This is a genomic window from Bacillus sp. TCT6 (assembly GCF_056033845.1).
Genome location: NZ_JBVYHX010000001.1, coordinates 1,573,259 through 1,630,929, shown reverse-complemented (window position 1 = coordinate 1,630,929; position 57,671 = coordinate 1,573,259). Strand labels below are relative to the sequence as shown.

Sequence of the window (57,671 nt, the reverse complement as noted above, 5' to 3'; positions counted from 1 at the left end):
ATTGATTGCGGTGCAAGGTGTCTCCCTTGTACTCCTTACTTTTTCTTGGCTAACTAACTCGTTATATATAATTGGATTTTTCTTTCTCCTATATATGGGCTTTGTTATTTGGAGAAGTAACCCTTCCAACGATGTAAAACAAGAAAAAAGTATGCCCTTAAAAAAGCAAATCCTTTTCGCAGCATCAGTCTCATTATTAAATCCACATGCAATTTTAGACACAATCGGTGTAATTGGAACAAATTCTATTCAATACATAGGAAGTGAAAAATGGGCTTTCACACTTGCAACTATTATCGTTTCTTGGATTTGGTTTATAAGCTTAGCTTTAGCGGGGAAATTTCTAAAAAGACTAGACTCAACCGGAAAGGCAATCTTATTATTAAATAAATTTTCTGGTCTCATCATATGGGGTGTCGCGCTTTATATGTTAAAACAAGTTATTTATTCTTAATGAACGTAAGAGAATTGCATGTTACTGAAAACATCATGCAATTCTCTTATAAATTATGAAGTAGGTTCCGGTTTCTGTTTTACCGTCTTTTCATCTTTTGCTGGTTTAATCCAAATGATTGCTATAACAGCACCAATGGCAGCAAAAATACTTGTCAAATAAAACACTTCATGGTCCGCCCCTTTCATAAAAAAAGAATATAAAGGTGGTCCAGCTGCTACACCGATAAATCGCATTGAACTATAAAATGACGTAACCGTTCCCCTTTGCTCCTTTTCAATTCCTTGTGTAATGAGGGCATCTAAACATGGGAGTGCCATACCAATTCCTATCCCCATAATAACAAGACAAAGAAGTAGTAAATAAATCCCTTTTATAAATAAAGGAATGATGACTGATGCAGCTGCCATTAAAAAACCAATATAAATACACTTCTTCATAACATTTTGATTATCTCCAATTTTTTTACCGGCCATATATGAACTAAGTGACAGTACAAGTAACGGGATAGCAAGCACACACCCTTTCCATATACCATGAATGTCATACTTTGATTCCAGTATAGTCGACAAATAAAAGAGAATTCCGAATAAAATAAGCATAATAATTGCACCTAATGCAAAAATGGCAATTAACCATCTTCCCTTTTCTCGAAACGTAGAGATAATAGATTGAATAAACTCTTTTAGTGGTGGTACTTCCCCTTCTTGTTTTTTTGCCTTTACTAATACCAGCAATAAAACAATTGATACGACACATAAAACTGGAATCGCCCAAAATGGTAAGAACCATACAATGGCAGCAAGAGCAGATCCTAAAATAGGGCTCAGCACTTTTCCAAATGTATTGGATGTCTCAATGATTCCCAAACCTGTACTAACTTGTTTTTCATCTTTGTATAAATCACCAACACACGGTATAACAACCGGCATTGCACCAGCAGCACCAATACCTTGAATCGCTCTACCCATTAGTATCCAAATGTAGGGATTATCAACTTTCCAAGATACCCAACCAGTTATCGCTCCTCCTATAGCCGCAATCAGCAAACTCGGAACCATTACCATCTTTCGTCCCCATCTATCTGATAAATAACCAGCAATCGGTATAAGTAAAATGGCTACGATAGAGTAAATTGTAATAATCATGGATACTTGAAACGATGAAATATGTAATTTCTTTTCAATTGTCGGCAAGATTGGAATAAGCATTGAATTCCCTAATGTCATGACAAGTGGAACTGATGCAAGCGCAATTAAACAACAGTTTTCTTTTTTTAACATGTTGATTTCGGAACCTTTCATCATATATTTCTTACCATATAATAGCCCTGCTGGAACATAATTTTCATTCCACCAGGGCTATTACATCTTTAATACTTCCCATTCACAACAAAAGAAATTGGGTAAAATATAGTATTACTTCTATTCTTTGAATTCTGTTCGCTATATATCCATACCAATTAATTGAAAAAAAAAGAAAGGAAGAATCCTTCCTTTCTCCTATAACCTTCTACATTTAGCGAGTATATCCGCCACCAAGCTGTTGTTCTGCCATCGCTACTAGGCGTTTTGTGATTTCACCGCCTACAGAACCGTTTGCACGTGAAGAAGTATCAGCTCCCAGTTGTACACCGAACTCTTGTGCAATTTCATACTTCATTTGATCTAAAGCCGCTTGTGCTCCATGTGATGCTAATTGATTAGAATTACGATTTCTAGCCATTACCAATCACCTCCTTATTTATATATAAATTGTGTAAAATTCAAATTAAAATACATGGAAATTTTTGGTTATTATTTCACGATAAAAAAAGAGCCTCTAAACGAGACTCTCACATCATTTCACATTATGAAGTTACTACTTCTAAATTTCTATTTATTAATACTTTCATTTCTTCTTTTAATATCTCCTTTGAGTTATGTCCAAACCATTCTAAAGAAGCAAAAAGATTCGTATCCCTCACTTCCTGAATAATCTCATCATAATTTACAATACCTTCAAATAACGGAACCATACCAATACGACTTCCTGCTGCAGCATATACATTATTAGGTTCAAACACATGCAAATAATTCGCTGAAGATATATTCTTAAAATGGTAATGTAATGTCCACGGCTTTAATTGATGGAAACTGTCTATTGGATCTGCGCCAGACTCCCATATATGAAGAAAATCAAGATTTATTTTTAAATTCGGATGATTTACTTCTTCTAATAGTTCTATAGTAGCAGGCAATGTGTCCGTTAGTGTATTGGGATGTGTTTCTAACAGCACATACATATTGTGCTGAGCAAACACATCACAAATCTTATGTATTCGCTTCACATACTCTTTTCTCTCTTGTTCCGAGAAGTCCTCGCTCCCTTTTTGCCCAGCAAACGTGCGAATTTTATTCGTATTAAACCAATTAGCTAGTACTACAAGTTGTTCACTTTTCTCTATCGTTTTTTCAAAATCTGCTGATAATGATATATCTAAGTAATCACTTATCATCGTAATTTCTAAGTTTTTATCCTTTAGAAAATTCAATTCTCGTTCTGTCGTTTCACGTTCTTGCATGTACAAATTTTGTGCATGCGTCCCCCATAATTCAATTCCTTCAAAACCGTTTTCATATGCAAATTGAACAATATCAGTAAATGAAATTAATTGATGACGAAATGAAATGGTACATAGCGAATATTTCATAGCATTAAACTCCCCTATCTTAAATTCAGTTAGCTTATTAAAGAGTTACGACAGACTGATTTGTTTTCATACCTTTCCATGATAGAAACTGTCTCTCTAATTCCTTCTTAATTTGCAGTTCAATTGCATTCATTTCATCCAGTTTTTCAATAATCGATACTAGCATACCTTTATTATTCGTCATTGCCATTTTAATTGCACGATACTGTACATTTGTAAATCCTTGTACAATATCCTCTACCCGATCACACCAATAATCAAATTCTTGCTCCGAATATTGCAACGTTTCACGGAAGTATGCAAAGGCATGCTCATAACTATATTTACGAATTGCAAGTACTGGTATTTGTTTTACTGCTGCTACAAGTCCAGAAAGCGTATACCCTTCTTCCTCATTTGCCATTTTTACAATTACATTTTTTAGTTCCATAGTCAGTTCATTGTCGTTCTTTTTGAATGTTTCTGTGAAATAACTAGCTACTGTTTCTTGCGTTGGCTCCCCAATTCTTTCTATATCAATGAAATACCCTCCACCAAATGGGTTATCTTGAACAGAGTGAAGTACTTTTTCTCTTTCCATACTCCCTTCCCAACGAAAATCAGGATCTAGCATGAACCACTCTTCTTCTTTCTCTGTTTTTGATATCATTAAATAATGCGGAAACGGTTTTTGATGAAATTTATTTTCCCTCTCTGGCAATAAAGACATATCAACCATTACAATGATATAACGATTTTCCGGCTTGTTTTCTACTAATTCTAAAAACATTTCTACATTGCTATCTTTATCTTTTGCATGATCATACCATTCGTTTACTTTAATACCGTACAATTTTTCAAACCAAAGTAAATAATGATCATGGTTAATGTTTTCAGAGTGATATGAAATAATTCCGCCTTCTGTTATATCAAAATCTCCATCCCATAGTCCAAAATAAAATGGACGAAAATCAATGTCGCTACGCCTTTTTATAATTTCACAAAAACAACTCACTAAACAGTGCACTTTAATTGAAGTCATACTCTCATCCACTTTCCTAAAGGTTAGTTATTCACATTTACTTCCTGTAACGGCTGTAACTCCTCCATAAAATCAAGCAAAGATCCTACAGTAAGAAATGCTTTTGAATCTACCTCATCCTCTGGAACGCATAGCTTTAAATCCATTTCTATGTATACAATAAGCTGTAACATCATTACCGAATCTATATATAAATCTTGATTTAAGCGCATCGTTTCTTCTAAATGCGTTACATTTTTCAGTTCCATTTTTTCTATCATAATTTTTAACACGGCATTCTTTAACGCTTCCCGTCTCATGTTGTAACCTCTCCCATCTCTAGTAACTTTCTACTTACTTTTCCCGTTTTATTTTTAGGAATTTCATTTACACTTTCAATTTCATGCGGAACTTTATAAGAAGGTAAGTGCTGAATACACCATCCTCTTATTTGCACTGGATCAACATGAGATATCACTTTCGCTTTAACTATTTCGCCCATCACAGGATGTTTCCCTCGATATACAATTGCCTCTTGAACACCTTCCAATCGAAGCATTGTTTCTTCTATCTCTATAGGAAAGACTTTTAATCCTGAAACGTTAATTACATCATCCATACGCCCCATAAAATGAATGCCACGCTCAGATTTATACCCTAAATCTTTCGTGAAAATTTCCTTATCGTTCATTTTCACGACGATTTCTTCCGGTGCATTTTCATCTGAACCTATGCTTATACTCGCATGAGGTAGAGGGTTCCCTAAATCTAAATGGCTTGTCATATCATGACATATACTAATACAACCTGCTTCAGAACAACCATATTGCTGCATCATAAATGTTGTCATTTTTTTTAGTTTATAAAATAGTGCTTCTGGCAAAGGCGATCCGGATGTCATAATTTTATGAAACCGAAACGTTCCTAATGGAAAACTCCCCATAATGTGTAACATAAGTGGCACTGCATATATGATATGTTTTTCTGTATTACGAACTATATTTAATGCGAATTTAGGATTTTTGTTCGTAATGATTACAGGCTTGCTCCCCCTCTTAATTGCTGATAACGTACCACATATTAGTCCGTATGAATGTGAAACAGGAGCCATAACGATTGGCACTTCATCTACTCCACAGTTTAAAGCTTCATTATAAGCGGTAATTTCCGTATCAACTTCTGTCCATGCTCTACGAATCAATTTCGGTTCCCCTGTAGTTCCAGAACTATATTGCAATAAAGAAGGCTCTTCTAGTAAAAAGTTCCCTACTTCTAATTTTGTAAAATCCCCATATTCTCCATATAAAATTCCTACACAATTTGCACGCTTTGCCATTTCAATAGCTGTTTCTTTTGGCGTATCTTCATGTATAAGTAATACTGATGATTTCTTTTCTTTTAAGAAAAACACAAGCGTAATAATATCGAATGGATCTTTCAGACAAAGTGCAAATCTATTTCCTTCTGCTTTTTGAAATTGTTCCATTTCTGCATAAACTTGTAATCTCAATTCAAAATCACTTTTGCTATACTCTTGTTTATTAACGATTAGCATAATTTCCCCCTGTAACAACTGATTTTTGTTTCATAAGTTGTCTTACTCTATACAATGGATTTGGAACTTCATGAACAAGCGATTCCACATCCATATATAATCGACGTTTCGTTAATTGTTCAGCATAGAATGTAGGTGCATATAATTGAATATTTTCAAATCTACCTTTCAAATGTGGATATATTCTTAAATGATTTTCAATTTCTTCAACAACCATTATCCAAAAACGTTCTTCTTTCAATCCATATTCATCCGCAAGTACGAACGCTAATTCTCCTAAATTAAACAGGAAAAGTGCATCTAATACCATCTCTTGCAAACATTCGATGCGATCCATTTCAAAGAAATCATTCATTTTTCCATTCGCATATGTTCTATGCATTTTAGTAAAGTCGGGACATTTATCAACTTCTTTCAAATATGGACGATAAAACTCAAGCCCTTCATGAAAATCCTTTAACGCAATACGAACAGGCACCCCTTCTTTATGGACTAGAATCATATTTTGTCCATGTGATTCCAGTGCGATGCCATGCTCTACAACAAGATGTATAACTGGTATTATCGCTTTTTGAATAAGTAATTGTAGCCAATCCTTCATTCCATATTTGTTCAACCATGCATCAATAATTGGTGTACCATCTTTCTCTTTAGCGTATAAACCATTAAAAGGAATTGCGTCCTCTTGTGCATCTAAATACTTGTGAACGCTTTCGCGCCAAATACATCCTAATGAACCATATATAGCTTTCTTATTTGTGTCATACGTTACACTGGAAAACTCCTTTAACAAGATTAAACGTGCTTCATCGCTTAAATAGGCGTCATTACTTACAACATCACTTAACCAATTTGATATTGCTGGTGCACTCACAACAGAATACGGTTTCAACGTACGGAGTGTTGAAGTGTTGAGTAAATTCATCGATAATTTAACGTACGGTTTCTTTGGATTCGTAATATTTCTTACCGTTCTCATTGACTGTTGTGCGCAATACTCATCCTCTGATGTTCCTAAATAAATAATAAATTTACCCTGTATATGATCCGCATAATTTGAAATGATGAAATTCTCCCACTGCCAAGGATGAACAGGTATAAACACGTACTGTTTTGGATTACATCCCCGATTACAAATTCGCTCCATAAACTCTTCTAATTTACGCTCACCAATCTCCTCTATTAAAATTTCGTCATAAATTACTTCATTCTCATACCCTACACTGGAGTATTTTTTATGCGCTGCAATCCATATGAGTTTTATTGGCTGCATAAATTCATATCCATATTGAAAATTGTCACGATATTGAAATCCAATACGAGCTTTATAACTAGGGTGATATGGATGGCCGTCTATTAAATGGCTTTCAAACTCATCGTAAGATTTTTGATTGTATTCTTTCTTATTATTTCTTTCATATTGTGCAATCGTGTCTTTAAATATTGTTTGTTCTAATTCGTGCATAAAAGAATCTAATTTGGCTTGTTCTACACTAGCAACTCGAAAAACTTCTTCTAGAAATTGCGAGACAGATTGTATTTCTTGCTGTTCATCTTGGACTCTTACTACTAATGAGTCTAAAGAAATACGTCCAAATGTCATCCGTTCCCTGCCATAGCATTTGTACGTGACACTTTTGTCTTCTTCATCAAGTCCTTGTATTATAAAAAGAATTTGTTCTTCTTTTTCTATGCGAACCGGTGTAATAATCCCCTCATAAATTAACGATTCTACTAATTGACGTAGCACTCTTCTTCGTACTGAAATGTAATCTTCTGATTCGAGCGCCTTCAATACTTTCGTATGATACATGTCCACTCTCATAAAACCCTCCACCTTATGACAAAATACCATTATTTGTATTACGTGAAATTTTAACGCTATTTATGAACGAACAGCCACTTCTCTAACGAGCGGATTATGTACTTGCACATAAATTGCTTGCTCTAATGGATTACTTAACTCATCGACATCGAAAAATCTCGTTAGTAAATTTGCTTTACACGCTAACTTATCTTCGTCCAATAATTCTCTTAAAAATGTTGAAGGTTCCCGGTTATACGGAAGGAATGATTCAAGTACAGACCTTAATTCCGAGAGAAGAATTTCCTCCTTAATTAATCCTGCTGTGCCAAAACCATTAATGAGGCCAAACATATGATTGAAAATTAAGTAGTAACGAAATCTCTCATCCACAATATAGTCGTCATATAAATTTCCAGTACGTTCTCCAATACCAGCTAATTCATTATTAAGCATCTCTTTCATTGAATTACAGAAATAAAATCCTTGATTATCACGGAAATAATATTTGACCGGATAACCATCTTTTAGCTGAACAACGCTATTTTGCTGATGAGCTTCTAATGCAACACCATACTGTAAATACATCCATACCATTGGCTTTAAAGAAATATTCATATATCTTCTAAACCACTCTAAGCTTACTTCTTCACAGCTTTTACTTTCTAAATCTGCTAGGCGATGAATAATATTCGATAACCGCGTACGCTCCCCAGGTATAGCATCTTGAACTAGCCCAGCAATTAATGTTGCGTCGTTTGCATGTTCACTATAAAAAGGGTTCTCGCGAATAATCACTTCAAATCCAGATTCTTGTGTTCCATAATTTAATGTAATATAGGCTGGATCACAAATAAAATCAAAGCCTGGAAATCTTTCTCGTACTTCACCAATAGCCGTATTTAACATTTCCTTCCCTTCAAGACCACTCTCAAGTTCTTTCAGTTTATTAATACGCATTGAATTCGTTACTTTCACCGGAAATGAAAACTTAAGCATATACTTCGAATCGGGATGATACAGCGTCCTTAGTGATGATGTTGCCATAAAATACTTACCTACAGGTCCAATATACTCAAGCAATTCTTGAACTATCCAATCCTGTACGTAAGCTTGATGCAAGAGCCATTCTGCCTGAAGCGGATGAATTGGAATTAATGCATATTGATCTTCCTTACAGTACTTCGCTATAAATTCCTTACTAACCATCTCATCATTACTTAATTCTTCTTTTATAATCGTTGTTGTAGAAGCTGATAATAATGATTTTTCATTTACTATACTTTTATGTGCCCGAAAATAATGAAGCTGACATTCTCCTTTTAATTCTGGAGAATACATTTCACTTTTCCAATCCAATATCCCCTGTCTACTCTTTGGTGTAGGATGAGTTAAATGCCCAAATAATAAAGACTGCTCCGCTTCTATAAAAGTTGTATGGAAACCGTATAATGCGGATGTATCTTCTATTCTCTCTTTTATAAATTCCTCAATATTTTGACAACTACGAATGACTCGAAGCATAAGTTCCGCAGGATTCGTTCCTTCTCCGTAGTTGATAGACATCTCTTTTATTAAAAATGTAATAACTGTAACGTAATCTGCTTTAATAACAGAATTACTATCTCCAATTTGATAATAAAATTTTTCTCCAAACAAATGGCGATCTGTTGATGATTTATATATAACTTCTCCATACAAAGTAACGTTCTGTGCCGATAGCCGACAACATAAATATGTGGGGACTGTATCTCTATTCAACGTATTACTGAAGATACTCTTCATTCTTTCATCCTCTGTAATCCATTCTCCACTCCCTGTTTCTCTTAAATAACAGTTTAAAAAGCTTTGTAATGTTGCATGTTCTGCGATTTGTTTCGCATGCTGCATGTTGGTCCTCCTCTTTATATTAAAGCTATCGAAATTTTATATAATAAACGATAATTGAATGTCGTTATCAATTATGATTCTAATTGATAATGATATTCAATTCAAGAGTATATTTCAGAATTTTTTTATCAAATAAAATTTTTCTTTTTTTCTTTCTTTTCTTTAATCTAGTTAAAAGTACACTAGAAAAATTCTTGTTTTCAAACTAATTACCTACTTTTATTAATCCATTTTTTGATGGATTAATAAAAAGGTACACCAAATGAGGTATACCTTTCCCTATGATATGTTTACATAATACTATTATATGCATCAATCTATATAGCTGTTTGTTTTTGTAACAAATTCAAATCTCTCCAACAATACGCTGTTTCTTCTACCTTTACTCTCTCTAAAAATTTCGTATCAATTTTTTCAGGGTTGAATTTTTCATAAAACTTTTTAGAAGGATTATTCGTAACGACCCAAACTAAAAGAGATTGCATATCATTCTTTACACATTCTGATAGTAACGCTTGAAATAACTTTTGGCCTATTTTCAATCCTTGATACTGTTGTAAAAGATAGATTGCATATAATTCCCCATCACAATTATATGCACCGCTTCTTTCAACTCCCCCATCAATAAATCCGACTATCGTTCCATTTAACGTCTCTGCTACAAATCTATATTGGCATGTATCTTCTTGTTGAAAAATGTTTTCCCATTGTTTTTCTCGTTGCTCATATGTTATATTTTCTAAAAATTCGTCAGCAAATATACCTTTATACGTTGTTTTCCAGCTATCAACATGCACCTTTGCTATACCTCGTATATCATCTTTTATAGCTCTTCTAATATGTATTTCCATCATTTCTCCCCCTTGTTATTCATCATTATATCAATTTATTTCCTTAAAAATCCAAATAAAAAAAGAGCGAATGCACTTGAACTGCACCCCAATTGTTAGACACAGTCTAACAATTGGAGGTGCGGTTTTTCTATGGCTAAATTTACAGCTGATGAAAAAATACAAATCGTTCTACGTTATTTGAACGGAAATGAAAGTTATCGAGAAATGGGTAGATCGCTCGGTATAAGTGACACAATCATTTTGAATTGGGTAAACCAATATAAACAGAATGGTCTGGAAGCTTTTCTAAAACGATGTACAAATTACACACAACAATTTAAACTAGACGTACTAAACTTTATGATTGAAAACGGTATGTCCTTATTTGAGACGGCAGCTATCTTTAATATTCCTGCCCCTTCAACGATTTCTGTTTGGAAAAAACAGCTCGAAACACAAGGAATTGATGCCCTTCAATCTAAGAAAAAGGGGCGTCCATCCATGAAAAAAGATTCAAATAAACAATTAAAACAACATTTAGCTGAAGGGTCAGTCGAAGCACTTGAAGCACGCATTAAACAGCTTGAGATGGAAAATGAGTACTTAAAAAAGTTAAATGCCTTAGTTCAAAACAAGGAAAAATCACAAAACAAGACAAAGCGCAAGTAGTCTATGAATTAAGGCATAAATATTCGGTGAAGGCACTCGTGGAGCTAGCTACTATTCCTCGAAGCACGTATTATGATTTAGTAAAGAAAATGAATCGTCCAGATGTAGATGCCGATTTGAAAGCTGAGATTAAAGCGATTTATGAGGAAAATGAAGGTCGTTATGGTTACCGTCGCATTCGTGATGAATTAACGAATCGTGGCCAGAAAGTGAACCACAAGAAGGTTCAGCGCATTATGAAAGAGCTTGGGTTAAAGTGTGTTGTGCGTATGAAGAAATATAAATCCTATAAAGGAAAAGTCGGTAGAATTGCACCTAATATTTTAGAGCGTAATTTTCATACAGATGCACCGAATCAAAAGTGGGTAACAGACATCACAGAGTTTAAATTGTTTGGAGAAAAACTGTATGTATCACCTGTATTAGATTTGTATAATGGTGAAATTATTACCTATACAATTGGTTCTAGACCGACGTATTCGCTTGTTTCAGACATGTTAGAGAAAGCATTGGAACGTTTACCTGAAACGCACCAGCTACTGATGCATTCGGATCAAGGATGGCATTATCAAATGAGACAATACGTCCGTACTCTTGAATCAAGAGCTATCGTCCAGAGTATGTCTCGAAAAGGCAACTGTTACGACAACGCAGTAATAGAAAATTTCTTTGGGATTATGAAGTCGGAGTTCCTCTACATAAAAGAATTTGAAAATGTAGAGCACTTTAAAATAGAATTAGAAAAATATATAGATTATTATAATACGAAACGGATTAAGGCAAAATTAAAAATGAGCCCGGTACAATACCGGACTCACTTTTATCAAGCTGCCTAATCAAATAACCGTGTCTAACTTTTAGGGGTCACTTCAACTTCACTCTTTTTTATCATAATTATCTACTTTCCACTTCCACTGAAACAACACGATCAATCTCTTTCAGGGAGCTATATAACTCTGTTGTATATAAATCTTCTGGAGCTAAAATAACCATTTCCAATTGCTGAAATGCTCCACTATCTATATCTTTAATTTTCACTCGTTTCACATGCATACCTAAATTTTTAATTTGCTTAAATATACCATCTAACTCATGATGCTCTTTTACAGTAATTTTTATAGATAAATCCTTTTGTCGTAATGAATACGGACCTGCAATTTTCACAAGTTGTGGAAGTACGTTAATTGCTAAAATAATTAAAATCATAGCAACCGTCGCTTGTAAATAAAAGCCTGCCCCAATTGCTATACCTAAAGCTGAAGCAGCCCACACCATAGAAGCTGTCGTTAATCCAGAAATAACATCATTACTTCTTCGTAAAATAACACCTGCCCCAAGAAAACCAATCCCACTCACAATTTGAGCAGCTAGACGCATTGGATCCATATTTGTATGCCCTGGAACAGAATATACATGTACGGCTTCAATTGAAACCATCGTAATTAAACAACTTGCTACAGAAATAACCATACTTGTTTTCACACCAAGCGGTTTATTCTTTAGCTGCCTATCTATCCCGATGAATAATCCTAAAAAGAGTGCTAAACCTAATTTGAGTAAAAATTCATATGACATATTTCCATTCTCCTTACTTTACAATATTTCCCTTGGAATAATTCACTATAACTCTTTTATGATATCAATTCCAGTCTTTTCTATTCATTCAACATAAAAAACCGAAAAAACATTTGTAACGATGTTTCTCCGGCTTTTTATTATGCTTAAGATTCTTCTTTATTTCTGATCTTTAATCTTAATCTCTGCATCTTTGTAGAATGCTAATTTACTGTCATTATACTCTTTTGTAAATTTGTTAAACTGCTCTTTCGATTTTTGTGCTTCCACATTTAATTCATTAACAGTTTTAACTTTTTCACCGATTTCTTTTAATTTCGTTTCTTTTACTTTTAATTTTTCATACAGTTCTTTTTCAGTCGCTAATACTTTCGTGTAATTTTCATTCATCTTTTTGAATGCATCATAACGATTTTTATACGACTCTTCTACTGCTTTTGCTTGTTTTTGTAACTTCTTATCTTCAATTTTCTCTATATTACTTTGAACAGATTTCGTTTCCTTCTGTGCTTTTTCTAGCATTTCTTTTTCACTTTTCAATACTTTTTCACGGTCATCTACATTTGCAGTAGCTTGCTCTATTTTCTTCACAACTGCTTCATTATGATCTTTACCTTCTTGCAAAATTTGAGCATATAATTCTTGCCCTTGTTTCTCTAACTGCTCTAATTTTTTTGCTTCATCCACTAAAGATTTTTCTTGTGTTGCTGCTGTTTCAAAAGCTGTATATAGATTTTCTTCTGGCTTTTCACCGAAACAACCTGTTAAAAGCCCTACTGATAATGCTCCAACTACTGCTACTTTTCCATACTTCAACGTTCATTCCTCCATTACATACGGTTATCATGCCAGAAGTTCACTGGAAAGTGACTCTCTTCATGATAAGCTTCAAACTCATAACCCTTTTCTTTTAGCCCCTTTAAAATTGCTGGCACAGCAGCAACTGATTGCGGGTGAATATCATGCATTAAAATTACTTCTTGTGGTTTTGTTGCGTTTGTTAAGACATTTTGAGCAATTTGTGCTGCAGCTGCATCAACTGGCATTTTATTGTATTTCCAATCTAATGAATCAATTGTCCAATCCCATACTTTAAATCCGCCTTCTACCACTTTATTTCGAAGACCTTCATTCAATCCAGGCATCGAACCATATGGAGGACGTGTTAATTTAGGTGATTTCCCAATAATATTAGCGATTAAACCTTGATCTTCTTTCATTTCATTTACATACTCGCCATTTTTATATAACTTTGCGAAATTATGTGTCATACTATGCATGCCTACATAATGACCCTCAGCATTTTCACGTTTCACTAAATCAGGAAATTCTTTTACATTCGCTCCAATTAAAAAGAACGTCGCCTTCGCATCATGTTGTTTTAGCGTATTTAATAATTCAGCCGTATATTTCCCTGGCCCATCGTCAAATGTAAGATAAGCAACTTTTCTTTCTTTTCCATTAAAACGACTTGGTGCCGTTTTATTCATTTCAACTTTCGGCTGTTCACTTGCAAGCTGCACTACATTTTCTTGTTTTGCAACAGCTTTTGCTGGTGAAGTAATTGATTGGAACATGTAATACCCAATAGCTACTGCGGCAATCGCTATTAAAACGACTACTATTTGTTTAATTTTTAAAGCTTTTTCCATTCTATCGAATTCCTCTCCCTATTAATCTTATATATAAATCGCCCAATATAATTATACATCTATTTATTTTTATTTCACCATGTAAACAGATTTTTTTGTATTATACTGGGAGTTTTATCAAAAGTATTGTTCCATGTGCTTATAAGACTCAACGTATCTCCATGAAGATCCACCATTTTTTGACGATAGCTAAACCATATTTTCACCTATTACATAATTATTAATCTGGCAAAATAGCTGGTCAATATATGATAAATGATCTTTCGCAATTACTATCTCTTCATCTTTCACCTTAATCGCTTCAATGTGTATGAATATGTAATTGCATTTTGAACAGTCTTTCTTTAACCTGTTTCAATTTCCACCAATTCAATTGTTCTATAAATAGTGATAAATTGAATTTCCTTTCCTTCAACTTTAGGAGCTAATTTCCAAATAGTCCCCTCTAGTATATCGTATAATTACACCTTTTGTTTATATAAATTAAAATGATTTTAGTATAATTTTTCTAGAACAAAAAAACGTTATTAAAAAGTTGCTAATCCACTTCAAAAAAAAGATTGGCAAAAGCCAATCTTTTTTTATTATTCGTTTCGAACTGATTTTGGCGTTACACCTAAATGATCATTTAATTTTTTTGAAATATCTTTTATATTTTTTTCATTTGGAATGTAATAATAAATACCACCGATACGTTTATCTGTACCTTCTATTTGCATTTTTTCCATTTCCAAATTAGTTCCTGCCATATTTTTTGTAATGGCAAGCATATCGTCAAATGTTAAGTTCGTTTTCATGTTTTTATCAACCGCATCTAGTAAAGAGCCCATTTTGCTAATTGATTGAACAGACATCGCTTTTTTGGCAATTGCTTCTATTACAAGTTGCTGTCTCTGTCCACGCATTGCGTCACTATCAATTTTACGCGTTCTTGCAAGTGCAAGTGCTTGTTCTCCATTTAAATGTTGGTAACCTTTTTCTAAATGGATCATACCAGCTTGGTCTTTACTATCTTGTTCAGTGAAAGTAACTGGTACATCAATATCAATACCACCAATTGAATCGACAATTTGTACGAATGATTCAAAGTTAAACTTCACATAATAATCAACAGGGACATTTAAAAATCTTTCCACTGTATCGCGTGTGCTTTCTACGCCACCAAATACGTGAGCATGAGTAATTTTATCTAATTTTTTTCTAGTTGGAATATAAACACGTGAATCACGTGGAATACTTACTAGCTTAACAGACTTATCATCTTTATTAATTGTTGCTAATAAAAGTGCATCTGTTCGAACTGCTTCGCCATATTGGCTTTTTCTCATTTCACTTCCATCTACACCCATGATTAATATTGAAATATTATCCTTTAAAGGTTCAACTTCTTTATCACGCTTTGATGACTTTTCAATTTTTGCATATGCATCATTTACAACTGCTTTTGCTTTATTATATATAAACGAACCATATCCTACTCCTCCAAAAATAAGTAGGAAAAATGGAATTAATATGAACCATTTTATTGACTTTCTTTTAGAACGCTTTTTATTACTTCTCGTATTTTGTTCTAATTCAGAGCTCATACCCATTCGCCTCTCTTTCTCTTTACCAAGTATAATGTAAGTCTATTTATCTTCATATTGAATTTCCTTTCACTAACCTTACAATTTTGTAAGGTTACTACTTAAACCCAATACGTATTCCATTTCACATTATACTCTCGTACTTATTTTTGGCAAGTCACTATTTACCAATTTCAAAAATTTAGCACTTCGCAACATGTGAATTTACAAATTCATTAACTCTTTCATTTTAAATCAGGATATCTTTTTCCAGATAAATGATATGAATAAAGAGTCCAGCTAATTATAAAATCTCTATGAATACAGTATATTTCACGTTATTATTTCTCAAACGGCGTATACATGCTTTTCTTCCCCTGATTATCAATGTAAGCCGACTTTGCTTTTATTTTCGTTTTTTCTACTTCCATGTCTTCATTTGAGAAGTTCACAATGATTTTAATATCTTTTCCATAAGAAACAGATTGTACTAGCTTATCTTCTGACAAATATGCAAAATTCGTCATCTCTTCTTTTACTGCTTTTTCATGAACTTCATTCCAAACTTTTAGATGCTCTGTAATTTCTTTTTTATGCTTATTCCACTCTACTTCATCTAAATGGTACAACGGAGGAACATTATACAATAATTCAGACAGCATTCGATTTCCAACTTCATCTTTTACCTTTAAACTTCCCCATTCCCAATGATGCGTTGTAATAACGGAATCATTGTATACTAATTTATATAATGGTACCGAATATACTGGGTTTAAATATACTTGTTTATATTCTTCTTTCAATGGTACTTGTTTTGCATATTTTTCGGGAACGTTTTGATTTGGTGACCAATATCCACCGACATAATACGGACTTGTTTTATTTTTCCGCATATCTTCATCGTCCCATTTAATAACAGGTGTTTCAATTCCGTGTGCAAATGCAATCGTACTACTAGCAAAATCATTTCCACCTTCAGAACCAACGACCATACCCTTTTCTTGTGCAATGTAGTCCATTCGTTTTAAACGTGCTTTTAAATCTTGCTCTTGTGTCGTTATATGTTTCGCTGAATAGTCATCGTAAATTTCACCTGTCGCATCACAATCAATAAACCATGAATTATATTTAGGACCATTTTGTAATATATCATTCATGCGTTCCTTTACACTAGGCAGCGATAAAGTCGGGTTTAACTTGCGACCTCTGCCTAAAAAGCCTTGCACCTTTTCTCCGTTTTTCTTCGTTACAGTAGCCTCTTCGTATAATGATGGGTCATTAAAGGATGCTGTGTTCCAATTTTTATCACTTTTTTCGTGAATGGAATGATATGAATCATACGGACCAACTAAATACCCCATTTCCTTAGCTTTTGTCACGAAATTAGGTTGCATAAATCCTTGTTCCCAGTTCGGCAGACCAATCCACGCTTTTTCTATTCCTGCCTCTTTCATTTCCTTTAGTATGTCCGTTCCATCTGCATTACCCCATTTACTTACCTCTTCAACCGCATCACCAAGTAGCGACTTTAATGAATGCTTATTTAAGCTATACAATTCTGTATTCGTTAAGTGACCTACACCTTTCTTTAATAGCACACTAGCTTCCTGATCAACGTTTTGAAAAATATCCTCTTTATAAAATTCCTTCATAGATAATACTTCGTTTATATAACGTAAAATAACATTTTTTTGATACTTATCAATGAAATCTTGTTTACTTACTTGATCTAATACATTCAGTTCCCCAGGCTCTGAACTATTCTTTTGAATAAGTTCTTTTATATGGCTAAACAGCGGGCTATTTATTTGCTCTCTTAGTTTTGGCCAATTTATATTACTTTCTGATAAACCATTTTGATTCCAAAAATAAAAATGCGCCGCTCCATATAACTTTTCGATTTCTTTATTTTTTCTAGCCTTTTCTTGTAATGTTTTTAATTCACCTTTTCGAACAATATCATCCTTATACAGTTTAGCAATGCTTACCGCATCATTATTTGTCACATATAATTGAAATCCATATGTTTTATTTTTATTTATGCTCGGAAATTCATGTGTAAAATCAAATCCTATTTTCGGATCCGAATGAAATTTCAATTCATTATTAAACATATTGTTTGCAATATATACAATTGAATATTTCGAACCATTTAATGCGAAAAACTTCATAGAAAATGATTCAGCAAATGAATATGCATCATCCTTTAAAAACTTCTTCCAATTCTCATCATTGCTCGGAATTTGCTTACCCTCCCATAACGGAAGTGTATAATTTTCAGCTTCTACTTTCGGCCATGTAAAGCTTTCTGCACCAGTCGATTCCACTTCAATGTTTAAGTGGTCTTTTTTCTTTTCTAATTTTATTTTTACTTTTTGATCTGGATATTCCCACGATGTACGATCCTTTTCTTTTTTTACATTCGATACCTTCATTTTCGGTAGGGGTTGTGATGCCTGTTCCTTTACCCCCTCATGTTCTACAGTTAATGTGAATGTTTCTGGATTTACATCATAAGTAAAATCTTTATACGTCGCTTTCTTTATTTTAGACTCTTGTACAGCATTACTACCTTTTACGTCACAACCGACTAAAGTCGAAAACGACATAGTTGTAAGAAGACATATCGCTATCATTTTTTTCATCCTCTGCACCTCCACCAATGAATATACAGATGCTTTGTTACAGGAATGTGGCAAAAAATAATAGAGCTAGCATTTTGCTAGCTCTATTTGGAGTATTAAAAGTTGATATGAACAACTATAATTCGCTTAGAAGATATGTAATACAGTAACTGCATTTTTTCTCAACAATTATGAAACTAAACAAATCAAAATTTTAACAAGCATTCTTTAACTGAAAAAATAAGTGTATACAATGTATCCTAAAAGTAGTACTAAAATGATTATCCCTGTACCTTTCCAATTCATACCGCCGGCTATATCAACTAGACTACCTGCTTCCGCTCTATTGAGTCCGTCACGTAAAGAACCCGTAGGATTACTTTTTAATTCACTTTGTCTCATACGCTCTCTTTTTTCTTCTGGTGACTCTTTATTCATTTAATCACCTCCAAAATGAATGCACTCTTTACTTACATTATTCAAAATCAACATTTGTTTTATATTTTTTTCCGAAAAAACCCAATTTAAAATAGGTTTGCAACGTAAAGAAAGCTAGCCATGCCAGCTTTCTTTATAATCCAATATGCTCTTCCTTATTTACAATAATACCTTTATGGTCGATTTCAAGCTCACATACTTTCATATCTGTAAATACTCTCGCTAATTGCTCAGCGATTTCTTGACGTTTCTCATATGGCGTTAATATAAAAATAGATGGTCCCGCACCGCTAAGTGCTGTGCCGTACGCACCAAATTCTTTTGCGCATTTACGAATAGATGGTAATAACGGTACGAGTTCTAAACGATATGGCTCGTGAAAATGGTCTCTCTCCATCATTTCACCTACAACTTCCCACCGCTTTTGACATAATGCAGCTACTAATACGTTACTTATCGCACTAGCTTTAACTGCCTCATGAAACGGAAACATCTTTGGTAATACAGATCGACTTTCATCTGTATTTAATTCTTCATTCGGAATAAGAGAAATTACCCCTAATTCCTTGCTCTCAATTCTTACGACGGAAATATCCTTTCCATCAAGTGCTCCGATTACAGTTCCACCTAATATAGAAGCAGCAACATTATCAGGATGTCCTTCAAAATTTGTAGCAATTTGAACTTTTTGATCAGCAGTTAAGTTCAAATCACCTAGTTGATTCGCAAGCTCTATCCCAGCTACAATCGCTGATGCACTACTTCCTAGCCCTCTCGTTAATGGGATATTGCTAGTAACTTCTATTATATGGGGTGATATAGAAGGACATACTTTACATGCCGTGCTAACGATTAAATTTTTATCGTCTGTCGGAATTGATTCTTCAAAGGAATGGATTACTTGCCATTTATCAGCTTTTTCTTTAACCACCACATCTAAATACAATGACAAAGCTATTCCAACTGAATCAAATCCAGGACCAACATTCGCCGTACTAGCAGGGACACGAACGCTAAATGGTATCACGACATAATCACCCCTTTAATATGATCTTTAATTTGTTCTATATCATTTGACACACTTGCGATGTCTAGTTGATTTGAAGAAATAGCGATATCAGGATCCTTCAAACCATTTCCAGTTAATACTGCAACAACTGTTTCTCCCTTTTTGATTTTTCCAGATTCAACATGTTTAATTACGCCGGCTAATGAAGCATTTGATCCCGGTTCAGCGAAAACTCCTTCAGTTTTTGCCAATAACCTATACGCATGTAAAATTTCTTCATCTGATACCATATCTATTTCACCGTGAGACTGCTCAGCAGCCTCTACTGCGTATGACCAACTTGCCGGGTTACCGATTCGAATCGCTGTTGCAATTGTTTCAGGCTCTTCAATTACATGCCCTTTTACAATTGCAGCTGCTCCTTCCGCTTCAAAGCCATGAATTCTTGGCTTCTTATAACCTTTTTCTTTCTCATATTCACAGAAACCTTTCCAATATGCTGTAATATTTCCTGCGTTCCCAACAGGGATAGCTAGAACATCTGGTGCATTTTGCAATTGGTCACAAATTTCAAATGCTGCCGTTTTTTGCCCCTCAATTCGATAAGGATTTACTGAGTTTACTAACGTAATCGGCTCTTCTGCAGCAATATTTCTTACAGCCTTAAGTGCATCATCGAAATTCCCTTCTATTGAAATAATTTCAGCTCCATAAGCGACCGCTTGCGCTAATTTCCCATGTGCAATCTTTCCTTCAGGTATGACGATTATACATTTCATCCCAAGACGTGCCGCATATGCTGCAGCTGATGCTGATGTATTACCTGTTGATGCACAAATGATTGCTTCTGAACCTTCTTCTTTCGCCTTAGCAACTGCCATCACCATACCACGATCTTTAAAAGAACCTGTCGGATTCGCTCCTTCGTACTTACCATATAGCTGAACCCCTAATTGCTTTGATATATTTAATAACGGAATAAGAGGTGTGTTTCCTTCCATTAAGCTCACATCAGGTGTTTTTTCATTCACCGGTAAATAAGAAGCATACTGTTTTAATAGTCCTTTATACATATTGTTTTTCCTCCTCAATAATGTAGTAACTGTTTATTTCACTTGCGACAGCTTCTATCGCTCCTAAAACTCGTTCGAATTGATACTTGGAAGTTCGATGTGTCACAACAACAACTTCTGCCAGTTCACGGTTTAAAGGTAATTGAATAACTTCTTTTAAACTTACAGAGTAATTAACGAAACATTCTGTTATTTTTTGCAACATCCCAGGCTCATCTCGTAATGAAATACGCAAGAAATATTTCGAAACTACTTCTTCATCACCTTGTAATTCATAAGGAACTGGTTCTTTTAATGCACTTTTATTTTTCGGAACTTGATTCATATTTTTAACGATGGAAATAATATCACTTACTACGGCAGAACCAGTTGGCAACTTTCCAGCTCCAGGTCCGTAAAACATTACTTCTCCTACCGCTTGACCATGAACATATACTGCATTAAATTCATTATTTACATTCGATAATGGATGCCGTCTCGGTAAAAGCGTCGGTTCTACACTTAAATGAATGGCTGGTCCTTGTTTTTCTGCCTTACCAATTAACTTCATAGTAAATCCTAACTTTTCAGCTATTTGTAAATCTTCTTTTTCGACCTTTCGAATCCCTCTTACTTGCACATCATCTAATGAAACATTCATCGAAAAACCTAAGTTTGCAAGAATTGCTACCTTTCTCGCCGCATCTAGTCCATCTACATCTGCTGTCGGATCCGATTCTGCAAAACCTAATTTTTGCGCTTCCTGTAAAGCCTCTTCATAAGACCACCCATTTTGACTCATTTTTGTTAACATATAATTTGTTGTACCATTTACAATTCCCATTATTTTTTCAATTTGATCTGATGCTAGCCCGTCAGTTAATCCTCTTAACACTGGAATACCACCCGCTACACTTGCTTCATAACATAGATCACAATCATTTTCGTTCGCTAATTTGAGAAGCTCTGCACCGTATACAGCCATTAAATCTTTATTTGCTGTTACGACATGTTTCTTATTTCGTAAAGCCTTAACAATATGCTGTTTTGCTTCTTCAATTCCACCCATTACCTCTACTACAATATCAATATTCGAATCATTTAGAACTTCATCTACATGGCTTGTTACTGCAATTCCATCAATACAAACATCGCGTTCTTTTTCTAAATCACGTACAACGACTGTTTTCGCTTTCACTTCGTATCCTGTATCAAGAGCGATTTTTTTATAATGTTCTTTCAAAATATGAACAACACCACTTCCGACCGTACCTAAACCTAATACCCCAACATTTATAACGTTATTCATCTTCTAATCTCCTCCTAAAAGTTTAATTGTTACACCTATAAATCACCTTATTCTGCTCTTTGGCCATGCAGGTGGTGGTTATTTCCGTACGTACAAATTGTTTCATGTTACAAGCACCTCCTTTCAAAGTAATAAAAAAACACACTCATCCCTAGGAAAGGGACGAATGTGTTTTCGTGGTTCCACCCTTGTTCCAATCTAGACGTATCTCCTTCTAGATTGCTCAAGTTCAGATAACGGCTGATTCCGTCAATAATTACTAGATTACTCGTTCACTATTGAAGTTCAAAGGTGGTAAAATCATTTCTCGTGTTAGGAAGCTCACACCCTTGGCTTCCCTCTCTGTAAACCGTAAAAATGATTCCATGTCCTTATCGTTACTTTTTCGTTCATGTCTATTTGTTAACTTATTATAGTTATCAACTTTTTAAAAAGCAAGCCTATTTTTACTAACTATTTTCAAAAACTTTTTTTATTATATTTTACAATAGCATTATGCAACCGCCACTCAATTTACCTATTTTGTTATTTCTCCAGTTTATAAATCAACGGTTCATATATAAAGTGAAACTTTAATCAGTGGGGATTTTGTTCATCCCCACTGATTATTAGTTGAACCAATCGGGCTTTTACGGGCAGTTGATACCCACCTAACTTCTTTACTTACGCTGAATTTTAAGGTAGGGGTCTTACTGCCCGTTAATGCGGGATAAATTCCCCATTCTAAAACCCGTACATATCCGCTCCACAAAACTATATCAATAAAATTTTTAATACAATCTTTTTGTATAACTTTCTTCTAAAGAACGTGCAACATCTTCTTCTGAAGTATTCACTTTCGCATGCTCCAGTAACATTTTTGCTGCTGAAGGTAACTCTTTTTTATTTAACCAAGATTCTGGATCCCACATCTTAGAACGAATAAAAGCTTTTGCACAATGAATATAACACTCTTCTATTTCAACAACAATTCCAAGCAATGGATTACGTCCATTCGCCTGCATTTCTTTCAAAACTTCTTCGTCGTTTGTAATATACGCTCGGCCATTTATTCTGAGTGTCTCCCCAAGACCTGGAATAAAAAAGATTAATCCTACACTTGGATTGGAAATAATATTCAAAATGGAGTCTATACGGCGGTTTCCTGGTCTTTCCGGAATAATAATTTTACTATTATTTAATATGTAAACAAATCCAGGTGCGTCTCCTCTCGGCGAGGCGTCACACTCCCCCAACTTATTTGCAGTAGATAATACTAGAAAAGGAGATTTAGAAAGAAAATCTATGCAATGGTGGTCTAATGATGAAATAACTTTTTTCAATGCTCGCTCACTTGGTTGCCCCAATATTTTCCGTAACTCTTCCTCTGTTGAAATAATCGATTTTATTTCCATACGCTCTATCTCCACTTATAACCACTCCTTTTTCTTTATTTTCCCAAAATTCAATACAAATATTGTATAATAAAATTTGCAGAAAGGGGAATTAAAATGACAGAGTGGTTAACAATATTTGATCCTGAAAGAAATACACTTGGGAAGAAATTACGTGACGAAGTGCATCGTGACGGTGATTGGCACGAAACATTTCATTGTTGGTTTGTAGAAAAAGATAATGAAGATATGTTCTTATATTTCCAATTACGCTCTAAAAATAAAAAAGAAGCTCCATGTATATGGGATATTACTTCAGCTGGACATATTATGCATGATGAAGATGTACAAATTGGTGGCCTTCGTGAAATCGAAGAAGAATTGGGGCTTTCCTTTCAAACTACTGATTTAATATACAAAGGCATCTTTAAAATAGATTATGAAATTTCAAATCTTACTGATCGTGAATTTTGTCATATGTATTTTCACAATGTCAACAATCCACTTCCATTCGCACCAGGTGAAGAAGTAGACGATGTGATGAAAGTACATACAACTCCTTTTCTACAACTATTAAAAGGAGAGATTTCATCTTTAACGACGATTTCAGTCCTAAACAATAAACCGATTACGATAACATTTGAAGATATTTATCCGTATGATCTTGCATACTATGAATTTGTTGTTGAACAAGGAAAAGAACTACTAAAAAATAATAGTTTGTAAATATAATAGGACTCCTATCTATCGTTGACTGAGAGTCCTATTTTCCTTATCATCATTGTTCAATTGTCTTTAATCTCTTCTCTACTCGCCTAAATAAGTGAATGATTAACAATACCATGACCGCCATAATCACTGCTGTTGTATGTGGATATCTAAACAGTATACTAATAATACTTCCAATTAACATCATGATGAATCCGTTTTGCTTCATCACTTCTGCACTATACCTATTACCCGCATCCCATAATTCCTTATTTTTCATGGATCGTTTCGTACGATAACCATATGCTGCGTTAATATCCGTTGGTGGATTTTTTTGAAGGATAATTGCAGCAAGTATAAATATAACACCGATCAATATGCTTATTCCTACGTTTACTAATGCATAGATCAATTATACCCCCCCTAACTTACACCCTCATTATACGACACGACCCCTTTTTTTCCAATTTATAACACATTCAATTTCTTTCTTTTGATGTCTGGAACATACTCGGAAGTGTTACAAAACGTGCCCCTTTCGTTTTTAACTGCGGAATGATTTTGTCTAGTGCATCTACAGATCCTTGTAGATGCACACCTGGTGTTGAATGTTGAAGGATGACACTTCCTGGAAATGAATTCCCTAATACATTATTTGTAATCGTATCAGCGCTTACACCTTTCCAATCAACTGTATCAACACTCCACTGTACAATCATAAAATTTTGCTCTGTCGCCCACTTCAATTGATTTTCAAGTATTTCACCGTATGGCGGACGTATAAACTTTGGTGCATAACCAGCTAAACGATTTAATATTTCTTCTGTTTTTATAATTTGATTACGGTACTCATCCTCATTTACTTTCGCTAAATTTGGATGACTATACGTATGATTACCAATTACATGCCCTTCATTTGCAATACGCTTTACTACGTTCGGAAATTTTTCTGCGTTTTCACCAAGTAAGAAAAAAGTAGCTTTTACATTATGTTGTTTTAACTTATCTAATATTTTTGGCGTGAATTCTGAATCTGGTCCATCATCAAATGTAAGAGCTACTTCCGCTTTATTATACGGTCCTGAAAATGCGTACGCATATTTTTCAACCCATGAAAATGGTGTCCACGATCCACGATCATCTACTTTCATTTGTACTTCATAGCTTTGAGGGATATATGCGTATGGCAATGCGCTTATATATTCTCCATAATAAAGTGAGTTATATGGCATATAAGCATACGAAACATCTCGTTCTAGTCCCCATTGATATGGAGCAAACATTTCTGGCGAATAAAAATAATACATGATAAAAAACCTCCCTAAATTTTCATATGTGATTCATCTGCACTTTGTTAGAGAAATTGTTATTCATAAACAAAAATAAGACTGTCCTTAATTAGGACAGTCTTACTGCTTTATATTATTAATAAATTGATGTACTATCTTTTGGCAAAGCTTTCACATGTTTTAAATAGTTCGTCACTTTATCATCATCTTGCGGATATTGATATTCATATGTGTTAGCAATTTCGTTCGCCACTTCTCTAAATAAATCACCCATAACAAAGAATGACTCCCATATATTTTCATATTCTGCATTAGAAAATGTCCTTTTAAATTGCTCCCACATATCTTCTTCAATATATTGCTCGAAATGCTTTCCAAACTTCCCTGTATTAACTGTAAAGTCTGTTTTCATACCAATATACCATTCTAGCATTACGATGAACATATCTCGCACTGGTCCTTCAAGCATTCCTTTTGCATAAGAAAGTTCCTCTCGCCATAACCCTTTTGCGATATTCGTACTACACCACCAAAATTCATTACAACAATCTAAAAACTCTTTTTCTGTAGGCTTTTTTACTAAGTAATCTTTATCACTTGCTGGTGGGAATTCTTCCAGACAATTATCTTTATCAAGAAGCAGTTTACTTAAACTATCTTGTCCAACGAACTTTTTTATTAACTCAACTGGAACTAGCGTTAAATCAATCCGATTCCCATCCATGAACTGCATTAAATACGGAAACTTTCCATCTTCATCTGGTTGAACTAACGACATTTCTTCTGGCATTTGTACTATCATTATTTCTCCAAATCTATGAACCCAATTATGATTAGACGTAAAAGATTGTATATCATTTACAACATACATAATATCATAGTCTTGAAAACAATCTCTTTTCACATTTGGATTTACACGCGATCCATTCATGATAACTGCTCGAATTCTTTCATCCTCTATTGCTGTATTTATAATTACGTCTAACATTTCTTTTTCAGTTCTCATCTACTCACAACCTCCAATTTTTTAATATATAATATAGTGCTATACTGGAGGGCCACGAGCTAATCTCGTTATACACGATACATGTTATAATTTTTCAAACATCTTTTTCATTCCACCTGTCTCCTTACATCATTCTTTTACGATTGCCATTACAAATCCATCGTATCCCTTACTTCCGACAGTTTGAAGCGCTGTAGCACTAACACGTGGCTCTGCAGCTATTAATTCATAGAAACGACGTATCCCTTGTACACGAGGATCGTTACTAGTATCATTAATAACTTCTCCTTCACGTACTACATTATCTCCAATAATTACGGTACCAGGGCGTGATAGTTTCAGTGCCCATTCAAAAATAAGTCGGATTATTTTGTTTATCAGCATCTATGAAAATAAAGTGAAACTTTAATCAGTGGGGGGACATCCCCACTGATTATTAGTTGAACCAATCGGGCGTTTACGGGCAGTTGATCTCCCACCTAACTTCTTTGCTCCAGCCGACCTTTGAGGTGGGAGTCTTACTGCCCGTTAATGCGGGATAAAATCAAACGGTTCATACTTCTCGTTTTCTATTTGTTGTAAAGAATCTAACGCTAATCCTGTTCGTATTTCAATTTTATCATTCAAATTAGCACGTTCAATATTGCTACGTGCAATTTCTGCATGTTTTTCATTTGCTTCCAATGTAACAACTTGGCCTCCAGATGGTAAGCCCCTTGCAATCCATATCGTGCTATATCCGCCTGGAGTACCAATTTCCAAAATGTTTCGGGCTCCTTGAATTTGTACTAATAGTTGTAAAAACTTCCCTTGCGTTGGCGATACATCATGTGCCGGTAAATTAGCTGCAGCATTCGCTTGAAGGACCCTTTCTAATGTAGAATCTTTCGGTATTAATACATCACTCATATATTGATCAACAGCCGTCCATTTCTCAATTGTACTCATGTAAATACCATCCCTTTCAATTTCCCAACGCTTTCTACCATTCACTTTTAATTATACCGAAAATTCTGTCTCAAATACAAAAAATAAAGAAGGGACATCTCCCCCTTACAGAATAGATATCCCTTCTTTTAAAGTTAAATTTAATTCCTATGGATTAGTAGACCAAAGCCCAGCAGATTTAATAAATGTACGTTTATTTAATTTTAGCTGCGCTACGATAAATTCTGCAATATCTTCTGCTTGCATTACTTTATCAGGGTTTCCATCAGTTAATCCTAAATCTACAGCCATATCAGTTGCTACTGTACTTGGTGTTAAAGCTGTTACACGAATGTTATGCTTACGAACTTCCATCGCTAACGATTCAGTTAAACCAAGAACACCAAATTTAGAAGCACTATATGCACTTGTTACAGGTGCACCTTTTTGTCCTGCTGTAGATGAAATGTTAATGATATCACCAGATTGTTGTTCAATCATGCTCGGTAAAGCAGCACGAGTTGCATAGTATACACCCATTAAGTTTACTTGAATGATTTTTTCCCAATCAGCAACGTCTAGTTCTAAAAACTTACCAAACTTAGAAATACCAGCGTTATTAATTAAAATATCGATAGATCCTAAACCATTTTTTAACGTTTCAATCGCAGTAGTCACTTCTTCGTATGAAGAAACATCAGCAGTTGCAATAACAGCTTTTACGCCTTCTGCTTCTACTTCTTTCGCTACAGCTTTTAAGTTTTCTTCTGAACGAGCTAATAGGCCTACATTTACGCCTTCTTTCGCTAATGCAATTGCGACAGCGCGACCAATCCCTCTACCTGCTCCTGTAATTAAAGCATTTTTGCCTTGTAATAATTCTGCCAAGTATAACACTCCTTAATCATCTCAGTTATGTATTATATTAAAATTGTATCTATGTTTATGTAAAAAGGCAATGATGCACTTTCATGTGCGTAGGTTACTTGTAGGTAACTATAGAAAATTACTATGCATTCATTGCACGTATTTATCATTATTCATGCAAAATAAAGACACCCTCCTCATAAAAGAGTGTCTGCGTATGAAATAAAAAATGGTTCTTTATCACTACACTATTTTTCTTCATAATTAGGAATACGCACAATAAATTCAGTACCTTTTCCTTCCTCACTCTCCACTTTTATCTCTCCTTGATGAAGGTCGAGTACTTTCTTTACAATAGCTAAACCTAAGCCACTTCCTCCATAGGCACGATTTCGTGAAGAATCCGCTTTATAAAAACGCTCAAAAATATGTTGTTTCTGTTCTTCTGATATACCAATTCCTGAATCACAGATACGCACTTCCACTACTGTCTCATGTTCCTTTAACTGAATAGTAATTGTACCACCGCTTGGAGTAAATTTAATGCTATTATGAATTAAATTAATCCACACTTGACTCATACTTTCTTGGTCTGCAGTTACATGGACTTTCTCTAAATCAAGATCTAATTCAATTTCTTTTTCAGCCCAGAGTGGTTCACTATTTAACACAATTTGCTTTAACTGTTGATCTAATCTATAGCTCACTCTTTCTGGTGTATACTCTTCGGATTCTAAAAGAGTTAGCTTTAGTAAATTTTGACTTAGTTTAGATAATCTCGTTGTTTCAGTTTCAATAATGGTAAGATAATGCTTTCTTTTTTCCTCAGAAAGATTATCGTCTTGTAGTGCTCTAGCAAATCCTTTTATAGAAGTTAATGGTGACTGTATTTCATGAGAAACATTTGATACAAATTCTTGTCTCATTTTCTCCATCGTATTCAGTTCATCTGTCATATCATTTATACTTTTTACGAGCACGCCAATTTCTCCATCATACTTTTCTTCATTTCGTATTTTTACGGAGAAGTCTCCTTTTGCAATTTTTTGTATCGGTTCAATAATAGTCCAAATCATTGCCTCTCGTTTTGGCCTCATTAATATTCCAATTAATGTCCAAATAAGAATAATAAATACAAAACCGACCATATCACTAATTAGAAAGGCAACAAACGGCGATACGTTTACGTCAAAAGCATTCAATAAACTAGTTGCTACATAAAATGCGATAGACCAAATGATAGTAAGAAAAGAAAAGAGCGCTAATACCGCTCCAAATACTTTCAACATCTTCAACTTACTCATTCGTTTTCTTTTTCTCATTTACTTACCTCTAAGCGATACCCTAATCCTCTTATCGTTTTAATACTAAATTTCGACTGCTCTTCTTGAAACTTCTCACGTAACCGATTAATATGAACGTCTAGTGTACGTTCATTCCCTTCAAAATCATATCCCCATATTTCTTCAATTAATTGCTCTCTCGAACAAGTTCTTCCCGATTTAGACCCTAAAGTAAAGAGCAGCTCAAATTCTTTTAACGGTAACGTAACCGTTTGTTCTCCAGATGTAACTTCGAATGTTTTACGATTTAATAATACATTTCCAACTTGAATCGATTGTGAAACTGTAATTTGGTAACGTTTCAATAATGCCTTTACTCTCACTACTAGTTCTATAGGGTCAAATGGCTTTACAAGATAATCATCTGTCCCAAGGTGAAATCCTTTTACTTTTTGTGATGTTTCCCCTTTGGCAGTTAGCATCAGAACCGGGATATCATAGTATTTTCTTAATTCAAAACATACATCAAATCCATCCATATTTGGCATCATGATATCAAGAATAACCATATCGACTTTTACGTCATCCATTTTCCGAAGTGCATCTACTCCATCAATTGCCTCATATGTTTGAAAACCTTCTCGTTCTAAAAATACAGAAACGAGTTCCCTAATGTGTGGATCGTCGTCTACTATTAAAATTTTAGGTATCAAAGGAACCATTTCCTTTCTACTTAGCATCTAATATATTTTTTTAAAATGCACCCTCTTTAATTTTCAATTGTTGCGTTGCAAACTCACGATACATATCATGCGTCTGTAATAATTCATCATGCGTACCACTACCTGTAAGATTCCCTTTCTCAATAAAGATAATTTTATCTGCATCTACAACAGTAGAAAGTCTATGCGCAATCACTAACGTTGTTCTGCCTTTCATTAAGTTATTTAACGCTTTTTGAACGACAGACTCAGATTTACTATCTAAGCTTGAAGTTGCCTCATCTAGCATAAGAATTTGCGGATTTCGAAGTAACGCTCGGGCAATGGCAATTCGCTGTCTTTGTCCACCAGAAAGCTTCACACCGCGTTCTCCAACTTCTGTTGCATAACCGTTTGGTAAGTCATGAATAAATGCATCAACATATGCCATTGCTGCTACTTTTTCAATTTCTTCATCCGTTACTTCGCCTTCAACACCGTAACAAATATTATCACGAATCGTTCCATCGATTAACGGACTATCTTGTGATACGTAACCGATTTGACGTCGCCATGACTGTAATGAATAACTCGTAATTGATTCTTTTCCTAATTTAATGGCACCACTAGTTGGCTCATAAAAACGTTCCAGTAATGAGAATAACGTTGTTTTCCCACTACCACTTGGTCCTACAATCGCTGTCACTTTTCCAGATTCAATTATGAAATCAATATTTTTCAAAACTTGCTCTTCTTCGTTATACTCAAAATGTACATTTTCAAGAACGATCGGCTGCTTAGCATTTGCCACTTTCACACCAGTTTCATGATCTTCTACTTCATATTCTAAAATCGTACTAATTCTTTCCGTTGCACCGATTGCCTTTTGAAATTGTGTAAAGAACATAGATAATTGACTCATCGGCATTATAATTTGAACTAAATACAAAATAAACGCTACAAGTTCACCAGTTGTTAATGCACCGCTAGAAACTCGCATCCCGCCATATCCTACGATAATAACAAGTAGTGCCATTAAAACAAACGACATAACTGGCGAAATTAATGCTTGCACTTTTCCTTCTTTCAAACCAAATTGTAATAACTTTTGTATACCTGTATTACCCGTTTCATATTCTCTTTTTTCTGTATTTGAAGATTTCACTAAACGAATTTCCGATAACACTTGCGTTAACACACTTGTAAAAGATGCCGTTTCATCTTGAAGCGCTTTTGAAATCTTATACATTTTTCGTCCAAGTGGAACTAAAATTAATACAGACAACGGAATAACCGTTAAAAGTAACGCAGTCATTTTCCAATCTAAAACAAATAATACAATTAACGATCCAACAATTGAAATACCACCTGTTAATAAGTTTGACAAATGCTCAGAAATTAACGTTTTCACAACACCTGTATCATTCGTCATACGGCTAATCGTATCACCTGTTCTATTTTGATCGTAATAAGATACCGGCAAGATAAGTACCTTTTTCCACAAACGTTCTCTTAGTCCCGCTACAATCTTCTGCCCAATATAATTTAGTAAATATATAGATAACCCTGCCGCAATAGTTTGCATTACAAAGAAAGCAACTAACCCAACAATTTGTCCTGCACTAATTGAAGAAAGCGAAAAATTATCTACTAATCCTTTTGTTAGCATGGGAATAAATAAACTCGCTCCCGTAGAAAGCAAACTCATTAATAATGCAAAAACTAAAATTCCTTTCGGAGGATTTGTATCTTGAATAAGGCGTAAAAACTGCCTCCAACTCCCTTTTTTCTTCATTTCATTTCTAACTTCCATTCCTGTTCATCTCCTCGTGTTAAACAAATCTGTTCTTTCTAAAATTAGAATACGATACAAATGTAAACTGAATGTAAACACACTTTTTCTATTTTTACAAAATATACATAAAAACTCATCTTTACAACAGATATAAACATCTGATATTATTACCTGGTACTTAATATTATTCTATGTAAATTATAAATAATTTACAACACGATATAAATCTCCAGTTAGTGAAAGGAGTATCCTTTTTGCAAACAAATATACATTCTGAAAAGGAAACAATTATTTTTATTCATGGGTTAGTTGGTAATCGTCGCGCCTTCAAAAAGGAGCAAAAACGATTTTCTGCCTCCTACAACATTATAACTTATGACTTATTAGGTCACGGTGATGATAAAGGAGAAGCAATCGACTTTTCATTACAGCGCCTCGTAGATCAATTATTAAACTTATATGAACAAGAAAATATTAAAAAAGCTCATATTTGTGCACTAAGTTACGGCTGTTACATCTCTACAATTTTTGCACAAATGCATCCAGAAAAAGTATTAAGTATTTGTCATATTGGAGGACATTACAATAACCCTTCTCGTTTATATAATGTATTTCAAAATTTTTGGGAGAAGCGAGGAGATGAATACTCTAAATGGCTCTCTCAATACGCAAATACTATTTTTCCAAGTGGTATACTAAAAGCAAATCCATTCGCAGTCATTTCAAGAAATATTTACTACCGTTTCGGATTACAATTACATTCATCCATAATTGCCCAGTCATTACGACATCGGTTAGAATTCGATTTAAAATCTAAATTAAAATCACTCCCTCACCCTATACTATGGGTAATGGGAGAGCATGATCATCTCTATAAATCTTGTCTATTTGATTTGAAATCTATTTTACCTAACGTTCTATACAAGGAAATACCTTTAGCAGGACATGCAGCGAACTTATTTCGTCCTAACTATTTCCACGACTTATATGATCGATTTTTAAATGGAAAGTTAAAATAAAAACTATTAAACTTCCAATTTATTCAACTATAAAAAGGCTTCCCAAGTTTCCTTGGAAAGCCTTTTCTCTATACGAAAAGTATATAAAACTACTTTTTCTTAGTATGCTTTTGTGTAACCTAAAATGTGCTTGCTCCAGTAAGAGTTACTTACAGAACTAATACGTACACCAGTTGCATCTGTTTCTGCACTAATGAACTGACCGTTTCCTAAGTAAACACCCATGTGAGAAGGACCTGATTTATAAGTATTTTGGAAGTATACTAAATCACCTGGTTGTGGATTGCTAGTTTTTGTTTTAGAGCTCCAGTATCCAGCAACTGTTTGACGAGCGCCTTTATGACCAGTTTGATTTAATACGTAGTGAATGAATCCACTGCAGTCAAAACCAGCAGGTGTTGTACCAGCAGTTCTGTATGGTGAACCATTTAAAGATCTAGCGAATCCAGCGATTGAAGATGTATCTCCACCTGTTGTTGGTTTTTGTACGTCTTTACCTGGTTGTTGAACGTTATTTGTAACGTTATTGTTATTGTTATTTGTAACGTTATTTACTCCGCCTTTTACAAACTTAACGAAGTCTGCACTTACGTAACCTGTGCGGCCGTTATGGTTAATTTTGTACCAACCATTTTCAGCGCCAGTAACGTTTAATACTTTACCATTTGTTACTCCACCGATTACAGCGTTGTATGTAGCTGGGCCTGTACGTACTTTTAAAGCACCAGTGTTAACAACATAAGAACCACCAGTTTGAACTGTTGTAGTATTGTTGTTTGTAGTTGGTTGTTGTGTTTCGTTAGATACAGCAGAACCACCTTTTGTTACGAAGTCTTTGCTTACGTATCCAGTTCCACCATTGAAGTTGATTTTAAACCAATCTTGTACTTCACCTACAACTTGTACTGTTTTACCTTTGTTTACAGAACCTAATACTGTATGAGATGTACTTGGGCCTGTACGTACGTTAAGTGAAGAAACGTTTACTGTGTAAGTACCTGTTCCTTGTTGAACAGTCGTTCCTGTTTTGCCACCAGTCGTTACGAAGTCACCACTTACATAACCTGTTTGACCATTTACGTTTACTTTGAACCAACCATTTTCTTGTCCAACTACTTGTAGCACTTGGCCTGATTTTACTTTAGAAATAACGTTATGTCCTGTACCAGCACCTGAACGAACATTTAATACATCAGCAGTTACTGTGTATTTTAATTCAGAAGTTGTTTCTACAGTTTTTGTTTCAGTTACAGTCGTTTGAGTTTGAGTTTGTCCATTAATTTCTTTTAGCGCTTCATTTGAAACTTGTGCATGAGCAGAATCCATTCCTGGAACTGCAACGCCAGCTACAGAAGCTGCTGCTAAACCTGCAATTACTTTTTTCATAAGTTGTCTTTACTTCCTTTCCCTACTATCCTCTTAAAAAAAACTTAAAACTTTAATACTTTACAATATTATCAAAGTAAAATATTCATCCAGTTCCATTTTTTAGCAAGAGTTTTATTTTTCACACAGAGTTCATTTTAAATGAACAAAGTGAAATCCGTGTGAACTTCATGTGAACTTTATCATTAAACATAGTGTTTTTGCAATGATTTTTTCAAATTTCTTGTATATCGCATAAAAATTCGACATTTCATTTAATATCTCAATATAAAATATCCCTTTTCTATCTTCTATGAAAAATTCTATTAACCTAATACAAACTACATTATGTATTTCCTTATAAAGCTCCTTACATAAAGTATACTTTCATCATGACAAAAATCACTCTATTAATCAATAGTATAATATTTTTAGAAAACTAATTTTCTATACTATCTACAATTTTGAAATAATTTGACGAATTGTAAGATTTATTTTATAAAAACCATTTCTCCTTTAAAGAAAGCACACACTATACCAATTGTTCTCTTTTTCTGATTATAGAATTTATAGGATAACCATAGTATTATATACATATCCTAATAAAAAGAGGAGGCATATTTGTGAGACATATAATAGATGATCCTATACAAAAAAATATAGAGCTGTACTATGCTTTTATTCAATTCGTTTCAATGATAACATTACAAAAAATATCAGTTGTTGAAACACGTAAAGATGAATTGAAAAATCAGATAAAAAATGAAGGACAAAAAAAACCTTATTACTTATAAAAAAAGGCGAACAGGTTATATTCCTGTTCACCTTTTATCAAATTATTTATAAATTTTTACACGGTTTTCTAACGATTGGAATTCTTTTTCACCAGCCTGTACTACCGGTTTACCAAATGGCATTTGCGCAGTGAGTTTCCAATTTCCTGGAACATCCCACTCTTTTCTCACTTCTTCATCAATTAGCGGATTGTAATGCTGTAACGTAGCACCAAACCCTTCAATTTCTAAAGCTGTCCAAATTGCAAATTGTAACATTCCTGATGATTGCTGAGACCAAGTTGGGAAATTATCTTTATATAATGCAAAGTTTGCTTGAAGGCCTTCCACTACTTCACTGTCTTCAAAATATAAAACCGTCCCATAACCACTTTTAAATGCATTCATTTTTTCTTCAGTAGGTGCAAAGTTATTTTCAGGTACAATTTTTCTTAACGTTTCTTTCGTAATATCCCATAATTTATCATGTTGTTCTCCTAATAAAACAACAACACGAGCACTTTGAGAATTAAAAGCTGAAGGTGTATGTTTTACAGCATGATAAATCACTTCTTGAATTTTCTCATCAGAAACTACTTGCTCTTTACTAATTGCATAAATAGATCTTCTATCTTCAATTGCTGAGTAAAAATCTTTTGCCATCATAATTCCCTCCAATTTTCAATTGAGGCTATTTCATATGTATACATCATATTACGCCCCTCAAACTTATTATTAATAAGCTTATAACTTTATAATATCACAGCAACAAATAAACTCAAATGATAACACTTGTATTTAGAATCTTTTGCCTTTTTAAAGTTAAAATAAAAAGACTGTTTATTGTTATCTAAAATTAGTAACAACAAACAGCCTTACTTATGTAGCGATCTAGATTGGTATTTTACTTACTTAATTAACTAATCCAAATGCATACGACATTAACTTATTCGTCTCTGTAAAACGTTTTGTTTTACTTGAGGTCCCCATGACTACTGTAATAATTCTGTTATCACCTTGCTTGGCAGTCCCAGTAAAACAGTATCCTGCACTATCTGTAAATCCAGTCTTTAGTCCGTCCATTCCTTCTATATATAAACTTTTATTATTTTTGTTTAACATGTCGTTTGTGCTTATAACATTAATATTATTAAATGCTAGCTGACTTTGGCGTAAGTGAGTCACTTCTAATATTTCCGGATAATCTTTTATAAGATGATACGCCAATTGTGCTACATCAGCAGCCGTCATTTTTGTTTCACTTCCATCTGGCTCTTGTAATCCAGAAGCATTTGCAAATTTAGCATGTTCCGACATTTTTAACTGTTTCGCTTTTGCATCCATAAGCTGAACGAAATCTTTCTCCGATTTTGCCATATGTTCTGCTAAAGCCACAGCTGAATTATTAGCTGACTCAATCATTAATGCATGATATAAATCTTTAACAGTTAATGTGTCATTAACTTGTACTGGGATTCTCGCTCCCTCTGTTTGTGCCGCCTTCGCACTCATTTTAACTGGATCTTCCCAGCGAACTTTCCCGTTATGTATACTCTCTAGTAGGAGATACGCTGTCATCATCTTAGACATACTAGCCGGTGCAAAAGCTTCATTTTCATTATATTGATAAATAATATCTCCATCACTCGCATCGATAATCATAGCTGCTTTTGCATTAATTTCTGGTGGGATGTACTTTGGCGGGACTACTTTTTCAGAAAATCCTGCTTTAGGTAGTTCTGCCACTTGCAAAGGTTGTCCCTCTACATTTGCTACGCTCTTTTGATTTCCTTGGAATAAGAACCAACATACCCCTAAAATAATGACTAATAGGACTGTCATCCTTCCCCATTTTAACCGATTCATTTCAAAACTCCTTTAGCAAACCTTTTATACACTCACATTTAACCTTAACAACAATTCCTTTATACAGTCAAGGCAAAAAGGTATGTTTATTCATATACAGCAATGATTATTTTAATTTATTTATGGTAAACTTACAATATTGAAACGTAAGAATATTCAATAATAAATTCTCGTAAATAAAGGAAACTTTAATCAGCCCCACCAATCGGGCTTTTACGGGCAGCCCGCCCCCCACCTAACTTCTTCGCTTTCACTGAATTTTGAGGTGGGGATCTTACTGCACAGCAAATAGCGGGATAAACTATTTAATAGAAGGGATTCATTCAAATGCTACTTCCAAAATCATTGCAATACGGAGACACAATTGGGATCTATTCCCCTTCTTCACCAGTAACTTACACTTCTCTAAAAAGATTTGAACGAGCAAAATCTTACTTACAACAGAAAGGGTTTCATATATTAGAAGGTTCATTAACAGGTCGATATGATTTTTATCGTTCTGGTAGTATACAAGAGCGCGCTGAGGAACTAAATGCCTTGATAAGAAATCCTAATATTTCTTGTATTATGTCAACAATTGGTGGGATGAATTCAAATTCACTATTACCTTATATTGATTATGATGCTTTTCTAAATAACCCTAAAATAATGATTGGATATTCAGATGCAACTGCTTTATTACTAGGAATTTATGTTAAAACAGGAATTCCTACATTTTATGGGCCAGCTCTCGTCCCTTCCTTTGGCGAATTTGAACCTTTTGTTAATTGCACATACAAATATTTTGCAGAAACTTTACTACATGATCAATCTCTTCCTTATCATATAAAACAACCATTATTTTGGTCAGATGAATTTATTAATTGGGAAAAAAAGACGAAGGAGAAAGAACTTCGACCAAACAATTGGATTTCAGTAATTGATGGAAAAGCTACTGGGCGTATTATTGGCGGGAATTTAAACACGATACAAGGAATTTTTGGTAGCCCCTATATGCCACATATTCAAGAGGGCGATATTCTCTTTATTGAGGACAGTTCAAAAGATGCAGCTACTATCGAAAGAAGCTTTTCATTCCTTAAAATTAACGGTGTATTCGATAAAATTTCAGGTATCATTCTTGGAAAACATGAGCAATTTGATGATTGTGGTACAAATCGAAAACCTTTTGAAATACTATTAGAAGTACTTCAAAATCAAAGAATTCCTTTTCTAGCCGACTTCGATTGTTGTCATACACATCCAATGATTACCATGCCTATCGGTGTTCAAGTAGAGTTAGATGCAACAAATAAAACGATACATATTGTAGAACCTTGGAAAAAATGAATGCATGGCTTCTATTGTTTTACAATAAAAGCCATGATACTATATACTTTGGAATGTGAAAGATTAAACAAAATACGTTCCAATATCTATCATTAGAAAAATTAGGTATAAATATATATTTATATGCAAAAGAGAGTGAATAAATGAAACCAACTATTAAAAATTATGTATTTTTACATGTAGCTTTTTTGATATATTCTATCATTATGGTTTACATGAAATGGGCAGCTCAATTTCCAATTGCTTCAATCTCATTTTTTATTGCTTATTTCGGACTAGTTGTACTTTTATTCGGATATGCAATTTTATGGCAACAAGTAATTAAACATTTCGAAATTTCAAAAGCATATTCACATCGCGGGATTATTATACTATGGTCAATGCTTTGGTCAGTATTTCTATTTGGAGATACGATTCAGTGGAATCATTTACTTGGTGCAGCTATTATTATCGTCGGAATTGTGGTGGTGACAAAAGATGAATAGTTATATGTTATTATTTATTTTCGGGATAATTTTAGCTAATTACTCACAAATATTATTAAAAAAAGCTACTTTACAACAATACGATTCTAGAATAAAAGAATATGTGAATCCTTATGTTATTATCGGCTACTCTTTATTTGTACTTAACGCTGGATTAAATGTAATCGCCATGAAGGGCATGGAATTAAAACAAGCATCAGCATTAGAATCCTTAAGTTATATCATCATATTAATTTTCGGTTGGTATTTCCTAGGGGAAAAAATAACGAAACGTAAACTCATCGGTAACATGATTATTATCTTTGGTGTAATCGTTTATTGTATCCAATAGTAAAAAGCTCCGTTTATCACAAACGGAGCTTTTTACTATTGACCTAAATTTTGCACCTTATCTTTCAAATCTCGAACTTGATCTACCGTCTGCATAAGCTCTGAGTTTTTAAATTGCTCTACATCCACTTTCCCTTCTTCTATCTTTGTCATCGCCGTATCAATTAACGTATTTAACTTTTCGTTATATCCGACGATTTGTTGATGAAGATCCTTTGCTACATCAGGTGGCGTTAATTCATTGAATGTGGGTATATCTTGTTTAATTTCACTAAGCTTCGTTTCTAATTCTTTTCGAGCCTCACTATCATTAACGGCCTTTTCTGCTAATGCTGGTGCATCATTTGCAAATGCACTTATTTCATTTACATAGTCTGTCGCCTTTTGAGCATAATCTATCGAGTTCTTTCCTTCCTCCACTATTGAACATCCCATTAAACCAATTGAAACTATAAATACTAATAAAATTGATTTTATTTTCATTTTAGACTCCCTTCGTCTTTATAATTGTCTGTAGTTTTCTCTATACATAACTTCTAGCTAAATTGTTTATAACCTTTTTCAAATAGCTATTTATCCTCTTACATGCCCTATTATCGTTACAACATCTATTTCTATATGTACGCTTATAATATCTTCAATTATATCCATATATCCTTGTCCTATAGCTGTTCCATAGTGTAATGTAAGCCCCTTCTTTTCATACACTGACTTTGGCACTGAAAAAATAAATCTCCTCAAGTTTCTTTCATCAGCTGGTTCCATAATTAATACAATCCCATCCTCATCAAACATATACGCTCGCCCTCCAACTTTACATTCACTATGGCTCAGTATTGCCTTGGTCAGCAAAATTTAAAACATAATAAGTTAAGATACACTCTGCTCTATCATAAAGTGAAACTTTAATTAGCCCTCACCAGTCGAATCTTTACCGGCAAATAGCGGGATAAAAATAAAAAGCATTCATTCTTTTTTGTTAAGAATGAATGCTTTTTAAAAAATCAATTTCTAACTCTAGCATCTTTTTTTGACGAGGTTTTACTTTCCTTACGGGAACTCCAGCGTAAATATACCAATCATCTAAACTCTCTTTTACCATACTCATCGCGCCGACTGCCGTACCTTCTCCTACAGTTACATTTGGAAAAACAATAGAATTAGCACCAATAATCACATGTTTTTTTAAAATAACTTTTTCTGCTTTCACATCCCTATATTGATTCGGGACGGTTGGCCCCATTAATGTATTTCCACTGAAATCATCAAGTACTGCATATACAATTGTTTTAGCTGAGATGTTTGCAAAATCATGCATTTCAATCCCAACTTCCCCTCCATATAACGCTGTATACGCTGATATGTGCGAATAACTTCCAATTGTGATTTTGCCACTTAAAATGCAAAAATCATCAATTCTTACATGATTACCAATTGATATAGCACCCGGATTATATATACTTGCTTTTTTACTAATCAATACATTTTTCCCAACAGATAAAAACCCAATTTTCTTTAGTTCTTCTTGACTATAAAAACTATTCATCTACCAACACCACCTTCTGCTCTAAACAGATTACAATTTGCTCTACTAGTTCTTTCGTCATTCCTTCCCATAAAGGTAAACTTACGATTCGTTTAGCTATTTTATTCGTTTTTGTTAAATCTGTAGACTTATAGTTTTTAAAAAGAACTTGTTGGTGGCAAGATGGTGAAAAGTATAATCTAGCTTCTATTTTCTGTTTTTTCAGTTCTTCTATTACTTGTATGTTGCGAACTTCTTCTGGACAAATGATAGGCATAAATTGGTGAATAACTGCTTCTGTCTTTTGGACTTTCCACCCTTTTTTCATTAACCCAGTATTTTGTAACAACTGTTTATACCATTCAGAAATACGGGTGCGTTCTTTTAATTTTTGATCCCACTTTTTTATAGTCGCAATCCCAATAGCTGCTGCGTATTCAGACATTTTACAATTAAACCCCATCATCGTGCATTCACGATTTTTATCAAATCCGAAATTCCCCATTCTTTTAATACGTTGTATATCTTCTTCGTTTTTACTATATATGAGCCCTCCTTCACCAATTCCGAACGGCTTTGTTGCATGAAAGCTATATACGATCATTCCACTAAAATCTTGACCGTAATGCATCCCTCTATTCATTAATCCAAATCCCGGTGCCGCATCTACGACAACCGGAATCCCCTTCTTCTCTAATTCTTCATATTCTTCTAAGTTCATCCATGATCCAAAAGTGGCGTACGGGACAACAATCGCAACCTCTTCTTTTAATTCTTCTATCTTATCCAAAAGTACCGTTTTATCCATATACCAATCATCTATTGAAATATCAATAAAGTAAGGTTCCAATCCACACCAAATAGCGGCTAAGGCAGTCGCAGGGAATGTAAAGCTAGGCATGAGAGCATACTTTCCCTTTCTTCTTTTCTTTAGTTGAATAGCCGCCATTAACCCTAACGTTGCGTTTGCTACTGTTGTAACAGCTCCCCTGTTTTGAAAAAATACCGACATAATTGTTTCCTCAAAACGTTGATTTATAGGTCCATAATTCGTATATATGTGAGATGTATCAATTTCCTTCAATTCGTCCAAATACTCAATTACAGGTACAGTTGAAGCACGTAAAAAAGGAATATTCTCCATATCTATCTATTCCTTCCTATCATTTTCGGACAATATAGAGCATATCTGTTTCAGATAATCCAAATTTCCTAGCACTTTTCATTCCTTGTTTTTCCGCTATGTTATATAATTCCACCTTAAATCCTGCATTCATTAATCGTTGAATAAATCCCGATTGATTATAAATTCTCACATGATCTTCTTGACCAAAAGCTAATTTCCTCAATTGTGGTGTTACAATTAATTCATTCTCTACAATAAAATCTACATTCATTACGATTGGTACTTGAATAATTCCCCATCCATTTGGCTTTAACACTCTATATAACTCTCGCATTGCTTTGTCATCATCAGGAACGTGTTCTAACACATGGCTACATAATATTACATCAAAGGTATTACTATCATATGTAATCCTTGTAACATCAATTTCCTTCATTAATGGATCCTTTGGTTCTAAGTCACCACATACGTACGTAATATTTTTATACTCGTTAAACCAATCTCTTAACTTCGCTTCAGGTGCAATATGAAGCATAGTATAGTTTCTATTTAACAAGTCTGTTTCCGTTTCAATGTATGTACGATACAATCTTTCACGATCCATCGAATTACAAACTGGACATATCCCTGTATCTTTATTCCACATCTCAAATTTATATTTCGGAAAATCATAATGTGCTGGCCAAGGTAAAAATTTTTCAAATTGTTGATTGCAATATTGACAATAACAGAATTCTTTCTCAAACATGTGAGCAACTAATTTGTGTAACCCTTTTTTTATCTTTTCATTATAAATTTGATCTATTTCGCCGTTTCTTACTGCATCCTTAACTATAAATCCCGCATTTTCTAAACAATAAGATAAACTCTCTTTATACTCACTTTCAGAACTTAAAAATCCACTATTATATGCATCTATAATTAATTCAATCCACTCTTCAATTGTCATTAACATAAAATGCATTTGTTTTTGATTTTGTCCACTATGTTGTCTAAAATAACTAAGAGGTTCTTGTATATAAACTACTTTTCCTTTTCTCATCATATCTATCCAAGTTGCAATATCATTAATAGCAGAATAAGCCTTTCCTTTAAAATACCCAAACTTACCTTCAAACAAATCCCGATTAAACAAAACAGTTGTCGGCTCACCAACTATATTTTTTAAGTTTTTTAACATATAATTCCCTAATTCTTTTCCTTCAAAAAGTGTTGTTTCTTTCGCGATTTTCATATTCAATGTTGAAGGTGGTAATATCTCTCCATTCTCATCAATCAGTTCACGATATGACGTCACAAATGAAATGTTTTCTAATGCCAAAAAGTATTTCATCATTCTCTCGATCTTTTCATGATGAAATAAGTCATCATCTAATAAAAAGTTTATATAATCCCCATTCGCAAGTTCTATACACTTATTAAAGTTTTCAGCAACTAATGGCGTTTCATTTTTAACATATGTAATACACTCATATTCACGTAAGTACGGTTGAATCATAACATTGACTTCATTATTTGTACTGTCGTCAGAAATAATAATTTCTATATTTTCATATGTTTGATTCAGAGCACTGTTGAGCGCTAATTCCAAGTAATAAGGTCTATTGTATGCAGGAATAAGTATACTTACTTTCGGTAAAGCAGAATTATTATTTATATGTTGTTTTTTCTTTTCTATGTTTATTTTCTTCGCTCTAATTTTTTGATAGTAGTCTAATGTATATAATATCGATGATGGAACTATCCTTCTTGCATAATCCAGAAAATTAGTTATCGCTTTGTCTAACTCTTTTTCGTTGGATAAGAAACCATATTTTTCTCCTGCTATAATACTGTGTGAAAAATCTTCTAACCCATCCATCATTTTATTAGATTCATTTAACTGTTGATCTGGATGTAATCGAAAGTAACTAAGTGTCTCTGCTATATATACTGCTTTTCCTTCACTTAATAAAGATAACCATGAAGCTATATCTACATTACATAAATACCGCCTCTTATCAAAAATCCCATACGGTTCTTGTAAATCATTTTTACGAAATAAAACTGTTGTTGGTTCTCCAATATAATTTTTTTGATCCACAATTACCTTATTTCCTAATTCTATTCCCTCTATAATCGTATCCTCTTCAAATAAACGGACAGTTGAATAAATATGTCGTAGTTCTTTCCCTTTATCATCAATTACTTGACGATGAGATGTTACTAGCTTAATTTCATTATCTAGATCATTGAAAAAATACTTCATCATCTTTTCAATTTTATTCACATGAAATATATCATCATCCATTAAAAAATTTATATACTCACCGTTCGCTTCATGAAATAACATTAGCGCATTTTCAAATTGTCCGAGAGTTGATCTGTTTTTTATATAAATAATATTTAAATGATCACATAAATATTTTTGTAACACCTTTTCTGTTTCGTCATTCGTGCTGTCATCTCCAACTATAATTTCTATATTAGGGTACGTTTGTTCTAACACACTACATAACGCCTTTTCAAAGTAGCGAGGACGATTATACGTAGGAATTAACACACTTACCAACGGAAGTTGCTCTACGACCTCTTCAATTCTTTCAATACGATTTCTCATTTTAACTCTCTCACCTCTTCGCATATTATTTATATACGCGACACAAAAATCACATTACTTTAACTGTATGGAGCCTATATACTTTTATGCAAACATGAAACAAAATATCATACTTTTCGTTCCTGAATAAACATATTTAATAACGCGGACATTTTATTTGCACCTTTTTTATTCATATGATCACTATCATAAAAATCATCCTCACAAAATAATGGCGAATCAAATAGATCTATGATTTGAAAAGAATATTGAGTTTGAAACTCATTTATAACTTTATAAAAATCTTCTTTTAATTTCTTACTACTACAATTGAAATAATGTGAAGTAACAGGGAATACAACAATTAATGGCTTTATATCGTTTTTTAATAGTAATTCTAAATATTTCTTAAAAATCATTTTATTTTCAACTAAAGTATGAGGATACGCCAATTTAGCGTGTGAAGCTGCTCTTATTTTCCCGTGTTCTTCAAAAGGAATGTGAAGAGGAGTGGTATTCCACTCAGCATTTATCCAAGGCAGTATCAATGATTCATCTTTTAGTTCGTCTAATAAAATATATTCAAAATGCAAATTAAAAATAGAAAAAAGTGGTTTCGGAGTATTTAGATGTAAGAATCCATCCGTGGGTAAAGGAGAATAAACTACAGTATGATGACCATCTTGAAACAATGGATAATATACTTTGTGAATTCTATATGATTCAGATGATAACGACATATCAAAGTAAAACGAGAAATAAGCTATTCCTATTAAACAATATTGAAATGAATGAGTGTTTGATAGAAGTTGTGACGCTATTAAATAATCATAGTATAGATCTTGAGATGGAAGTGTTAATTTTATTGACTTTTTTGAGAGGAGCTCCGTACTTATGCCACAATGTGGATAAGACAAACCGGTAGCAAACAATTCATACGTCGGATCACTCTTTGCTTTTTTTATAGAAATGTATAAAGACATAAGATCCGGATTTATTTGATAGATAGAAATTAATTTATCCTTCCATTCATACATGTATTTTGTTAAATTAATAATTTTTGAACTTTGTACGCCCCTATTTATCAAGTCATTTGTAAGTTTTTCTGCGTCCCCTCTCCAAATGACTATATATTGAAAAGAACTTTCTATACGAACAACATTTGAAACGTCTACAACATGAACTATTGTTTTACATTTATTTTTGTCTAACGTATTTCGAATCCTATCCCCTGATAATTCATCACTTAAAACAATGATTTTAAATTGCTCCTTCATGTACATCCCCTCCATTATATGTATAATATGAAATTCATTTTTAATTCGTAACAATCATATACACCTGCAATCTAACAAAAAAATAGCTCCACCATTAGGCGTAGCTATTTTTACAATTATTGCTTATTCAAATCATATTCCTTTATCTAACTCATAAAGTTTACGATACTTTTCATTTTCTTTCAGAAGTTGTTTATGGCTACCTTGCATGACAATTTGGCCACGATCAAGGAATATTACTTCGTCTACATGTTCTATTCCTACAAGATGGTGCGTAATCCAAATAACCGTCTTTTCTTCCGTTGCAGAAAACATTGTTTCAATTAAAGACAATTCTGTTTTTGGATCTAAACCGATAGTCGGTTCATCAAGTACAATAATTGGTGTTTCTTGCATAAGAGTTCTAGCAAAAGCAACCCTTTGTCTTTCCCCACCAGAAAACCGTTTTCCCATTTCATGCATTTTTGTTTGTAATCCGGCTGGAAGAGAAGTAATATGTGAAGCTAATTGTGCCTTCTCTAAAGCTTTCCATATCTCTTCATCCGTCGCCTCTGGTTTGCCGATTCTCACATTATTTCCAATTGTCGTATCAAACAAATGTGGCTTTTGATTTAATACAGAAATATATTTAGATAAAAGATTCGTATGAGCTCGTTTACCATTCAATACAACTTTGCCATTTACTGGGCTTAACGCACCTGTTAATAATTTTAGTAAAGTAGATTTCCCTGTCCCACTCCTGCCTAAAATAGCAATTTTCTTCCCTGCTTTTATTTGTAATGATACGTCTTTTAATACAATCTCGTTACTATCTGGATAACTATACGATACGTGATTCAGTTCAATATCTACATGTTTTGGTTCAATGTAATCTTTCTCCTCCTGCAAATCCATTTCATCATGTAAAACACTATCACTTTCTACGCGATTAAGACGATGAGTAGATTCTACATACGACGGGATTCGATCGATGGCATCTGCAATAGGAATAAGCGCGTTCGTTACAGATAAAGTCATTAATACGAAAGCTGCGATTACGGTTGGAGCAATTTGTTCGCTTGCCGCTTCATTCCCAGTCCATATAATCATCGAAATAACTACAATACCTACTACTAATTGAATGATACTGTCCCGAATATGATACCAGCGTTTCACTCTCTTTTCTATTTTTAACAACTGATCATTTTGTTTTACATACTCATTAATAAATTCACCTTTACGACCACTCGCCTGCCAATCAGATAATCCAAAAACAGCATCCGTCAGTTGTTGATACAAACGGCTTCTACCTTGCTTCAAAGTAACATGGTGTTTCTTCATTAAAAGTAATGATACAAACGGAAGAAGAAACACGATAATAGCTAACATACAACCTACAATAAGTGCAAACACAAGGTCAAATGCACCGATAACAAGTACGAAGATACTATAAACAACTAGCGCTAATATGCTAGGGAATATTGTACGTAAATATAGGTTTTGCAAATGCTCTATATCTTCGGATAACACTCCTAACATATCACCCGTTTGAAATCGAGAACGAAAAAATAACGCCTGTGGTTCTACTATTCTATATAGTTTCGTTCTCATTTTTTCTAATATACGTAGTACGACATCATGTCCGACTAAGCGCTCTATATAATGAAACACAGCTTGCCCTATACTAAACGCTCTTGTTGCAACAATAGGAACATATACAGCCATTACATTTTCTGGTCTAAGGGCAGATTTTGAGATCAAATAACCTGAAATAAAAAGTAACATCGCTCCTGAACTAACTCCAAGAAGACCAAGGAAAATAGTTAAAGTCATTCTACCTTTATTTTGTTTTATATAAGGTTTAACCCAGTTGCTCATTTCTCTCCCCTCTCTTCCCTATGAAAATGTAATGTCTCATTCTCTAAAAGTTCTTCATACGTCCCACTTTCTTTCATTTCCCCTTTATTTAAAATAAGGATATGGTCCATTTGTTTCATCCAATGTAGACGGTGGGTTGCTAAAAATACTAATTTTCCATTAAATAGACGTAACATCGCTTGCTTTATTTCAAATTCGGTTTCAATATCAAGATGTGCCGTAGGCTCATCTAATAAAATGATTGGTTTTTTACTTAAAAGTGCACGCGCCATAGCAACACGCTGTTCTTGTCCGCCACTTAGCATACGTCCACCTTCTCCAATTCTTTCGTGCATCCCATTTGGAAGTGATGTAACGAGTGAACGAAGGCCGACTTCATTAATAACTCTTTCAACTTCTTCATCTGTTGCATTTGTTTCATAAAAACGAATGTTATCCTTTAATGAAAGCGGAAAAATATAAGGTTGCTGCGGAATGTAAGCAATATTTTTTTGCCAATCTTCACGAGTAGATCCATCAACTTCTAGACCATTTACTAACATCTTTCCACTCGAAGGAGATAAAAACCCGGCTAATACGTCGATTAACGTCGATTTCCCCGCACCACTTTCACCAATAACACCAATAGCACCGTTACCTTCCCAAGTAACATTAATCCTTTCTAATATAGCCTTCTCAGATTCAGTATTATTAACTTTGATATCTTGTAATTTCAAGCTACTAGAGGCATTCCATACTATATCTTCATTTAAATCTTTCTTTTCTATTCCTTTTTGTTGTTGCAAAATCTCTTCTATTTGCTCCATCGCAATTTGTCCATCTAATGTCGCATGATAATTTGCTCCCACTTGTTTAATCGGCAGAAAATATTCCGGAGCTAAAATCAAAATTGTAAGGGCTGGTAATAGTATAATCGTTCCATCTATTAAGCGTATCCCTAATCCAACTGCCACAAACGCGATTGATAAACTCGTAAAGAAATCTAATGCAAAAGAAGAAAGAAAAGCAACTCGCAAAGTACGCATCGTTGCTTTTCTATATCTTTTACTTACTTTTTCAATCTTTCCTTCGTGCTGTTCACTTTTCCCTAAATACTTTAATGTTTCTAAACCTTTTAACGTATCTACAAAATGGTTCGAAAGTACACGATATATCTCATACTGACTATCTGCCATTTTTTGCGCTGCTAATCCGAGAAGAATCATAAATATGATCACGATAGGAATCGTTACAACTAAAATGATTCCAGACTCAATATCTAGCGTAAAAACATATAGTACAATTAGACCTGGAACGATACTGCTTCTAATCATTTTAGGAATCGTTAATTCAATATATGTTTTAAATTTCTCAATCCCCTCAATTGATAAGGTAACCAGATGACCAGTTCCAACCGTTTGAACATACCTTGGACCTAATGTGAAATATGCCTCTATCAATTGTTTTCTTAGTAACGACCCTGTTTTTTCGGCAAAACGTTCCACTAATATTTGTGATGTTCGAACTACTATGTTACGCGCTGCAAACGCGATACCAAAATAAACAATTTCACTTAATATTGTTTGTACTGTCTCTCCATGAAATAAAAACGTAATAGCTCGTGCTAAAAAGATTGTTTGCGCAATAATACTAAAAGCTTCTAAAATACTAATAATCGTTAACGCTACATATAAAATACGGCTACCGGGATAAGACGGAAGTCCTCTTTTTCTTTTCATTAGTACTCCAAATCGTTGTCTGACTTAACAGGTTGTCTAAATACATAATAACTCCATATTTGACTTCCGATAACGAAAGGCAAAATAGCAATCGCAAAGTAAGTCATAAGTTTTAATGCATAAGCTCCTGATGCTGCGTTGTAAATTGTCAAATCATTCATTGCTCCTAAAGAGCTAATCATAACACGTGGGAACATACCGATAAATACACTCGCACTTAGTAAAATGATTGTTAAACTCGTCATAAAGAAAGCCCAACCATCTCTTCTTCTTTTATTTAATAAAGTGGACACTAATAGTGCTACAAAAGCTCCGATTGGTACCATAATCCATTCTGTTCCATGAGCAGTGAAAATGTCGGTTTTCCATAACCCCACACCAGCAAAAACAAGAAGTGTAATTAATGAAAATGGTGCAATTTTTATTGCAGCAATTCGTGCACGTTCTCTCAATTTACCAGTTGTACGTATCGTAAGAAATTGTAATCCGTGAACAATACATAGTAGGAGAAACATTACTCCCCCAAGTAACGCAAATGGATGAAGTAATTGCAGGAATCCACCTACAACATTTTTACTCTCATCAATAGGTACACCTACCATAAAGTTTGCAATCGCAACTCCCCAAAGGATAGGAGGTAACATACTTCCAATAAACATCCCCCAATCCCACGCACTCTTCCATTTATGATTATCTATTTTCGCACGAAATTTAAAGGAAACACCTCTTAAAATTAAAGCAAGAAGCATAAATACAAACGGAATATAAAAACCACTAAATAAAGTTGCATACCAGTGCGGAAATGCCGCAAACATGGCTCCACCAGCACAAACAAGCCATACTTCATTCGCGTGCCAGAACGGTCCTATTGTATTTAAGTAAACTCGTTTTTCAAAATCATTCTTTCCTAAAAACCTCGAAACCATTCCTACCCCAAAGTCGAAACCTTCCAGTACGAAGAATCCAACAAATAAGATTGCAATAACTAAAAACCATAACTCATTAAGAGATAACATACTCTTCCTCCTTATCAAATGGATCATGGCTTTGATAATCCTTTTTCGTTTTCTTATTCGTGTGGCCCTTAATGGTACGAACAAATAAGTACACACAAATTCCACCCATAATTAAATACATTGATGTGAATGAAATAAGTGAGAATAATACTTCACCGAATGTTACATTTGGTGATACAGCATCTTCTGTTTTCATTACACCAAATACAACCCAAGGTTGACGACCCATTTCAGTCATAATCCACCCTACTGTATTACCGATGAATGGAAGAGAAATTGCATACACCATTAATTTTAAATACCACGTTTTTTCAGCTAAACGATCTTTTCTTGATAAGAACCATCCGTAAGCTCCTAGAAGAAGCATGAATGTTCCACTCATTACCATCGCTCTAAAACTCCAAAACATTGTATGCACTGGAGGAATATAATCCCCAGGTCCATATTTTTCTTCATATTGTTTTTGAATTTGATTCATCCCTTCAACTTGACCGCTAAACTTATCATACGATAATAGACTTAGCATATAAGGGATTTGAATTTCAAACGAATTTTCTTTCTTCTCTGTATCAATTTTCGAAAATACTGTAAATGGCGCTGGATCCTCACTTGTATTCCATAGTGCTTCAGCTGCCGCCATCTTCATTGGATGTGTCTTAATTAATTGTTGCGCTTGTGCATGACCGAAGAATAATACAAGCGCCGTTGTAATTGTTCCAACAATGATAGAAATTCGGAAAGATTTTTTAAATACTACAGTTTCTTGTCCTTTTGTAATTTTCCATGCACTTACACCCGCAATAAAGAATGCACCTGTTGCAATTGCTGCTGTAATTGTATGCGGGAATTGTACCCATAGTTGTGGGTTTTGAATAATGGCTAAGAAATCATTCATTTGTGCACGACCATCAGCTGCCATTTCATACCCGACAGGTGACTGCATAAATGCACTTGCAGTTAAAATCCAGAATGCTGATAACATCGTTCCAATTGAAAGGAGCCAAATACACATTAAGTGAATTCGCTTCGGTAATTTATCCTCACCGAATACCCATAAACCTAGGAATGTAGACTCAATGAAAAATGCCAGTAATCCTTCAATTGCAAGCGAGGGACCAAATACATCACCTACAAAACGTGAATACGTTGACCAGTTCATACCAAACTGAAATTCTTGTAAAATACCTGTTACTACACCTACTGCAAAGTTAATAAGGAATAATTGCGTCCAAAACTTTGCCATCTTCTTATATACTTCTTGCCCTTTTACCACATACAACGTTTGCATGATCGCAATAATAAAAGCTAAACCAATTGACAGCGGAACAAAAAAGTAATGGAAAATCGTTGTTGATGCGAACTGTATTCGTGCCAATTCGAGCGTTTCCATACTAAAATCACTTCCTTCATAGTTTTTATAATAAAAGTTAATTGAGCAATCTTATCAAACTCAATTATTAAGAAATACGAAAAGACAAAAACATTTTGTATGTATTGTCGAAAAATATGAAGTTTCAGTTTTTCAAACTATTGCAATGCTAATTTTTACCTTTTCACTATTTCTGTAGTGTTTTATTCGTTAATCGAATTGTATAATATACCTGCATAGTAAATTCAGGTTATTTTTGACGTATTATTGACATCATTTTGTCTGAAATATGTCTTTTGTCATTTTTTTGAATCAGATTTTTTTCATTAGCAAAATGTGTTTTTTCAATATACTTCTTACTTTTATATCTATAAAACAATCGTTTTTTCTTCATACACTTGACTTTCAACCGAAAAAATGTCCTCGAAACTATCCTCGATAAATGCTTATTTTTTGTCAAGAGAAAAATGTATTTTCAAAATTCAAACTCGAAATAATGTTATTCAAAAATAGAAAACAACTTCCCTCTCCCTCGACTAAAAGTTCATTTTTTTGTCATTTTTCCATAACAAATAAAAAACTGAGAGTCAATTAGACTCCCAGTTTTTTTATTTATTTTGCTGTATGTTTTCTAACGGCTGGTAATATTTCAGTAGCAATTAATTCAATATTTTTCTCAATTTTATCAAATGGTACACCGCCAAAATCAATTTGTGCCATAAAGCGTTGTTGGCCAAACAATTCATATTGGTAAAGCATTTTCTCAATGATTTGTTGTGGGCTACCAACCATTAAAGCATCACGGTAATCTATTGCATTTGTAAATTGCTGTTTCGGATACCCACCACCGCGCAGTGTAAGCATACCAGCATTAATGTGAGGATAATATTCACTAAGTGCATCTTGTGAATTTTTTGCCGTATAAAATAAACTCGTTGTCGCAACTGGTAAACTAGCTGGATCAAATCCACTTTGCTGAGCAGCCTCGCGGTAAGCATCTACTGACACTTTAAAGTTAATTGCTGGACCACCAAGTGTTGTTATCATCATTGGCACACCTGCACGTCCTGCTTTAATTGCACTAGCTGGTGGACCTCCAACTGCACGCCAAATTGGTAAGTTATTATTTTTCGCTCTTGGAATAACCGATGCATGTGCGAGCGGTGCTCTGAACTGTCCATTCCATGTTACATGTTCCTCGTTATTAATTTTTAATAAAAGATCCATCTTCTCTTCAAATAATTCTTCATAATCATTCACGTCATAACCAAGTAAACTATATCCTCCAATACGAGATCCACGACCAGCTACGATTTCAGCACGACCATTAGAAATCAAGTCAATGGTAGCGAAATCCTCATATACTCGAACTGGGTCAGATGTACTTAATATCGTTGCGGAACTTGCAATTTTTATATTTTTCGTAGCTTGCGCGACCGCACCTAAAATAACTGTATGAGCTTGCGTTGTAAAATGCGTTTGATGACTTTCACCTACAGCAAACACATCAAGCCCTGCCTCATCTGCTAACTTAGCTGTTTCAATTAGTTCGTGAATTCTTTTTTCTGGCGTAATTTTCTCCCCATTATGTGGATTTAAAACATGATCGCCAATTGAATATAACCCAAACTCAATTCCTTTTCTTGTATCTATGCGGTATTTTTCCATAGTTACTCTCCCCTTTAATAAAGTAGTATTAGTTTTTCTTCTAAAAACGTTGGTAAGTCAAGTATATCTCCGTATTACCTATCTCATCACTTGATTAGTCAATTGATGATGTAAAAAAAATTACTCTTGCGGTAATTCTTTTTTTTCGCTATGCTTATGAACTTTCGTCATCAGCTCGTATAATATTTTCTGCTCTTCTTCATTTAATACATCATCAAAAAACGAAGATTGAAATGCAAGTTGCTCTGGCAATGCTCTCTCTAAAGCTGCTTCTCCTTGCTCTGTAAGACTAATTGTTTTCGTTTTCCAATCTTGTTTTCGTACAATATATCCTTCTTTTTCAAGACGAGTTAACATTCGAGAAATGCCACCTTGTGTAACAGTTACCTTTTCAGCTAACTCCATTTGTGTTAGTGGTTGATACGTACGTATTTGCAAAAGCACATCAAATTGAGCTGTCGTTAAATCAAAACGTTTTAAAAACTCATTTGACATTTGATTACTTTGGTTCGTAAATCGTATTAAACGTAACCATATTAATGATCCTATCGTATTATCACGCATGTTTCATCACTTCCTAGCGTTCATCTTACTATCAATTTACTACGCAAGTGATAAAAAAGCAAGATAAAATGTAATAAATATAGCGATAGAGTATTGCATAAATAATGATAAGTAAGAATTCATATAAACATGAATTCTTACTTATCATTATTCTTAACTTTTCATTTCATTCATTACTATATTTAAAGCTGTTACTGCTTTGGGCCAGCCAACATAAAAAGCCATATGCGTTATTAATGCAATCATTTCATTTTCTGCAATTCCATTTTGTTTGGCCAACTGCAAATGAAATAATAATTGTTCTGTATGACCAAGACTGATTAATGCCGACACTGTACATAAACTTCTTTCTCTTAATGTTAAAGTATCATCCCGCCACACTTCCTCAAACAATATCTCTTCACTATAATGAGCAAATGCAGGTGCCTTTTCTCTCATTTTCTCTTGAATACAATATTCAATTGATTCATTCATCATTTCACTCACCCTTCACTTTTACCAATTGTGCCAATCCTTGACCAAATGACCAATTTTCAGCAGATGTCTCATTTAGCGTAATAAAAATATCTGCACTTTTTATCCCCGAGCATTTAGAAACCTTCAAGGATATCGACTGATATAAATTCCTTTTTTGTTTTATCGTTCTTTCCGGTCCACATGTAATAGAAACATAAATCATATTCTCCGTTCTCTTTTCTCCTCTTTCTAATAAATAATATGGATTATATAAAAAGTGATTTTGTTGATAAGGTAAAAACATTTGAAAAAAATCATTTTCAGGGATGTTAAAATGTTCAATTAATGACAGATGAATACATTCACCTATCTTTTTCAACTCTTCTTTATTTAATATATTTTCATGATAATAAACGTTCACAAAAGGCATACATTTTCATTCCTTTTTCTTAATTTAATTTCAACAAGTTTTCATCGTGAAATGTGCAAAATCTCATATACTGTAACACCTTTATTTGTTACCATTTCAGGCTTCTCTTCATAAAACTCAAACCTACTGTATCCCCATTTATCCGGATTATAAACGATTACATTCCCTAAACACTTTTCATTGTTTTGTACATTTTCATTTATCGTGTTTAATTGAGTCCCAATCAACGTTTTACTTTGAGAAATACTTCCTGCATATTCAACAACATATCTACTTTTCTTAAATCCATCACTTAGATTAACCACTAATGGAACACCTATATGTATTTGTTGCCATCCAAAAGATTGTAAAATGTTATCGTAATACCCTTCAAAGATAAATTTATTCATCCCTTCATGACCATTCCAAATATATAAAGGTGCATAGCAGTTATAAAAATTCCCGTCTTTCTCCGTTTCCGTAATTAAATAAGCTTTAAAATTTAGTTCTTGGAAACCATCAGTTTTATAGCCATTATCCTTTACCCTTTTCTTAATAATTTCCATGTCATAATCCTTTGGAAGAATGACCTTATATTGCATTCCAATCATGTTTATCACTCGCTTTCAATCTTATATACATTATGATAAATCGATAAGCGGCTAACGTAAAATAGGTATAAATTATGTTTGGTATCATTTATAATGATAGTGCATAAGGGGCTGAGATACATGGAAATAAATGATCTTATTATATTCAAAACTGTGGCCAGTGAGGGTTCTATTAGTAAAGCTGCTAAAGAGTTAGGATATGTTCAACCGAACGTAACTGAGCGAATCAAAAAATTAGAACAAGAATTAGAAACGCCTTTACTACATAGAGATAACAAAGGTGTTTCCTTGTTACCTGCTGGTGACATTTTATTAGATTACACGAATAAAATATTAACTCTATTAGAAGAAGTAAAAGATGAAATTAAAACGAGTGGTTCTTCTTATATAATAGCGACGTCACAATCTATTTTGACAAATTATTTAAGTAAGCGTATTAAAGTAAATTTCAGAAATTATCAAATATATGTAGAAAGTAGTAGTCATTTGCAAAAATTACTGCAGCAACAAAAAGTTGATATGGTCATAACTTATGAGGATTATCCTGACGCATCGTTTAAAAAAGTGTTCACAACCTCAATTTCTGTAGGCTTATTAAAAGCGAAAGAAAAATGTACCATTGATTATTCAAAAGAAATTTTCTTCGTTAGCAATGACAAAAAGTGCCCTTTTAGGAATAAGACAATACAATTTCTAAAAGAAAACAATCTATCTCAGCGACAACTTCAACAGTTGGATTCTTATTCGCTTATGGAAGAGTTTATTGCTGATGGAAAAGGAATAGCTTTTTTACCGATTAAAAATGATACATTAGTAATAATTGAAGATGTTCCCCTTGAGAATTTAGCTGTTCATTTTTTTACGAATCAAACCTTTATAAAGCATATCCCTGATGAACTATTTGATTAATAAAATGACTTTGATTACAAACTTTTTTCAAAATAAAAATCCCTCTTTAACGAATATACAAGAGGGATTTTTATTTTGTATACAATTGATTTTTCACACGTTTTGCTCCACTTCTGTACTTTTCTCCTTTTTATTCCTTTTAAAACTCTTCAATTTCTTAACCGTCCCAACCAATCCTTTCGGAAAAACGAGTAGCACGATAATATACAATAAACCTAGAATAATCGTCCATCTTTCAAAAATCGGATATTCCGTCGCTAGTTCTGATAAATAATATTTTAGTGATTCAATAATCCCAGACCCAGCAATAGCTCCAATTAATGTTCCGACTCCTCCAATCATTGTCATTAAGAGTGCATTTAGTGTCATTTCAATTGAAAATACAGTCGTATTGACAAAGCGTAATGTAATAACAAATAAACCACCGCTAATTGCAGCTACTATTCCTGCGACTACACTTGCGATTATTTTATAATGGAGGACTTTATATCCAAGTGCTTCAACACGTTGTTCATTTTGTGAAATTGCCTTTAATACTTTCCCAATAGAAGACTTTGTAAAAAGACGTAATAGAATAAAAATGAAGCATAAACATACAAGTGATACATAATAAAAAGTAAAACGATCACGGAATATTTCTGGTACTCCAAATGTAAAACCATCTCCTCCGTGAGTAAGCCCACGCCATTTTTCAGCAAGTACGAAAAACAACTGTGAAATAGCAAGTGTTAACATTGCATAAAAATGACTTTTCAATCGTAAAGAAAGCAAACCAATTATATAACTAACGATTGCTGAAACGATAATTGCAGCTACTATTCCAATTAAAAAGTTCGTTATTGATACGCCTTGTCGATCAAATAAAAGCGCTACCCCATATGCTCCTATCCCAAAGAACATACAATGACCGAACGATACAATTCCTGTATACCCAAGCAATACATCAAAACTCATTGCAAAAATAGCAAAGATGAAGATTTGAGTGAACAAAATTAACAGGCTCCGTGAATCATTTACGAACGGAAATACACTTAAACAAATGAGCATACATACTCCGGAGTATACTTTAATTCGGTCCGATGTGTTGTTCACCATTTCACCCCTTTTCACCAACAAGTCCAGTTGGCTTCACTATTAAGAAAAATAGTAACATTAACATATTAATTGCAAGTGATAAATCTGGTATAAAATACGCTGTAAAAGCACCAGCTAATCCGACAATTAAAGAAGCAATAGCTGAACCTTGTACGCTTCCTAATCCACCGATAATTACTACTATAAATGCTAAAATTGCATACTGCATGCCCATCTCGGCGAAAATAACGCCCGAATACGGTGCTAATAAGAATCC

General features: G+C 33.9%; 55 protein-coding genes, 2 pseudogenes and 1 other annotated feature (2 of these 58 running past the window's edge). Of the genes and pseudogenes, 9 read left to right on the top strand and 48 right to left on the bottom strand.

The annotated features are described in order from the left end of the window. Positions 1–454 carry the 3' portion of a LysE/ArgO family amino acid transporter gene (locus tag AC0ONG_RS08295; protein ID WP_001287302.1) on the top strand. Its footprint begins 161 nt before the window's first position, so the window shows 454 of its 615 coding nt (coding positions 162–615); its start codon lies beyond the left edge, outside the window; its stop codon occupies positions 452–454. 53 nt (positions 455–507) lie between these two features. On the opposite strand, the gene AC0ONG_RS08290 is transcribed toward AC0ONG_RS08295, so the two are convergent. From AC0ONG_RS08290 to AC0ONG_RS08250, 9 genes are all read right to left on the bottom strand, one after another. Continuing rightward, entirely contained in the window at positions 508–1,737 is a 1,230-nt protein-coding gene (locus AC0ONG_RS08290; protein WP_002083274.1) for an MFS transporter, read from the bottom strand. 235 nt (positions 1,738–1,972) lie between these two features. Then, positions 1,973–2,179, bottom strand: coding sequence for an alpha/beta-type small acid-soluble spore protein (locus AC0ONG_RS08285; RefSeq protein ID WP_000113545.1), 207 nt, complete (start codon positions 2,177–2,179; stop codon positions 1,973–1,975). 124 nt (positions 2,180–2,303) lie between these two features. Beyond that, positions 2,304–3,146 (bottom strand): sugar phosphate isomerase/epimerase family protein, encoded by an 843-nt coding sequence (locus AC0ONG_RS08280; protein ID WP_000877677.1) that lies wholly within the window; start codon positions 3,144–3,146, stop codon positions 2,304–2,306. Between the two features lie 37 nt (positions 3,147–3,183). After that, positions 3,184–4,167, bottom strand: coding sequence for a DUF6005 family protein (locus AC0ONG_RS08275; RefSeq protein WP_000200701.1), 984 nt, complete (start codon positions 4,165–4,167; stop codon positions 3,184–3,186). A 23-nt stretch (positions 4,168–4,190) separates the two neighbouring features. Beyond that, positions 4,191–4,466 carry a petrobactin biosynthesis protein AsbD gene (asbD, locus tag AC0ONG_RS08270; protein ID WP_127725761.1) on the bottom strand — a complete coding sequence of 92 codons (276 nt, stop codon included), beginning with the start codon at positions 4,464–4,466 and terminating at the stop codon, positions 4,191–4,193. Then, positions 4,463–5,701, bottom strand: coding sequence for an AMP-binding protein (locus AC0ONG_RS08265; protein WP_016077840.1), 1,239 nt, complete (start codon positions 5,699–5,701; stop codon positions 4,463–4,465). Before AC0ONG_RS08265 ends, asbD begins: the two co-directional genes overlap by 4 nt. Further along, on the bottom strand, positions 5,688–7,526 hold the full coding sequence (locus AC0ONG_RS08260; protein ID WP_127725760.1) for an IucA/IucC family protein: 1,839 nt from the start codon (positions 7,524–7,526) through the stop codon (positions 5,688–5,690). The genes AC0ONG_RS08265 and AC0ONG_RS08260 overlap by 14 nt, the downstream gene beginning before the upstream one ends. 60 nt (positions 7,527–7,586) lie before the next feature. After that, entirely contained in the window at positions 7,587–9,395 is a 1,809-nt protein-coding gene (locus AC0ONG_RS08255; RefSeq protein WP_001163341.1) for an IucA/IucC family protein, read from the bottom strand. A gap of 317 nt (positions 9,396–9,712) precedes the next feature. Further along, on the bottom strand, positions 9,713–10,246 hold the full coding sequence (locus AC0ONG_RS08250; RefSeq protein ID WP_000402427.1) for a GNAT family N-acetyltransferase: 534 nt from the start codon (positions 10,244–10,246) through the stop codon (positions 9,713–9,715). Between the two features lie 132 nt (positions 10,247–10,378). Here AC0ONG_RS08250 and AC0ONG_RS08245 point away from each other — a divergent pair. Beyond that, positions 10,379–11,733, top strand: a protein-coding gene (locus tag AC0ONG_RS08245; RefSeq protein ID WP_085959122.1) for an IS3 family transposase whose coding sequence is annotated in 2 segments (ribosomal slippage) — positions 10,379–10,832 and positions 10,832–11,733 — 1,356 coding nt in all. Because the reading frame shifts where the segments join, the coding sequence is not laid out codon by codon here. A 58-nt stretch (positions 11,734–11,791) separates the two neighbouring features. Here AC0ONG_RS08245 and AC0ONG_RS08240 read toward each other — a convergent pair. The 10 genes from AC0ONG_RS08240 to AC0ONG_RS08195 all read right to left on the bottom strand — a co-directional run bounded on the left by AC0ONG_RS08240 (position 11,792) and on the right by AC0ONG_RS08195 (position 23,530). Further along, positions 11,792–12,472, bottom strand: a complete 681-nt coding sequence (locus tag AC0ONG_RS08240; RefSeq protein ID WP_000119503.1) for an MgtC/SapB family protein — start codon at positions 12,470–12,472, stop codon at positions 11,792–11,794. A 159-nt stretch (positions 12,473–12,631) separates the two neighbouring features. Next, the gene (locus AC0ONG_RS08235) at positions 12,632–13,288 is read right to left on the bottom strand and encodes a YkyA family protein (RefSeq protein WP_000873563.1); all 657 of its coding nucleotides are present in this window, start codon (positions 13,286–13,288) and stop codon (positions 12,632–12,634) included. Between the two features lie 14 nt (positions 13,289–13,302). Continuing rightward, on the bottom strand, positions 13,303–14,124 hold the full coding sequence (locus tag AC0ONG_RS08230; protein WP_000409482.1) for a peptidoglycan-N-acetylglucosamine deacetylase: 822 nt from the start codon (positions 14,122–14,124) through the stop codon (positions 13,303–13,305). Positions 14,125–14,708: 584 nt separating this feature from the next. Then, positions 14,709–15,710: an LCP family protein gene (locus AC0ONG_RS08225; RefSeq protein WP_002083270.1), complete on the bottom strand. Its 1,002-nt coding sequence runs from the start codon at positions 15,708–15,710 to the stop codon at positions 14,709–14,711. 320 nt (positions 15,711–16,030) lie between these two features. Continuing rightward, positions 16,031–18,334, bottom strand: a complete 2,304-nt coding sequence (locus AC0ONG_RS08220) for a glycoside hydrolase (protein WP_136997030.1) — start codon at positions 18,332–18,334, stop codon at positions 16,031–16,033. A 207-nt stretch (positions 18,335–18,541) separates the two neighbouring features. After that, positions 18,542–18,751, bottom strand: coding sequence for a DUF6366 family protein (locus tag AC0ONG_RS08215; RefSeq protein ID WP_127725758.1), 210 nt, complete (start codon positions 18,749–18,751; stop codon positions 18,542–18,544). 133 nt (positions 18,752–18,884) lie between these two features. Then, on the bottom strand, positions 18,885–19,778 hold the full coding sequence (gene thrB, locus AC0ONG_RS08210; RefSeq protein WP_000612099.1) for a homoserine kinase: 894 nt from the start codon (positions 19,776–19,778) through the stop codon (positions 18,885–18,887). After that, a complete protein-coding gene (thrC, locus tag AC0ONG_RS08205; RefSeq protein WP_000276427.1) occupies positions 19,775–20,833 on the bottom strand; it encodes a threonine synthase in 1,059 nt (352 codons plus the stop codon). The genes thrB and thrC overlap by 4 nt, the downstream gene beginning before the upstream one ends. Continuing rightward, positions 20,826–22,121, bottom strand: a complete 1,296-nt coding sequence (locus tag AC0ONG_RS08200; protein ID WP_127725757.1) for a homoserine dehydrogenase — start codon at positions 22,119–22,121, stop codon at positions 20,826–20,828. Before AC0ONG_RS08200 ends, thrC begins: the two co-directional genes overlap by 8 nt. Before the next feature lie 155 nt (positions 22,122–22,276). Then, positions 22,277–22,508: a binding site (T-box leader), on the bottom strand. Between the two features lie 383 nt (positions 22,509–22,891). Further along, entirely contained in the window at positions 22,892–23,530 is a 639-nt protein-coding gene (locus AC0ONG_RS08195) for a pyridoxamine 5'-phosphate oxidase family protein (RefSeq protein ID WP_017763042.1), read from the bottom strand. Between the two features lie 81 nt (positions 23,531–23,611). Here AC0ONG_RS08195 and AC0ONG_RS08190 point away from each other — a divergent pair, with 81 nt between their 5' ends. After that, positions 23,612–24,220, top strand: coding sequence for an NUDIX hydrolase (locus tag AC0ONG_RS08190; RefSeq protein WP_000141355.1), 609 nt, complete (start codon positions 23,612–23,614; stop codon positions 24,218–24,220). A gap of 52 nt (positions 24,221–24,272) precedes the next feature. Here the strand turns inward: AC0ONG_RS08190 and AC0ONG_RS08185 are convergent, their stop codons facing one another. From AC0ONG_RS08185 to AC0ONG_RS08145, 9 genes and pseudogenes are all read right to left on the bottom strand, one after another. Continuing rightward, positions 24,273–24,611, bottom strand: a complete 339-nt coding sequence (locus tag AC0ONG_RS08185; protein WP_025989011.1) for an SdpI family protein — start codon at positions 24,609–24,611, stop codon at positions 24,273–24,275. Positions 24,612–24,681: 70 nt separating this feature from the next. Further along, positions 24,682–25,509, bottom strand: a complete 828-nt coding sequence (locus AC0ONG_RS08180) for a peptidoglycan-N-acetylglucosamine deacetylase (protein ID WP_127725756.1) — start codon at positions 25,507–25,509, stop codon at positions 24,682–24,684. Between the two features lie 118 nt (positions 25,510–25,627). Then, the gene (locus AC0ONG_RS08175) at positions 25,628–26,497 is read right to left on the bottom strand and encodes an aminoglycoside 6-adenylyltransferase (RefSeq protein ID WP_001258546.1); all 870 of its coding nucleotides are present in this window, start codon (positions 26,495–26,497) and stop codon (positions 25,628–25,630) included. A 129-nt stretch (positions 26,498–26,626) separates the two neighbouring features. Further along, positions 26,627–26,894: pseudogene (locus tag AC0ONG_RS08170) on the bottom strand (O-methyltransferase); the annotation flags it as partial. A gap of 149 nt (positions 26,895–27,043) precedes the next feature. Continuing rightward, positions 27,044–27,445 (bottom strand): annotated as a pseudogene (locus AC0ONG_RS08165) (O-methyltransferase); the annotation flags it as partial. Between the two features lie 147 nt (positions 27,446–27,592). Then, complete coding sequence (locus tag AC0ONG_RS08160) at positions 27,593–28,312, bottom strand: 3-ketoacyl-ACP reductase (RefSeq protein ID WP_000818985.1); 720 nt, start codon at positions 28,310–28,312, stop codon at positions 27,593–27,595. A gap of 227 nt (positions 28,313–28,539) precedes the next feature. Next, positions 28,540–29,613: an envelope stress sensor histidine kinase HitS gene (gene hitS / locus AC0ONG_RS08155; RefSeq protein ID WP_017763041.1), complete on the bottom strand. Its 1,074-nt coding sequence runs from the start codon at positions 29,611–29,613 to the stop codon at positions 28,540–28,542. Then, positions 29,610–30,287 carry an envelope stress response regulator transcription factor HitR gene (hitR, locus tag AC0ONG_RS08150; RefSeq protein ID WP_000612415.1) on the bottom strand — a complete coding sequence of 226 codons (678 nt, stop codon included), beginning with the start codon at positions 30,285–30,287 and terminating at the stop codon, positions 29,610–29,612. The genes hitS and hitR overlap by 4 nt, the downstream gene beginning before the upstream one ends. A 40-nt stretch (positions 30,288–30,327) precedes the next feature. Continuing rightward, positions 30,328–32,088 carry an ABC transporter ATP-binding protein gene (locus tag AC0ONG_RS08145; protein WP_000453881.1) on the bottom strand — a complete coding sequence of 587 codons (1,761 nt, stop codon included), beginning with the start codon at positions 32,086–32,088 and terminating at the stop codon, positions 30,328–30,330. Between the two features lie 236 nt (positions 32,089–32,324). On the opposite strand from AC0ONG_RS08145, the gene AC0ONG_RS08140 reads away from it, so the two are divergent. After that, positions 32,325–33,089 carry an alpha/beta fold hydrolase gene (locus AC0ONG_RS08140; protein WP_001194308.1) on the top strand — a complete coding sequence of 255 codons (765 nt, stop codon included), beginning with the start codon at positions 32,325–32,327 and terminating at the stop codon, positions 33,087–33,089. 99 nt (positions 33,090–33,188) lie between these two features. Here the strand turns inward: AC0ONG_RS08140 and entFM are convergent, their stop codons facing one another. Then, positions 33,189–34,475 carry an enterotoxin EntFM gene (gene entFM / locus AC0ONG_RS08135; RefSeq protein ID WP_063675233.1) on the bottom strand — a complete coding sequence of 429 codons (1,287 nt, stop codon included), beginning with the start codon at positions 34,473–34,475 and terminating at the stop codon, positions 33,189–33,191. Positions 34,476–35,077: 602 nt separating this feature from the next. Between entFM and AC0ONG_RS08130 the strand changes: the two genes are divergently transcribed. After that, the gene (locus tag AC0ONG_RS08130) at positions 35,078–35,248 is read left to right on the top strand and encodes a hypothetical protein (protein WP_001215911.1); all 171 of its coding nucleotides are present in this window, start codon (positions 35,078–35,080) and stop codon (positions 35,246–35,248) included. A gap of 42 nt (positions 35,249–35,290) precedes the next feature. Here AC0ONG_RS08130 and AC0ONG_RS08125 read toward each other — a convergent pair whose 3' ends face one another. Further along, a complete protein-coding gene (locus AC0ONG_RS08125; RefSeq protein ID WP_002083262.1) occupies positions 35,291–35,893 on the bottom strand; it encodes a nitroreductase family protein in 603 nt (200 codons plus the stop codon). Positions 35,894–36,139: 246 nt separating this feature from the next. Continuing rightward, positions 36,140–37,093 (bottom strand): D-alanyl-D-alanine carboxypeptidase family protein, encoded by a 954-nt coding sequence (locus AC0ONG_RS08120; protein WP_001080883.1) that lies wholly within the window; start codon positions 37,091–37,093, stop codon positions 36,140–36,142. Between the two features lie 327 nt (positions 37,094–37,420). Between AC0ONG_RS08120 and AC0ONG_RS08115 the strand changes: the two genes are divergently transcribed. From AC0ONG_RS08115 to AC0ONG_RS08105, 3 genes are all read left to right on the top strand, one after another. Then, complete coding sequence (locus AC0ONG_RS08115; protein ID WP_000926336.1) at positions 37,421–38,422, top strand: S66 family peptidase; 1,002 nt, start codon at positions 37,421–37,423, stop codon at positions 38,420–38,422. Between the two features lie 143 nt (positions 38,423–38,565). Next, on the top strand, positions 38,566–38,907 hold the full coding sequence (locus AC0ONG_RS08110) for an EamA family transporter (protein ID WP_000805128.1): 342 nt from the start codon (positions 38,566–38,568) through the stop codon (positions 38,905–38,907). Beyond that, positions 38,900–39,238, top strand: a complete 339-nt coding sequence (locus tag AC0ONG_RS08105) for an EamA family transporter (RefSeq protein ID WP_001089871.1) — start codon at positions 38,900–38,902, stop codon at positions 39,236–39,238. Before AC0ONG_RS08110 ends, AC0ONG_RS08105 begins: the two co-directional genes overlap by 8 nt. A 35-nt stretch (positions 39,239–39,273) precedes the next feature. Here AC0ONG_RS08105 and AC0ONG_RS08100 read toward each other — a convergent pair whose 3' ends face one another. From AC0ONG_RS08100 to AC0ONG_RS08030, 15 genes are all read right to left on the bottom strand, one after another. Then, entirely contained in the window at positions 39,274–39,720 is a 447-nt protein-coding gene (locus AC0ONG_RS08100; RefSeq protein WP_063536124.1) for a DUF6376 family protein, read from the bottom strand. Positions 39,721–39,810: 90 nt separating this feature from the next. Further along, entirely contained in the window at positions 39,811–40,032 is a 222-nt protein-coding gene (locus AC0ONG_RS08095) for a hypothetical protein (RefSeq protein ID WP_000459099.1), read from the bottom strand. A 184-nt stretch (positions 40,033–40,216) separates the two neighbouring features. Further along, positions 40,217–40,783, bottom strand: coding sequence for an acyltransferase (locus AC0ONG_RS08090; RefSeq protein WP_001084172.1), 567 nt, complete (start codon positions 40,781–40,783; stop codon positions 40,217–40,219). Next, positions 40,776–41,906, bottom strand: coding sequence for a DegT/DnrJ/EryC1/StrS aminotransferase family protein (locus tag AC0ONG_RS08085; RefSeq protein WP_000427951.1), 1,131 nt, complete (start codon positions 41,904–41,906; stop codon positions 40,776–40,778). The genes AC0ONG_RS08090 and AC0ONG_RS08085 overlap by 8 nt, the downstream gene beginning before the upstream one ends. Positions 41,907–41,925: 19 nt before the next feature. Beyond that, positions 41,926–44,487, bottom strand: coding sequence for a glycosyltransferase (locus tag AC0ONG_RS08080; protein ID WP_136996420.1), 2,562 nt, complete (start codon positions 44,485–44,487; stop codon positions 41,926–41,928). A 107-nt stretch (positions 44,488–44,594) separates the two neighbouring features. Continuing rightward, complete coding sequence (locus AC0ONG_RS08075; protein ID WP_000662898.1) at positions 44,595–45,743, bottom strand: hypothetical protein; 1,149 nt, start codon at positions 45,741–45,743, stop codon at positions 44,595–44,597. A gap of 132 nt (positions 45,744–45,875) precedes the next feature. Continuing rightward, positions 45,876–47,600, bottom strand: a complete 1,725-nt coding sequence (gene cydC, locus AC0ONG_RS08070; RefSeq protein ID WP_016077848.1) for a thiol reductant ABC exporter subunit CydC — start codon at positions 47,598–47,600, stop codon at positions 45,876–45,878. Then, entirely contained in the window at positions 47,597–49,318 is a 1,722-nt protein-coding gene (cydD, locus tag AC0ONG_RS08065; protein WP_000824030.1) for a thiol reductant ABC exporter subunit CydD, read from the bottom strand. The genes cydC and cydD overlap by 4 nt, the downstream gene beginning before the upstream one ends. After that, positions 49,318–50,334 (bottom strand): cytochrome d ubiquinol oxidase subunit II, encoded by a 1,017-nt coding sequence (gene cydB / locus AC0ONG_RS08060; protein WP_000950083.1) that lies wholly within the window; start codon positions 50,332–50,334, stop codon positions 49,318–49,320. The genes cydD and cydB overlap by 1 nt, the downstream gene beginning before the upstream one ends. Then, positions 50,321–51,724: a cytochrome ubiquinol oxidase subunit I gene (gene cydA, locus AC0ONG_RS08055; protein WP_000448870.1), complete on the bottom strand. Its 1,404-nt coding sequence runs from the start codon at positions 51,722–51,724 to the stop codon at positions 50,321–50,323. Before cydA ends, cydB begins: the two co-directional genes overlap by 14 nt. Positions 51,725–52,315: 591 nt before the next feature. Continuing rightward, on the bottom strand, positions 52,316–53,371 hold the full coding sequence (locus AC0ONG_RS08050; protein WP_000417550.1) for an LLM class flavin-dependent oxidoreductase: 1,056 nt from the start codon (positions 53,369–53,371) through the stop codon (positions 52,316–52,318). 120 nt (positions 53,372–53,491) lie between these two features. Continuing rightward, positions 53,492–53,935, bottom strand: coding sequence for a MarR family winged helix-turn-helix transcriptional regulator (locus AC0ONG_RS08045; RefSeq protein WP_001205523.1), 444 nt, complete (start codon positions 53,933–53,935; stop codon positions 53,492–53,494). Between the two features lie 153 nt (positions 53,936–54,088). Then, positions 54,089–54,412 carry a carboxymuconolactone decarboxylase family protein gene (locus AC0ONG_RS08040; protein ID WP_000980843.1) on the bottom strand — a complete coding sequence of 108 codons (324 nt, stop codon included), beginning with the start codon at positions 54,410–54,412 and terminating at the stop codon, positions 54,089–54,091. 1 nt (position 54,413) lies between these two features. Then, positions 54,414–54,821, bottom strand: a complete 408-nt coding sequence (locus AC0ONG_RS08035) for a tautomerase family protein (protein ID WP_001117255.1) — start codon at positions 54,819–54,821, stop codon at positions 54,414–54,416. Positions 54,822–54,862: 41 nt separating this feature from the next. Next, on the bottom strand, positions 54,863–55,411 hold the full coding sequence (locus AC0ONG_RS08030; protein ID WP_000579906.1) for a DUF4865 family protein: 549 nt from the start codon (positions 55,409–55,411) through the stop codon (positions 54,863–54,865). Positions 55,412–55,531: 120 nt separating this feature from the next. Between AC0ONG_RS08030 and AC0ONG_RS08025 the strand changes: the two genes are divergently transcribed. After that, on the top strand, positions 55,532–56,320 hold the full coding sequence (locus AC0ONG_RS08025) for a LysR family transcriptional regulator (protein WP_000404994.1): 789 nt from the start codon (positions 55,532–55,534) through the stop codon (positions 56,318–56,320). Between the two features lie 93 nt (positions 56,321–56,413). Here AC0ONG_RS08025 and AC0ONG_RS08020 read toward each other — a convergent pair whose 3' ends face one another. After that, positions 56,414–57,367: a branched-chain amino acid ABC transporter permease gene (locus AC0ONG_RS08020; protein ID WP_002083259.1), complete on the bottom strand. Its 954-nt coding sequence runs from the start codon at positions 57,365–57,367 to the stop codon at positions 56,414–56,416. 49 nt (positions 57,368–57,416) lie between these two features. Continuing rightward, positions 57,417–57,671: the final stretch of a branched-chain amino acid ABC transporter permease gene (locus tag AC0ONG_RS08015; RefSeq protein WP_000382788.1), read on the bottom strand. Its footprint extends 606 nt past the window's final position; only the last 255 of its 861 coding nucleotides appear in the window; its start codon lies beyond the right edge, outside the window; it ends in the stop codon at positions 57,417–57,419.

Coding starts and splice junctions, on each gene's coding strand:
- AC0ONG_RS08290 (WP_002083274.1), bottom strand. CDS start 1,737: ATGTTAAAAAAAGAAAACTGTTGTTTAATTGCGCTTGCATCAGTTCCA.
- AC0ONG_RS08285 (WP_000113545.1), bottom strand. CDS start 2,179: ATGGCTAGAAATCGTAATTCTAATCAATTAGCATCACATGGAGCACAA.
- AC0ONG_RS08280 (WP_000877677.1), bottom strand. CDS start 3,146: ATGAAATATTCGCTATGTACCATTTCATTTCGTCATCAATTAATTTCA.
- AC0ONG_RS08275 (WP_000200701.1), bottom strand. CDS start 4,167: ATGACTTCAATTAAAGTGCACTGTTTAGTGAGTTGTTTTTGTGAAATT.
- asbD (WP_127725761.1), bottom strand. CDS start 4,466: ATGAGACGGGAAGCGTTAAAGAATGCCGTGTTAAAAATTATGATAGAA.
- AC0ONG_RS08265 (WP_016077840.1), bottom strand. CDS start 5,701: ATGCTAATCGTTAATAAACAAGAGTATAGCAAAAGTGATTTTGAATTG.
- AC0ONG_RS08260 (WP_127725760.1), bottom strand. CDS start 7,526: ATGAGAGTGGACATGTATCATACGAAAGTATTGAAGGCGCTCGAATCA.
- AC0ONG_RS08255 (WP_001163341.1), bottom strand. CDS start 9,395: ATGCAGCATGCGAAACAAATCGCAGAACATGCAACATTACAAAGCTTT.
- AC0ONG_RS08250 (WP_000402427.1), bottom strand. CDS start 10,246: ATGGAAATACATATTAGAAGAGCTATAAAAGATGATATACGAGGTATA.
- AC0ONG_RS08240 (WP_000119503.1), bottom strand. CDS start 12,472: ATGTCATATGAATTTTTACTCAAATTAGGTTTAGCACTCTTTTTAGGA.
- AC0ONG_RS08230 (WP_000409482.1), bottom strand. CDS start 14,124: ATGGAAAAAGCTTTAAAAATTAAACAAATAGTAGTCGTTTTAATAGCG.
- AC0ONG_RS08225 (WP_002083270.1), bottom strand. CDS start 15,710: ATGAGCTCTGAATTAGAACAAAATACGAGAAGTAATAAAAAGCGTTCT.
- AC0ONG_RS08220 (WP_136997030.1), bottom strand. CDS start 18,334: ATGAAAAAAATGATAGCGATATGTCTTCTTACAACTATGTCGTTTTCG.
- AC0ONG_RS08215 (WP_127725758.1), bottom strand. CDS start 18,751: ATGAATAAAGAGTCACCAGAAGAAAAAAGAGAGCGTATGAGACAAAGT.
- thrC (WP_000276427.1), bottom strand. CDS start 20,833: ATGTATAAAGGACTATTAAAACAGTATGCTTCTTATTTACCGGTGAAT.
- AC0ONG_RS08200 (WP_127725757.1), bottom strand. CDS start 22,121: ATGAATAACGTTATAAATGTTGGGGTATTAGGTTTAGGTACGGTCGGA.
- AC0ONG_RS08190 (WP_000141355.1), top strand. CDS start 23,612: ATGACAGAGTGGTTAACAATATTTGATCCTGAAAGAAATACACTTGGG.
- AC0ONG_RS08180 (WP_127725756.1), bottom strand. CDS start 25,509: ATGTATTATTTTTATTCGCCAGAAATGTTTGCTCCATATCAATGGGGA.
- AC0ONG_RS08175 (WP_001258546.1), bottom strand. CDS start 26,497: ATGAGAACTGAAAAAGAAATGTTAGACGTAATTATAAATACAGCAATA.
- hitS (WP_017763041.1), bottom strand. CDS start 29,613: ATGAGAAAAAGAAAACGAATGAGTAAGTTGAAGATGTTGAAAGTATTT.
- AC0ONG_RS08145 (WP_000453881.1), bottom strand. CDS start 32,088: ATGGAAGTTAGAAATGAAATGAAGAAAAAAGGGAGTTGGAGGCAGTTT.
- entFM (WP_063675233.1), bottom strand. CDS start 34,475: ATGAAAAAAGTAATTGCAGGTTTAGCAGCAGCTTCTGTAGCTGGCGTT.
- AC0ONG_RS08125 (WP_002083262.1), bottom strand. CDS start 35,893: ATGATGGCAAAAGATTTTTACTCAGCAATTGAAGATAGAAGATCTATT.
- AC0ONG_RS08120 (WP_001080883.1), bottom strand. CDS start 37,093: ATGAATCGGTTAAAATGGGGAAGGATGACAGTCCTATTAGTCATTATT.
- AC0ONG_RS08115 (WP_000926336.1), top strand. CDS start 37,421: ATGCTACTTCCAAAATCATTGCAATACGGAGACACAATTGGGATCTAT.
- AC0ONG_RS08110 (WP_000805128.1), top strand. CDS start 38,566: ATGAAACCAACTATTAAAAATTATGTATTTTTACATGTAGCTTTTTTG.
- AC0ONG_RS08105 (WP_001089871.1), top strand. CDS start 38,900: ATGAATAGTTATATGTTATTATTTATTTTCGGGATAATTTTAGCTAAT.
- AC0ONG_RS08100 (WP_063536124.1), bottom strand. CDS start 39,720: ATGAAAATAAAATCAATTTTATTAGTATTTATAGTTTCAATTGGTTTA.
- AC0ONG_RS08095 (WP_000459099.1), bottom strand. CDS start 40,032: ATGTTTGATGAGGATGGGATTGTATTAATTATGGAACCAGCTGATGAA.
- AC0ONG_RS08090 (WP_001084172.1), bottom strand. CDS start 40,783: ATGAATAGTTTTTATAGTCAAGAAGAACTAAAGAAAATTGGGTTTTTA.
- AC0ONG_RS08085 (WP_000427951.1), bottom strand. CDS start 41,906: ATGGAGAATATTCCTTTTTTACGTGCTTCAACTGTACCTGTAATTGAG.
- AC0ONG_RS08080 (WP_136996420.1), bottom strand. CDS start 44,487: ATGAGAAATCGTATTGAAAGAATTGAAGAGGTCGTAGAGCAACTTCCG.
- AC0ONG_RS08075 (WP_000662898.1), bottom strand. CDS start 45,743: ATGAAGGAGCAATTTAAAATCATTGTTTTAAGTGATGAATTATCAGGG.
- cydC (WP_016077848.1), bottom strand. CDS start 47,600: ATGAGCAACTGGGTTAAACCTTATATAAAACAAAATAAAGGTAGAATG.
- cydD (WP_000824030.1), bottom strand. CDS start 49,318: ATGAAAAGAAAAAGAGGACTTCCGTCTTATCCCGGTAGCCGTATTTTA.
- cydB (WP_000950083.1), bottom strand. CDS start 50,334: ATGTTATCTCTTAATGAGTTATGGTTTTTAGTTATTGCAATCTTATTT.
- cydA (WP_000448870.1), bottom strand. CDS start 51,724: ATGGAAACGCTCGAATTGGCACGAATACAGTTCGCATCAACAACGATT.
- AC0ONG_RS08050 (WP_000417550.1), bottom strand. CDS start 53,371: ATGGAAAAATACCGCATAGATACAAGAAAAGGAATTGAGTTTGGGTTA.
- AC0ONG_RS08045 (WP_001205523.1), bottom strand. CDS start 53,935: ATGCGTGATAATACGATAGGATCATTAATATGGTTACGTTTAATACGA.
- AC0ONG_RS08040 (WP_000980843.1), bottom strand. CDS start 54,412: ATGATGAATGAATCAATTGAATATTGTATTCAAGAGAAAATGAGAGAA.
- AC0ONG_RS08035 (WP_001117255.1), bottom strand. CDS start 54,821: ATGCCTTTTGTGAACGTTTATTATCATGAAAATATATTAAATAAAGAA.
- AC0ONG_RS08030 (WP_000579906.1), bottom strand. CDS start 55,411: ATGATTGGAATGCAATATAAGGTCATTCTTCCAAAGGATTATGACATG.
- AC0ONG_RS08025 (WP_000404994.1), top strand. CDS start 55,532: ATGGAAATAAATGATCTTATTATATTCAAAACTGTGGCCAGTGAGGGT.
- AC0ONG_RS08020 (WP_002083259.1), bottom strand. CDS start 57,367: ATGCTCATTTGTTTAAGTGTATTTCCGTTCGTAAATGATTCACGGAGC.